Raw genomic sequence first — 55070 nt, 5'->3', positions numbered from 1 at the left:
TACTGCGGCTCCGTCAGAGCATGGACGACCTGCAGCGCAGTGGAGAGGGCGAGGAACATAAACCACAGCGGTGCGGAGAGATAAGACATCACGCCCGTCAGGAACACCGCACGGTGAACCGGGTGCATCCCTTTCACCAGGAACAGGCGGAAGTTCATCAGGTTACCGTGACACCAGCGGCGGTCACGCTTGAGCTCGTCCAGCAGGTTCGGCGGCAGCTCTTCGTACGATCCCGGCAGGTCGTAGGCAATCCAGACGCCCCAGCCAGCACGACGCATCAGCGCCGCTTCCACGAAGTCATGCGACAGAATCGAACCGGCAAACGAACCCTCACCCGGCAGCGGCGCCAGCGCACAGTGTTCAATGAACGGCTTCACGCGGATGATGGCGTTGTGACCCCAGTAGTGCGACTCGCCCAGCTGCCAGAAGTGCAGACCGGCCGTAAACAGCGGCCCGTAGACACGGGTGGCGAACTGCTGGCAGCGCGCATAAAGGGTGTCCATACCGGACGCTTTTGGTGAGGACTGGATGATACCCGCGTTCGGGTTGGCTTCCATCAGACGCACCAGGCCGCTCAGGCAGTCACCGCTCATGACGGAGTCGGCATCCAGCACCACCATGTAGCTGTACTGGTTACCCCAGCGACGGCAGAAGTCATCAATGTTACCGCTTTTACGCTTCACACGACGGCGGCGGCGGCGGTAGAAGATCTGCCCTTCGCCCTGCACTTCTGCAATCAGCTCCATCCACGCTTTTTGTTCCGCCACGCAGATATCCGGGTTGTAGCTGTCGCTCAGGATGTAAACGTCGAAATGCGCCGCGTTGCCGGTCGCCTTCACGGACTCCCAGGTCGCACGCAGGCCTGCAAAGACGCGGTCAACGTCTTCGTTACAAATAGGCATAATCAGCGCGGTACGGTGCTCAGGATTGAGGGGTTCATCCCCGACCGTTGACGCTGAAATGCTGTATTTGTCACGCCCCATCAGCAGCTGCAGGAAGCCCATCAGCGCGGTCCAGAAACCGGCCGAAACCCAGCAGAAGAGCACCGCGAACAGCAGGAGAATGCCGCTCTGCAGGATATACGGCAGCAGCTGCATGAAGGAGACCCAGAGATCCTGGCCCATCATGTCCGTCGGGTTGATGAACGCCCAGCCCTGATAAGGCAGGATGGTTTTCATGTACCAGGTCGCGACGACCGTCTGCGCCAGCGTCAGAAGCAGCAGGATGTAGCGACGGATAGTCCCCACAGTACGCCATTTCTGTTCGGACGCCTGCTCCTCTTTCGTCAGGCGCGACAGATAGCGCGGCGTCACATCGCGCCCGCGCAGGCGATCCCAGAAGCGACCCACCGGGTTGGTGCGCCAGGGGTCGGGGAACATCGAGGAACGCGTCGCCTTCGGCATCGCCTGAAGCTGATCGCGTCCTTCGTCGTCTTTAATCAACTGCCCTTCCGCCAGCGAGTCCGGCCAGGCCTGCTCCAGACGCGCCTTGACTGACCCGAGCGGCGTATCATCATCACGGGTAAACGTACGATGTTCACCATCCAGCGCGGTGTGAACCGCGCGGATGTCGCTCTTAGGCAGCGCCGCTTTTTCGATATCCGTCAGCGGCATGGCATCAATATATTCAGATGTATTATTCATTGGCAGGTAGCTGATAGCTCCAGGTTTCACTCAGCGGCTGATCGTTACTGACCAGCGCAGCACGCATTTCAGTGGTCTGTTTCGGATCTTTCACTTTCACGCGCAGGGTCAGACGCCAGCCTTTGGTTACCGGGTTGTAACGCACGGTATTCTCAACGATTTCACCGTTATCACCGATGCTGGCCTGAGCGGCAACAGCGGTATCCGGTGACAGTTTCTTCATATCCTGGCCCGTGAAGTCCACGACAAATGCCACGGTACCGTCAGGCTGACGGATGAGATTCGACTGCTTCACATCACCCGTTGAGCGGCGAGTCTGCATCACGTACGCGTTATCCGGCGCATGCAGCTTGTCTTCGTCTCGGCTGAAGGTAATGGTGTACTTGAAGTTCATCTCTTTACCGGCTTCCGGCAGCTGATCCGGCGTCCAGTAAGCGACGATGTTATCGTTGGTTTCGTCGTTGGTTGGGATCTCTACCAGCTCGACCTTACCTTTACCCCAGTCACCGTTTGGCGTGACCCAGGCGCTTGGACGCTGGTCATAGCGATCGTCCAAATCTTCAAAGCGGGAGAACTGACGACCACGCTGCAGCAGGCCAAAACCTTGTGGGTTTTCCATTGCGTAGCTGCTCACCGCCAGGTGTTTCGGGTTATTCAGCGGACGCCAGATCCACTCGCCGTTGCCGGCATGAATAGACAGGCCGTTGGAGTCATGCAGTTCCGGGCGGAAGTTGGTTGCCGGTGACGGCTGGTTCGGCCCAAACAGGAACATACTGGTCAGCGGTGCCACGCCCAGTTTGCCCACTTTATCACGCAGGTAAACCTTGGACTGCACGTCAACCACCGTGTCACGACCCGGCATAATCACAAAGCGATAGGCGCCGGTTGCACGTGGGGAATCCAGCAGCGCATAGATGGTCAGACGCTTATCCGTTGGTTTTGGACGCTCAATCCAGAACTCGCGGAAACGTGGGAACTCTTCACCTGATGGCAGCGCGGTATCAATAGCCAGACCACGCGCGGAAAGCCCGTACACCTGCCCCGCGCCAATGACGCGGAAATAGCTGGCACCGAGCATGCTGACGATTTCGTCGTTTTTATCTTTGCTGTTGATCGGGTAAAGCACCTTAAAGCCCGCGAAGCCCAGGTCTTTCACCGTATCTTTGTCGTGTTGCACATTGCCAAAATTGAAGTAATCCGGGCTGTACTTGATCTTACGAACCGCGGTCGCCGTCACTTCATTGATGGCAACAGGCGTGTCGAAGTACATACCCTGATGATAAAACTCAAGCTTGAACGGGGTTTTAATGTTGCTCCAGTACGCTTTGTCGTGATTGAACTGGATCTGCTGATAGTCCGCATACTTCATGTCGCGGAAAACGGAGGGCAAGTTACTTTTCGGCGCTTCGTAGCTCTTGCCTGCCATCGATTTTGCCTGTTTTGCGACATCGTCGATGTTAAAGGCCAGTGCCGATGAGGTATACAGTGATAACACCACTGCAGCACCTAACCAACGCATTTTCATCATCTGTGGTTTATGTTTCATAATAAGTAAGCACTTCCCCCTTTGTGTGCTTATATCGATCCGATCCATTTTAATGGAAACTCAGGCAATCCGACAACATTATCACTGCTTTGTTCAGCTGCTGGCTCATGGAATAAGCAAATGAAAGAACCCGCTTTTCACTTTGCGTGCTTATCCTGGAGACAGGGTGTCGGTCTTGGTGTAGGGTTGGCTTCGAATGTAACCATTATGAGTCTTAGGGATAAGACGAAAAGTCTGAGAATGCACAACGTTATATGAGCACAACACCAACAGAACGTGAATATTTCCTCGACTCGATCCGGGCCTGGCTGATGCTATTGGGGATCCCCTTTCACATTTCACTGATTTACTCCAGCCACACCTGGCACGTGAATAGCCAGATGCCGTCCTGGTGGCTGACGCTGTTTAATGACTTTATTCACGCCTTCCGTATGCAGGTGTTTTTCGTCATATCCGGCTATTTTTCCTACATGCTGTTTTTGCGGTATCCGCTTAAACGCTGGTGGAAGGTGCGCGTAGAACGCGTGGGGATCCCCATGCTGACCGCCATTCCGCTGCTGACGCTGCCCCAGTTCATTATGTTGCAGTACGTCAAGGGCAAGGCGGAGAACTGGCCGAATCTTACGCCGTATGAAAAGTACAATACGCTGGTCTGGGAGCTGGTGTCTCACCTGTGGTTCCTGCTGGTGCTGGTGGTGCTCACCACGGTGAGCCTGTTGATATTCAGCCGCCTGCGCCACCATTTGAGTACGAAAGCCGATACCTTCTTCGCTAACGTGACGATGGGTAAACTGTCGGTGCTCTTCTTGCTGTTGGGGATCGCCTATGCCGCCGTGAGACGGACCCTGCTCATCGTCTATCCGCCGATTTTGAGCGACGGATTATTTAATTTTGTCGTGATGCAGTCACTGTTCTACATTCCGTTCTTTTTAATCGGCGCGCTGGCCTTTATCCATCCCAAACTTAAATCGCTGTTTATCACCCCGTCACCGTGGTGCGCGCTGGGAGCCACCCTTGCGTTCGCAGCCTATCTGCTGAACCAGCGCTACGGCAGCGGCGATGCCTGGATGTATGAAACGGAAAGCGTGATCACGATGCTGCTGGGCCTGTGGATGGTGAACGTGGTCTTCGCGCTGGGCCACCGTCTGCTGAACTTTAAGTCCAGCCGCGTGACCTACTTCGTGAATGCGTCACTGTTTATTTATCTGGTGCATCACCCGTTAACGCTTTTCTTCGGGGCTTACATCACGCCGCACATCACCTCCAACACGCTGGGCTTCTTTACTGGGCTGGTGTTTGTAGTAGGCGTGGCGATCGTCCTTTACGAAATCCACCTGCGGATCCCGCTCCTGCGTTTCCTCTTTTCAGGAAAGCCACCGGCGAAAGCCTCATAACAAACGCGGCGCATTGAATGCGCCGCGCTTGCTTTAGCTTTCCAGCTCTTGCCGGCGCTGAGTCAGAAGCCGCTGATAAAGATGCAGGGTGTCTTCGTCAAAACAGACAAAAATGACCTTCTCTGGCAGCGGTTTTAACGACAGATAGCGGTAAACGGTGTCTACGGCGATGGTGGCGGCGGCGGCCTTAGGGTAACCATACGCGCCGGTGCTGATGGCCGGGAACGCCATCGTTTTATAACCGTTGTCGGCGGCCAGTCGCAGACAGTTCCGGTAAGCCTCTTCCAGAATGCTCGCTTCGTGCTGGTCCCCGCCATGCCAGACGGGCCCTACGGCATGAATAACCGCTCTGGCAGGCAGATTACCCGCCAGCGTAATGACCGCGTGACCGGGAGGACACTCGCCCTGCTGTTGCCGCACGGTTTTACAGGCTTCCAGCAGCTGCGGTCCGGCGGCCCGGTGGATAGCCCCGTCCACGCCGCCGCCCCCCATCAGGGATGGATTGGCCGCATTGACGATAACGTCGACGTGCTGTGTCGTGATATCGCCATGAATAATGTCAATTTGCGGTTTCATAAAGCCCCTCTGCAACCCGCCTTTTTCTTAAGTGTATCGCAGAGGAGACCGGGAGAAAAAACTATCAGAAAAAATCCTCTTCCACCGCAGGGCGGGAAAGTGCGCATCAGCGATACTGAATTTCGACAACCGCGAGCGTTTTTTCAGGATTAAGGTATTTCATATTCAGCGTCGCCAGGCTTGAGTCGCTTACTTTCCCGTTAAGCGCCTCTTCATAGCTGACCATACGCGTTTGCATACGGTTATTAATTGGACATGACATGGCAAACTGCTGCTTCTGCGGAGTGACTTCACAGGGGTCTGCGACAATGGCCCCGCGAAAATGAATGACGCCACCGTTAACAACCGTGGCTGAATAAGCCGGGATACTCAGAGCAGAAACGACCAGACCCAGACCAGCCACGAGCCGAGCAAAAGAGTTGTTCATTATAAATACTCCTCAATGAAAATCGTCCATGAGGGGTAAACGCGCTTCATTAATCAGGGCAAACGAAGTTCACGTTGCGGAACATAACGACCAGGTCCCTGATATCAGCATAGCTCAACGGCACAGACCCGCCACATTCGCAACTTATTGATTTCATGAATAATTAGATTGCACTGCCCGCTGGCGACCACTGTTGTGATAAATGAAGCGATTTTCCATCTGAAACGGTGACGACGATTTTTACCGTGTCACCTGCGCTTATATTTAAACTCAGGCGCATTAAATCAATCGTCTGATTAGCGGGGATAAAAAGCGTGTTTTGCTGGCGGGAAGAGCTTTGTCCCCCCTGCCCTTCCCGCACAGAAACAATCTGAACCTGGCAGTCACACGATTGCGCCAGGGTGACCTGCGGAATAATGGTGGTCATATTTTCCTGCTGCGACGTTTTGAAAGTGATCTGGCTTGAAAGGGCGGCAAGTAGAATTAAGGTATTCATGATGAACTCCCGAAAAAAAACAGGGCATCAGCCCTGTTTTTTTGTAGCACAGATATCAGTATCAGTACTGATGGGCTGTCGCGTGGTTACCAAAACCGATCTGGGTAACGTTAACAGTCGAGTTGGACGCAGTCTGGTCTACGAGTGCACCGTTAAAGCCGCCGGACTGGCTCACGTTCATGACGGATTTTTTACTGTTCCACTGGTCAAGTGTTGCACTGTTGCCGAAACCGTTCTGGGTCAGGTTGATTTTACTGTCATCAGAACCCTGGCCAACGTCAGCGCCGTTACCGCCACCGGTCTGGCTAATATTCAGGACGGAATTTCTGGCGTCTGTCTGCAGGGCTACCGCGGAGTTACCGCCACCGTTCTGATAAATATTCAGGGTAGAATTTGGACCACCGTAACCGCCATGGCCATGTCCATGACCCCAGCCATCCTGATTAATCAGACCAGCCATAGCACTACCAGAAACTACGATTGCTGCAAGCGCTGCCACTTTGAAAAATTTCATGGTAAACCCCCGTCGGATTGATTAAAGTCGCCGCGTAAGCGTTAATGTTGAATAACGTTAATCGCCATTTGCGACTGTTTCTGCACTACAACTGCGGTTTTCTGCGTACCGTACTGCGTAATATTTGCTCTATTACCCGACCCTTGCTGGATAATTTTTGCGCTATTACCGTATCCATCTTGCGTAATACCTGCATCATTCCCGTTACCGCTCTGAGCGATCCAGGCAATATTGTAACCCCCTGATTGATCAACTCTCGCTCTGTTGCCTGCTCCATCCTGGGAAACAATGGACAAAAGTTTTGAACCTTCCTGGCGAACCTGAGCGTCATTAAAAACACCTTGTTGACCAATAATGGCTGCCTGATTTAATGCTGAAAGACTTAATTCGTTCACCGCAAAGTTATATTCAGGATTGGCTAAATCTGAATTCGCTGCGGTTACAAATCCAGGCGCACCCAGTAATGTAAACACCATAAATAACGATGTGTATTTCATGTTGTCACCCTGGACCTGGTTATTGAATCACGCCATAACCGTAAGACCGTGTTACTTGTAAAAACGATTCGTATTGTGTTAACGCGTCGTTACGGTGAAGAGTATGTCCGCTGAAACATTTTAAATATCTCACCCGCGCGGCTTATTTTTATTTAACGGCTCACCTCAAAGTCGTAATTTCCATCAAAAATCACTTTAATCAGGCCAGCTTATATTTTTTATTACGAATATCTGACAGTAGGGTTGTACAACGAGGCGAAGGCTGTCCACGCTTCCTTCCGCGTTGTTTAAACGTAACGGCAGAAGACGATTTTTTCTCAAGCGTGACACGAAACCCGTTTTCTTAAGGCAGACAGCCGCTCAATTCCGGACTTAGAAATAATCGGTAAATCATACTCAACTATCATTGTCGTAAAATAATAAATTCCATTTTAAATCATGCAGATAAAAATATTTGTATGATTTTTAAAATCTATGCATACGTATTAGCATGTACAACTTTAGCATCATTTTTCATCATTCACTACATTCAATTTTCACAAATTAATATTGATTTTTACATTTAGTTACACGTTTAACACTTGCTTTAAACTTCGTAAAAGCTAGATTGAAATTAGATGTACGAAATTGGTTTTATATTTACCTCCCTGTGGAGGTTATGGTCTGATTCTACACACAGCAGTGCAACATCTGTCAGTACTTCTGGGGTCCTCTCTTAATGAGGAGGCCAACTGTCAGGTGCCAATAAAAAGTGGGGTTTCATCATGTATAATGAAGTCCATAGTTTACATGGTCATACATTACTGTTGATCACAAAACCTTCTTTGCAAGCGACAGCGTTATTACAACATTTAAAGCAATCTTTATCACTGAACGGGAAATTGCATAATATTCAACGTTCTTTTGATGATATTGCACCTGGCAGCATTATTCTGTTCGATATGATGGAAGCTGATAAAAAGCTTATCCATTACTGGCAAGATATTTTAAGCAGGAAAAACAATAATATCCGCGTACTGTTGTTAAATACCCCTGATGAATATCCTTTCAGGGATATCGAAAGCTGGCCGCATATCAATGGCGTGTTCTACGTCACGGAAGAAGAAGACCGGGTGGTCGAGGGCCTGCAGGGTATCTTGCGCGGAGAGTGTTATTTTTCGCAAAAGCTTGCCAGCTATCTCATCACGCACTCCGGAAATTATCGCTACAACAGCTCAGAGTCAGCACTGCTCACGCACCGTGAGAAAGAGATCCTGAATAAGTTACGCATTGGTGCTTCAAATATTGAAATCGCCCGTTCGTTATTTATCAGCGAAAATACGGTAAAGACGCACCTTTATAATCTTTTCAAGAAGATAGCTGTGAAAAACCGAACTCAGGCGGTTTCGTGGGCAAACGATAACCTCAGGCGTTAATCACATGAAGCGCACGTTGAGTTGGATCGCCGCAGCGGGTTTTCTGCTCGCTGCCGGGAATCTGAAGGCCGTCGAGGTCGAAGTTCCCGGATTGTTAACAGACCACACCGTCTCATCGGTCGGGCACAGCTTTTACCGTGCCTTCAGTGACAAATGGGACAATAAATACACGGGTAATATAACAATCAATGAGCGGCCCAGTGCACGATGGGGAAGCTGGATAACAATAACGGCTAATCAGGACGTTATATATCAAACGTTTTTATTCCCGACCAAATTAGACTTCGATAAAAACGTAGCCCAGGCACTGGCACAATCAGAAGACGCTATTAATCGCCTGCAAATAGATAAAGCCCTATTAAGCACACGCGATTTAGCAAAAGATGAGTTCTAGCGAACCGATATCTGGAGGCTGTCATGCGTATTGCATATGCAGTTGTTTCGATAATGCTGATCACCCCGATTAGCTGGGCCGGGAACATGACGTTTCAGTTCCGTAACCCAAACTTTGGCGGTAACCCTAACAACGGCGCGTTTCTGCTGAATGAGGCTCAGGCGCAAAACTCTTATAAGGACCCAAGCTTAAAGAATTTTAGCGTGGATACCCCCTCCGCACTGGACAATTTCACCCAGGCTATCCAGTCGCAGATTTTAGGCGGTTTGCTTACCAATATTAATACCGGTAAACCCGGCCGAATGGTGACCAACGACTTTATTGTTGATATCGCCAACCGGGACGGACAGCTTCAGCTGAACGTGACCGATCGTAAAACCGGAAAAGTCTCGACCATTCAGGTTTCCGGTCTACAAAACGATTCAACTAACTTCTAAACAACAACGAAATAAGGACAACAATCATGCAGCGCTTCCTGATATTTGTTGCAGTGTGCTTATTGAGCGGTTGTTTAACTGCTCCGCCTAAAGAAGCTGCAAAACCGACATTAATGCCTCGGGCCCAGAGTTATCGTGATTTAACGCATTTACCTTCTCCTACGGGGAAAATATTTGTCTCCGTGTACAACATTCAGGATGAAACCGGGCAATTCAAACCGTACCCGGCAAGTAACTTCTCCACGGCCGTACCGCAAAGCGCCACCGCGATGCTGGTAACCGCGCTGAAGGATTCACACTGGTTTATACCTCTGGAACGTCAGGGGCTGCAGAACCTGTTGAACGAACGCAAGATTATTCGTGCTGCCCAGGAAAATGGCACCGTCGCGGACAACAACCGTACGCCTCTACAATCGCTGGCGGCGGCGAACGTGATGATTGAAGGGTCGATAATTGGTTACGAAAGTAACGTTAAATCGGGCGGGGTGGGCGCGCGGTACTTCGGTATCGGTGCGGATACCCAGTACCAGCTCGATCAAATCGCCGTTAACCTGCGCGTGGTCAACGTCAGCACCGGCGAAGTGCTCTCTTCTGTGAACACCAGCAAAACCATACTGTCTTATGAAGTTCAGGCGGGGGTATTCCGCTTCATCGATTACCAGCGTTTGCTGGAAGGTGAAATTGGCTATACCTCTAACGAGCCGGTAATGATGTGTCTGATGTCAGCCATTGAAACCGGCGTGATCTTCTTAATCAACGATGGTATCGATCGCGGGCTGTGGGATCTACAAAACAAAGCAGACGTGCAGAATCCGATTCTGGTGAAATACCGCGATATGTCAGTACCTCCGGAATCCTGACGGGAAGCGCGTAAAAAAGGCGAGATGATTATCTCGCCTTTTTTTATTCACTCACTGCCGTGACGTTTTGCGCTTTCTCCCGCCGCGACGCCAGCCAAAGACCGCTGTTTTTCATGGCATAGCCAAACACCAGCCCCAGCGCCAGGGAGGGAACCACCAGCTTCCAGTCTCCCTGCCCTGCAAAGGTCGCACACGCCCCGATAAAGGTTCCCGGCACAAACGACAGCAGCAGATGCCTGGCCTGAACGCACATCAGGAAGGCAACAACGCCCGTCATGACGTAACTCAGGATCTCAACATGCGGCGCCAGCGCGCTGCCTTTCATGATGACCAGCGCCCAGATAACACCGCTCATCAGCGTGCAGCCAGAGATAAAGAGCCCTTTGACGCCCCCCTGCGGGCAGGCGAAATAGGCCGTACAGCCAAGGAATCCGGCCCAGCTGAGCAATCCGAGAGACACGGCCACCCATCCCCAAAGTCCGGAGAGAATGCCCGTCGTTATTGCGATAGAAAGTAATATGTTCATGGCGCGCATCTTAGCAGAAGCGCACCAGAGAAATGCGATCAGAAGCACATTACGTGCAAATTGAGATGTTGAGTTGCAGAATTTATGTGATCCGAATCACTCTTCATTCTCTTCTTCCAGCTCATCCCACATCGCCGCAATCGCATCGCGGGTGATCGGTGCCAGCGTTCTCCAGAACGGCGAGGTGGCATGGGCTTCGACTTTACCCAGAAATGTCCCCACCCACGGCAGCAGATACGTTTCGAAAAGGGTTTCGATGGCTTCGTTCTCATCATCCCCGGCGTTGTCTTCGATCCAGGAGGCAGCCAGCAGCAGCGTACCGATATGGTCGGCTGGCGTATCGCTCAGCGGCATACCGCGCGAAGAGAGGAAAGCACGCACTTCCGCTTCCGTTGCCCCTTCCTGCCAGGCGGAACGGTATGGCGAAACGCGGCACTCCTCGCCGACGAACAGCGCATTGTAGTCCGTCGCAATCTGCTGCATGTCGCAGCTTTTTTGCAGACGTTCCAGTAAATCATCCTGTTCCAGCGGCCAGTTCTGCGCCAGTTTGCCTTCACGAATTAACGTAAAAAGCGGAACCAACAGCGGGTCCTGCGGCTGGCGATAATAGAGCGTACCCAGCACGCGACAAAGGATGGAGAACTCGTTCATTTTTATTATTCCATTACACAATTAAAGATCGGCAAATTCGTCAATCGGCTCCATGCCGCGCGACTCGAGGAAATCGAGCATGCGGCGTGGGGTGACGTTGAGGATTTGCGCTTCCGGGAAGTTAACATCATTCAGCACTTTCAGGCACTCGCTGAAATCACCCAGCGTAAACGCGGTATGGGAATCTGAGCCCAGCGCCACCATGCCGCCGGCATCACGCACGGCAGCGGCCACCTCACGACAGTTGGCTTCACTGCCCTTACGCGAGTGAACGAAGGAGGAGTTGTTAATCTCCAGCGCCACGCGGTGTTTCGCTGCCGCCTGCGCGACGGCCTGAATATCAATGGGGTACTTCGGGTTACCGGGATGACTGATAATGTGCACATTGCCGCTGGCAATGGTGGCAATCATCGCCGCGGTGTGGGTCTCTTTATCCTGAGGCGGGAAAACCGGCTCATGAAAACCGGCGAGGATAAGGTCGAGAGAGGTCAGCATCGGGCCGGTGCAGTCAATCTCACCGTCGGTGTTTTTGATGTTCGCCTCAATGCCGCGCAGGATCCCAATGCCATCCACCAGTCGTGGCCAGATACGCATATTCACAAAATGCCAGTAGTGCGGCGCGTCCGCCATGTCCGGGCCATGATCGGTGATCGCGAAAAGCTTGATGCCTTTAAGCTTCGCCTGGGCGATATAATCATGGAGGTTGCTATACGCGTGGGTGCTGGCGACGGTGTGCATATGCAGGTCAACGGGATACATCTCTCTCTCCTCTGCGGTTTTTCCAAAGGATAGCAGTTATCAGCGGCGAATATTAGCAAAAACCCGGCGAACGCCGGGTTTCTCTCAGTAGCCGCGCCGTCTGTCGACCTGGCCGGTGACTGGGTTGCCCTTTTCCATTTCGCTGATGGTATGGGAGATATACGCCACCGCCTCTGCCGGACGCGTCACGGCAGCCACGTGCGGGGTCATCGCCACGCGCGGATGCGCCCAAAGCGGGCTTTCCGCGGGCAGCGGCTCGCGGCTATAGACATCCAGCATCGCGCCTTTTAGCTTTCCGCTGTCCAGCGCCTTCAGCAGATCGGACTCGACCAGATGCACCCCGCGCGCCAGGTTCATCAGGTAGCTCTGGTCGACGAGCTGATTGAGCAGGGCTGCATTGATGATCCCTACCGTTTCCGCCGTATTGGGCAGCAGGTTGATCAGCACGCGCGTGCCTTTAAGAAACGCCGGAAGCTCATCCGTGCCGGCAAAGCTCTCGACGCCCGGATAGTCCTTGCGGCTGCGGCTCCAGCAGCGCAGCGGAAAGCCCCACGGAGCGAGGGCTTCAGCCACTTTTGAGCCCAGCACGCCTGCGCCGAGGATCCCGATAGTAAAGTCTTCGCGACGGTAATCCGGCAGCGGCTCCCAGCGGGCCTGCTGTTTAAAGGCCTGATAGTCATCAAAGCGGCGGAACCAGTGCAGCACCTGGCTGACGGCATATTCCTGCATCTGCTGGCCCATTCCGGTATCCTCAAGGCGGAACAGGGGGATCTCTTCCGGGAGCATTTCAGGCTGTGCCTTCAGTTTGCTCAGAATGGAATCCACCCCCGCCCCCAGGGCAAAAACAGCCTTCAGCTTGCGGCCCTGGAGCATTTCTACCGGAGGATGCCAGACCAGCGCATAGTCAGCATGTTCATTATCGCCACGCTTCCATTCACGAACGCGTGCGCCGGGTAATGCTGCCGTAAGCGCCTTGATCCAGTATGCCGTATCAAACGTGGGGTGATAGAAAAGTATATCCATAGTTATTCCTGCCTTTTATTGCGCTGATTTATTTTGCTTTTTCACTGGAGGGTCAGCATATCAAATTTATTGCGCGACCGTGTTGCTGATAAAAAAGACGCTTTCAGCACATTTAAGAATCATGTTGCCTGAAGTTTGTCTAAACGCGCTAAATTACTGAAAAAGTGAGTTGACGGCAGTTCGGCTTTTCCTTACATTAGCGCCCGTCCCGACAACAACGGGATGACAATATGGTGAGGTGTCCGAGTGGCTGAAGGAGCACGCCTGGAAAGTGTGTATACGGCAACGTATCGGGGGTTCGAATCCCCCCCTCACCGCCATATTTAAGATGAGAGCTCGTACGAAAGTACGGGCTTTTTTCTTTTATATTCTCCGAAAAGGGGGGATGAGAATCCCCGACCGGGGTTCGACAACTGGCGACAGCCAGTTGGACAGACTGAGAGCGCAGCGAACAGGCTGCCCGAAGGGCGAGCGAAGCGAGTCAATCCCCCCCTCACCGCCATATTTAAGATGAGAGCTCGTACGAAAGTACGGGCTTTTTTCTTTTGGATCGACCGAACCCTGAGACTTCCTGCGCAGTTTATGTCGGGTGGCGCTGCGCTTACCCGACCTACAAAAACTACTCTTCAACCATCTTCGCGTACTCTGCGGTCAGAAAATCCACCAGCGTCCTGACGGACGGCAGCAAACCGCGCCTTGAAGGATAAACGGCATGAATTACTTCCCGTCGCGGTTCCCAGGCATCAAGTACCCGAACCAGTTCCCCGGACGCTAGCTGATCCTTCACCATTAAAATCGGCAATTGCACCACGCCGATGCCCGCCATGGCAGCTTCACGTAGCGCGAGCATATCGGTGGTGATCAGCCGGGGATGGTAATGGATTTCCGCTCTGGCGCCGCCGGGGCCACAGAGTTCCCATTTATGGATATGTTTCCCCTCACTCATGCTTAACCCGGGCCAGGCACTGAGTTCTGACGGGGCGACCGGTTCTCCCATGCGTTGAATCAGCGCCGGACCGGCGACCAGACAATGCCCCCTGTCAGCCAGCACCCTTAACACCAGGTCGCTGTCATCAAACGGACGCGGGCGGACGCGGATCGCGATATCCACGCCCTCTCCCACCAGGTCGACCCGCCGGTTAGTCGCCTCCAGTTGAAGATTGATGCCGGGGTAGCGCGCCATAAATCTGGCCAGCATCGGACCCACGTGGACATGCAGCAGGGTTATCGGGCAGGTGATCCTGACGACACCGCGCGGTTCAGCCTGCAGTGCCGCCACGGCTTCCTCGGCGGCCTCGGCCTCCACCATCATCGCTTTACAGTGCTGATAGAAGGTCTGCCCGACCTCGGTCACCGTAAACTGTCGGGTTGTTCGGTGAATAAGCCGCACGCCGAGGCGTTCTTCCAGCTGGGCAATCCGGCGGCTTAGCCTGGACTTGGGCAGGTCAAGCGCCCTTCCCGCCGCCGCAAAGCCACCGTAGTCCACCACCTTCACAAACCAGACGAAGTCATTGAGATCCTGCATAAATCCTCATCGTTCTATTTTCAGAACAGTGAATGTCATTTTCACTATCTACCGGGATATTAACCCTGAATATAAGCTAATTACATCAACAGAACATCAGGAGTTAATCATGAAAAACGTAACAGGCGTTTATACCGCTCCCCGCCAGCACTGGGTCGGAGACGGTTTCCCGGTCCGTTCAATGTTCTCTTATCAGACGCACGGCGAGCCTCTCAGCCCGTTCCTGCTGCTGGACTACGCGGGCCCGTACACCTTTCCGGCAGATGGGGCGAAACGCGGCGTAGGCCAGCACCCTCACCGGGGTTTTGAAACGGTCACCATCGTCTATTCCGGTGAAGTGGAGCATCGCGACTCCACGGGTAAAGGCGGCGTTATTGGCCCCGGCGACGTGCAGTGGATGACCGCAGGCGCAGGCATTTTGCACGAGGAGTTCCACTCCAGCGCGTTCTCGCAGAAAGGCGGCGAGCTGAAAATGATGCAGCTGTGGGTCAACCTGCCGGCGAAAGACAAGATGGCGGCGCCGGGCTACCAGAGCATAACGAAGGATGCGATCCCGGTGGTGACGCTACCGGATAACAGCGGTTCGCTGCGGGTCATTGCCGGCCGCTACGACACGGTGACCGGCCCGGCGCACACCTTCTCGCCGCTCAACGTCTGGGACATCGCGCTGAATCAGGGAAGCCATTTGACGCTCAATCAGCCCGAAGGCTGGAGCACCGCGCTGGTCGTGCTGGAAGGCAACATCACGGTGAACGGTACGGCTCAGGCTGGTGAAGCCCAGCTGGTCGTATTGAGTCAGGAAGGCGACAAACTGCATCTGGAGGCGGACGGCGATGCAAAAGTGCTGCTGATGGCGGGCGAGCCGCTGAATGAACCCATCGTGGGCTATGGCCCGTTTGTGATGAACAGTAAAAGCGAAATCAACGAAGCCATTCGTGATTTCAACTCCGGCCGCTTCGGCCAGATCTGACGGTAATAAAGGAGAAGAAAATGTCTACACCTGCGAATTTTAACGGCACGCGTCCGGTTATTGATGTGAACGATGCGGTGATGTTGCTCATCGATCACCAGAGCGGCCTTTTCCAGACCGTGGGGGATATGCCCATGCCGGAACTGCGCGCCCGTGCGGCAGCGCTGGCTAAAATCGCGACGCTGGCGAAGATCCCGGTGATCACCACCGCGTCCGTTCCGCAGGGGCCAAACGGCCCGCTTATCCCGGAGATCCACGCCAACGCGCCGCATGCACAATACGTTGCCCGTAAAGGTGAGATCAACGCCTGGGATAACCCGGAGTTCGTGGCGGCGGTGAAAGCGACCGGATGCAAGACGTTGATTATCGCAGGCACTATCACCAGCGTCTGCATGGCCTTCCCGTCAATCAGCGCGGTTGCTGACGGGTATAAGGTGTTTGCGGTGATCGATGCCTCCGGTACCTACAGCAAAATGGCGCAGGAGATCACGCTGGCGCGCGTCGTGCAGGCAGGCGTGGTCCCGATGGATACGGCGGCGGTGGCCTCTGAGATCCAGCGTACCTGGAACCGTGAAGACGCAGCGGAGTGGGCTGAGGTCTATACCCACATCTTCCCGGCTTACCGGCTGCTGATCGAAAGCTACGGCAAAGCGCAGGAAGTGGTTAAAAACAGCGAAGTGCTCGATTCACAGCGTTGATGACTCGTGCTGCGACCCGAGCTGATTAAGGCTTAACCGAACGCACACGAATACAGAAAATCTGCTTGACCGCTTTAGCGCAACTCCCTATAGTAGCGCCCCGTTGCCCCCCAAGCGGTCAGGCAGCAAAACAATATGGTGAGGTGTCCGAGTGGCTGAAGGAGCACGCCTGGAAAGTGTGTATACGGCAACGTATCGGGGGTTCGAATCCCCCCCTCACCGCCATATTTAAAGAAGAGCTCGCATGAAAATGCGGGCTTTTTTTTTGCATATTGCACGTATGCAGTATTGTAGGTCGGGTAAGCGCAGCGCCACCCGACAGCATGCCCGCACAAAAAACAAAGCCCGGTTTCCCGGGCCTTGAACGCAACAGCAAACTCAATAATACGCTTGCAGCGTCCTCTGACACAGCGCCGACCGCACGCAGTCATCTTTGGTGAAGCGTACCACCCCAATCATCTCATCTTCCTCAAAACGTGACATGGCGTCGCTTAATCCGGACTTCACGCCGGACGGCAGGTCACACTGGGTGATGTCGCCGTTAACGATAACCGTCACGTTCTCCCCGAGGCGCGTTAAAAACATCTTCATTTGCGCAGCGGTCACGTTCTGAGCCTCGTCAAGAATGACGACCGCATTTTCAAATGTACGTCCGCGCATATAGGCGAACGGCGCGATTTCCACCTTGCCAATCTCTGGTCGCAGGCAGTACTGCATGAAGGATGCGCCCAGCCGCTTAACCAGCACGTCATAGACGGGCCTGAAGTACGGGGCAAACTTCTCCGAAATATCGCCGGGCAGGAAGCCGAGATCTTCATCCGCCTGCAGTACCGGACGGGTAACGATAATTCTCTCCACGTCCTTATGGATCAATGCTTCCGCCGCTTTGGCCGCACTAATCCACGTTTTCCCGCATCCGGCTTCACCGGTTGCAAAGATGAGCTGTTTACTCTCGATAGCATTCAGGTAGTGCGCCTGAGCCTCATTGCGCGCCACAATTGGAGAATTATCACGGCTGTCTCGGGCCATGCCAATTGCTTCTACGCCACTCATCTGCACAAGCGAGGTGACCGATTCTTCTTCACGCTGTTTATGGCTGCGTGAATCCCGTCTCAGCACACGTTTTGCTTCGCGACGAGCTTTGATCACTGCTTTTTGTCTTCCCATGGATAGCACCTTGAGTTGTTGGTATTCATCACACGCGCCAGCGTCGGCACGATTATGCGCACGAACATCAGAGGGTTGGCTTCCTTGTAAGCCATTGCTTGCACTATCGGATGACGATACGGAACAGCTACGCGCACCGTTCTGCACGTCGGTCGAATCAGGTTCTTGAGGAAGGGGGGAGAATTTAGTGGTGAGGAAATCGCTGCCGGAGTCTGAGCCTCCGCGCCGGGTGCTGCGGTTGTTATGTTTACCTTGTCCAGTACAGGACGCAACCATTCGCGATCTCCATAGTGATACAGCATCACTGCCGGGAACTACCGCTGTCTTATCTTAAGTACATCAGGAGTTATCATAAATGCAACATTTATTTTACCTGAATGCAACTTTTAAGACTGCTCTTGCAGCGGATTCAGTCTTATATAGAAATATTACAGAAATATAACAACAAGATAGTCATATGAAAAAATAATGTCCTCGCGAACGGTTGCGGGGACGATTATCAGGCTTCAATAAGACCTTGAGCGAGGTACGCGTTGCTGTCGCGCACGCCCGGCAGGGCAAAGAAATAGCCGCCGCCGATGGGCTTAATGTACTCTTCCAGCGCTTCGCCGTTGAGCCGCTTCTGCACGGTCAGGAACCCTTTTTCCAGATCGTGCTGGTAGCAGACGAACAGCAGCCCCATATCAAGCTGGCCGGAGTTGGTCACGCCGAGCGAGTAGCTGTAGCCGCGACGCATCATCAGGCTCGACTGCGACTCTTTGGTGCGCGGATTGGCCAGACGAATATGGCTGTCCAGCGCGATGGTGTCGCCATTCGGATCGCTGGCGTAGTCGGGCACGTCATGCTCATTCTTCATGCCGAGCGGCGCCCCGCTCTGCTTGTCGCGGCCAAAGATGGTCTGCTGCTCTTTGAGCGGCGTGCGGTCCCAGAACTCCACGTGGAACTGGATAATCCGCACCGCCTGATAGCTGCCCCCCACCGCCCATGCCGGTTCGCCCTGGTCAGCAGTGACCCACACCACCTCCTTCATGAGCGCAGCATCGTGGCTGTCCGGGTTGGCGGTGCCGTCCTTGAAGCCCAGAAGGTTGACCGGAGTCTCTTTCCCTTTGCTGCGGGCGGCGTGGTCAGAGATAAACCCTTCCCGCTTCCAGCGCACGCTGAGCAAATCCGGCGTGTGCTTGATGATGTCGCGCAGGGCGTGGATCACCGTGTCCTGGGTATTGGCGCAAATCTGCAGGAGCAGGTCGCCGTGGCACAGCGCCGCGTCGAGGGAATCATTCGGGAAGCGCGTCATTTTTTGCAGCGCTTTCGGCTTCTGCTTTGCCAGCCCGTAGCGCGCATCAAACAGCGATTCACCCAGCGAAACGGTAATGGTCAGGTTATCCGGGGCGATAAACGGCCCCAGAATGCCGGAGTCCATCGGCGGCAGGCGCGGGTTCGGCGTATCCGGTGCCGGTCCCCCGGCGGTAAGAAACGCGATGCGCGTCGTCAGCAGGCGGAACAGGCGTTCCAGATCGGCTTTATCGCTGGCCAGCGAATCAAAGGCCACCAGCATCATCGACGCCTGCTGCGGCGTCAGAATACCCGCCTGGTGCTCGCCGTAAAACGGCTGCGTCTCCATGCGGGCATTGGGTGACAGCGTGCCGGGCGCGCTTTGCGGTTTCGCCGCGTGCGCCACCGGACAGCCACCGGCCAGAGCAAGCGCGCCCCCCAGCGCCCCTACCCCTTTTAGCAGCCGGCGACGGGAAGGCTCAACCACGTCGCTCTCGTTATGCTTGTTCATCGTGCTTAGTCCAGACCCAGTACGCCACGCAGCAGGGAGAGATCTTCCGCCAGGGCGGTAATCGGGCCTTTCAGCGCGTTGCGATCGGCATCGGTCAGCTTGTCGTAGGTCTCAAACCCGTCTTTGGTGCGGTACTTCGCCAGGATGGTGTCGACCTTTTTGAAGTTGGCATCCACCTTGGCCAGCAGTTCGCCGTTCTCTTTCTGCAGCTGAGGACGCAGCAGGGTAACAATTTTCTGCGCGCCGTCGACGTTGGCCTGGAAGTCCCACAGGTCGGTGTGGCTGTAGCGATCCTCTTCGCCGCTGATTTTGCTCGCGGCCACTTCTTCAATCAGCCCGGCCGCGCCGCCCACCACTTTTGACGGCGGGAAGGCCAGCTCGCTGATGCGCTTTTGCAGCTCCAGCACGTCGCCGTTCAGCTGCCCGGCGTATTTCTCCATCCCTTTGGCAGAGTTATCGCCAAACAGCGCTTTTTCCAGACGGTGGAAGCCGGTGAATTTCGGATCGGCGGCCTTCTGCTCATAGTCATCTTCACGGGCGTCAATGCTGCCGTCGAGGTCGGAGAACAGCTCGGCAATCGGCTCAATGCGCTCGTAGTGCTGACGTGTTGGCGCGTAGAGGGATTTCGCTTTTTCGATATCACCCGCTTTTACCGCGTCGGTAAAGGCTTTGGTGCTCGCCACCAGATCCGCCGTCTCTTTGGTGACGTACGCTTTATAGGCGGTAATCGCATCGCCCAGGCTCAGCACCGCAGCGCCTTTCGCCGCATCGGCCGTCGCTTCACCTTTGACGATAAGCTTACCCTTAGGGTTGGTCAGCAGGCCGCAGGTCATCTCGTACTCGCCCGGCTGCAGGTTGGCGGTCATCTTCTGGCTGAAGCCAGGGGCGATATTTTCGCGCTCTTCGACGACCAGCACCCCTTTCAGGATCTCCCACTCCAGCGCCTTCTGGCTGTGGTTCTGAATAATGAACTGGGTTTTGCCGCTGTTTACCGTGAGGGTCATCGGCTCGCACTGCTTGTCGTTGACGGTCACTTTAACCTGTGGAACATCCGCGCCCCAGGCGGAGAATGCGGAAGCGAACAGCGCGGCAATGCCTGCGCATAACGCACTACGACGGAACTGAATTGCCATGACTCTTCCCTTTAAAAGTATGTTGTCACTAAATCAATGATTACGGCGCAACGCGCGACGCCTGGGTGCCGGCACGCGGCGGCATAGCAAACAGCACCAGCGCCGGAACCAGATAAATAAAGTACATCGCCACTTCGCTGACGCTCGGCGTTTCCTGATAGCCGAAAATGCCTTCGAGCAGGGTGCCGGTCAGCGAATGGGTGGAGAGGACGTTGCTGAGGTCGAACGCCACGTCCTGGAAATGATTCCACAGGCCCGCTTCATGGAAGGCGCGGATCGCCCCTGCCGCCAGCCCGGCCGCCACCAGCAGAATAAACAGGCTGGTCCACCTGAAGAACGCGCCCAGGTTCAGGCGGATACCGCCCCAGTAGAGCAGGAAACCGAGCACCACCGCCGTAGCAAGACCCAGCACGGCGCCCAGCGGGGGCCAGATCCCCACATCCTGCTGAAACGCCGCCAGCAGGAAGAAAACAGACTCCAGCCCTTCGCGCGCCACGGCGAAAAAGACCATCATAATGAGCGCCCAGCCGTGGTTATTGCCCTTCTGCAGCGCGTTATCCACCGCCTGCTCCAGCTGCACCTTCACGTTGCGCGAAACTTTACGCATCCAGAACACCATCCAGGTGAGGATGACGACCGCAATCACGGCGACGATACCCTCAAACAGCTCCTGCTCCTTCTGCGGGAACTCGCCGGTGGTTTCGTTGATGAGGATCCCCAGACCCAGGCAGAGCGCCGCGGCAAGGAATACCCCGATCCACATGACGCCAATCCAGCGTCCGCGCTGGGTTCGCTTCAGATAACTGGCGATGAGGCTGACGATAAGGGCGGCTTCGAGCCCTTCACGTAACATAATGAGAAATGGAACAAACATGCCGACACCTTAAATGTTTATCGCGGTCAACTGATGCAAAGAAAGGTAAATTCTTGTGATAGTGATTATCATTACGGCGAAAAGAAACACAAGCGAAATGTGTGGTGTTTTGATGACGAGTTGTAAACGCCAAGCAAGGTTATAGTTACCTGCGTGACGTTCAGGTTTATAAGTTATAACGAAAATGCCCATTTACGGTTAATCAGCGCTGTGGCTAAATATCAGCCTCGAAAACCAAGTGAAAATAAACCATGTTTAAGATTGTCCATTTCCTGCTGGCGCTGGTGATTATTCTTGCGCTGGCCTGGCTGGTGAGTTTCGACCGCCGAAAAATTCGCATTCGTTATGTTTTACAACTGATTGTTATTGAAATTGCCCTGGCGTTCTTTTTCCTGCACGCCGAAAGCGGCTTATTCCTGATTAAATACGTTTCCGGCTTCTTTGAATCCCTGCTGAAATTTGCCGGCGAAGGCACCAATTTTGTCTTTGGCGGCATGGGTGAAAAAGGGCTGGCGTTCATTTTCCTCGGCGTACTTTGCCCGATTATTTTTATTTCCGCGCTGATTGGTATTCTTCAGCACTGGCGAATTCTGCCGATTTTTATTCGGGTGATCGGTACGCTGCTGTCAAAAGTGAACGGCATGGGCAAGCTGGAATCGTTTAACGCGGTGAGCTCGCTGATCCTCGGCCAGTCGGAAAACTTCATTGCCTACAAGGGCGTGCTGGGGGATCTCTCCTCGCGTCGCCTGTTCACCATGGCGGCCACGGCCATGTCGACGGTCTCCCTGTCGATTGTCGGGGCGTATATGACCATGCTCGACGCCAAATTCGTCGTCGCGGCGCTGATTTTAAACATGTTCAGCACCTTTATTATTCTCTCCGTCATCAACCCGACCCGCCCGGAAGCGGAGCCGGATATCAGGCTGGAAAAACTGCATGAATCCCAGAGCTTCTTCGAAATGCTCGGCGAGTATATTCTGGCCGGTTTTAAGGTGGCGATGATTATTCTGGCGATGCTGATTGGCTTTATCGCGCTTATTAGCGCCGTCAACGCCCTCTTCTCCAGCGTATTTGGCATGAGCTTCCAGCAGATCCTGGGCTATGTATTTTATCCCCTGGCGTGGCTGGTGGGTATTCCGCTGAGCGATGCCCTAAACGCGGGCAGTATTATGGCGACCAAGCTGGTGGCAAATGAATTTGTGGCGATGATTGAGCTGCAAAAAATCGCGCACCAGATGTCCCCGCGCGGGCTGGGCATTTTATCGGTCTTCCTGGTGTCGTTCGCGAACTTCGCCTCCATCGGCATCGTGGCCGGGGCGATTAAGGGGCTGAACGAGCAGCAGGGGAACGTGGTATCGCGCTTTGGCCTGCGTCTGGTGTACGGCGCGACGCTGGTGAGCCTGCTGTCGGCGAGCTTTGCGGGGCTGGTGTTGTAAGTTTTGTGCGGTTTGTGCCCGGTGGCGGCTACGCCTTACCGGGCCTACAACACTATCCCGCCGTTTTGCTTAAAATTGCACGCACACCGGCTGGTCGACACGCATCACCGACTCCTGCGCGAAGCGTGATTTGTAAATCCCGCGTAGCGCCTCGATGTTCTTCTCGCTCTGCGCGTCCTTCCCGTGGATCAGCATTAACGCTTTGCTCGGCTCGCGCGCCACTTTCCCGTCGTTCCCCAGCCACTGCCCCCGGGCATCAAATACCGTTAAGCCATCGCGAAAGCGCGGCGTCACGTCCTGGTCAACGAACTGCTGCCACTCGTTGCCGGTAATCTGCGCCCCGGCAGGGCGATTTAAGCCGAAATAGAGCGTGGTTTGCTGCATCTGGTTATCCGCTTTGCAGGTCTCCACCGCCGCGTGTTGCGATGGTGCGTTGCAGCCAGCCAGCATCAATAATGCCGCCGCCATTAACCCTGTTTTGATTGTCATGCTTCGCTATCCTCATTGTTATAAGCACAGCGATATCAACGTAAATTGCAGAATTTAGCAAGAGAGGTTTATTCCCTCTCCCCTTTGGGGAGAGGGTTAGGGTGAGGGGAAAATTATTCCGGCTGCAGCTTAGACGGCGGCGCGGAGCGGTAATGCGCGTCTGCTTCAGCAAAGCGTTTCTGCATGGCGGCAGACGGTGCCTTACCCAGCAGGCTGAAGACCACGATGCCGATGCTGCCGAAGATGAAGCCCGGGATGATTTCGTACAGGCCCAGCCACGCGAACTGCTTCCAGACGATGACGGTCACCGCACCGATGATCATCCCCGCCAGCGCGCCGTTGCGGGTCATACGTGACCACATGACGGAGAACAGCACCACCGGACCAAACGCCGCACCGAAGCCCGCCCACGCGTAGCTCACGAGGCCCAGCACGCGGTTTTCCGGGTTGGCCGCCAGGGCAATCGCCACCAGCGCCACCACCAGCACCATAAAGCGCCCGACCCACACCAGCTCTTTCTGACTCGCGTTCTTGCGCAGGAAGGCTTTGTAGAGGTCTTCGGTAATCGCGCTGGAGCAAACCAGCAGCTGGCAGCTCAGGGTGGACATCACCGCCGCCAGGATCGCGGAGAGCAGAATACCGGCAATCCACGGGTTAAACAGAATCTGCGCCAGCTCGATGAACACGCGTTCCGCGTTCTGGTTAACCGCGCCCGCCTGCGCCGGGTTGTTGTTGAAGTAGGCAATACCGAAGAAGCCGACCGCACACGCCCCTGCCAGACACAGGATCATCCACGTCATGCTGATGCGGCGCGCGTGAACGATGGTATGGTGAGAATCCGCCGCCATAAAGCGCGCCAGAATGTGCGGCTGGCCGAAGTAGCCTAAACCCCAGCCCATCAGGGAGACGATGGCGACAAAGTTCAGCCCTTTCAGCATGTCGACGTTTTCGATGCTCTTCTGCTTGATCACTTCCAGCGAATCGGCAAAGCCGCCAACGGTGAAAATGACAATCACCGGGGTCAGGATCAGGGCGAAGATCATCAGGCTCGCCTGCACGGTGTCGGTCCAGCTTACCGCCAGGAATCCGCCCACGAAGGTATACAGGATAGTCGCCGCCGCACCCGCCCACAGGGCGGTTTCATAGCTCATGCCGAAGGTGCTTTCGAACAGACGCGCGCCCGCCACGATGCCGGAGGCGCAATAGATGGTGAAGAACAGCAGAATAACCACCGCTGAGATAATGCGCAGGATGCGGCTGTTGTCTTCAAAACGTCCGGTGAAGTAGTCCGGCAGCGTCAGGGCGTTATTGTTGGCCTCGGTGTGCACGCGCAGACGGCCTGCCACCAGCTTCCAGTTGATCCATGCGCCGACGGTCAGGCCGATGGCGATCCAGCTTTCCGAGATACCGGAGATGAAGATCGCGCCCGGCAGCCCCATCAGCAGCCAGCCGCTCATGTCCGACGCGCCCGCAGAGAGTGCGGTCACCATTGGGCCTAAGCTACGTCCGCCCAGAATGTAGTCGTCAAAGTTTTTCGTTGAACGCCACGCCAAAAACCCTATCAGGATCATGCCAAATATATAAACGAGAAATGTCACCAGCATCGGTGTGCTAATCGCCATGCAAATTCTCCAAAAGTGTCGAGCGACAGCCGTCCGGGCTGCCTTGTTATATGATCACCGGAACGAGGTGACGGTATCTTGTGTTTCGATGAGGCGCGCTATCCTGCCGTATGCGCCTCCCGCTGACAAACGATTTAACACTGCATTTACATCAAATTCATCCCCGGTTTGATACGAGTTTCCTATAGGTTGCACTCGCTCACGCTTTTGCAGGTTGCACCTTTTAAAAGTGTTAACTACCGCATAAAAACTGACCTCCAGCAAAACCGTCAGCGCGTTTTTACAGCTAACCATTCGTTAACAATCCATTCATTTTCCGGGTTGCAAACCAGGTCACATTTAACACGGTTGCACAAAGTTGCAACATGGTGGATATTTCACGCTAACGACCAAATACGATGAAAGCACAACAGGAGCTTTGGCATGGGTATGACCACCATGGGGGTGAAGCTGGATGACGCCACCCGCGAACGGATTAAGACCGCAGCAACCCGCATTGACCGCACGCCGCACTGGTTAATTAAGCAGGCAATTTTTAACTATCTCGAAAGGCTAGAGAGCGACGAGGGTCTGCCGGAGCTGCCTGCCCTGCTGGCCGGAGCGGCCAATGAAAGCGAGGAAGCCCCAGCGGCTGGCGACGAGAGCCATCAGCCGTTCCTCGAGTTTGCCGAGCAGATCCTGCCGCAGTCCGTCACCCGCGCCGCCATTACCGGCGCCTACCGCCGTGCCGAAACCGACGCCGTGCCGATGCTGCTGGAGCAGGCTCGCCTGCCGGAAGCGATTGCCGCGCAGGCGCACAGCCTGGCCTATCAGTTAGCCGACAAGCTGCGCAACCAGAAAACCGCCGCCGGCCGCGCCGGGATGGTTCAGGGTCTGCTGCAGGAGTTCTCCCTATCCTCGCAGGAAGGCGTGGCGCTGATGTGCCTGGCGGAAGCGCTGCTGCGTATTCCGGATAAGGCCACCCGCGACGCGCTGATCCGCGACAAGATCAGCAACGGCAACTGGCATTCGCACATTGGCCGCAGCCCGTCGCTGTTCGTCAACGCAGCGACCTGGGGCCTGCTGTTTACCGGCAAGCTGGTGTCGACCCATAATGAAGCTAACCTCTCCCGCTCCCTGAACCGCATCATCGGTAAGAGCGGCGAACCGCTGATCCGCAAAGGCGTGGACATGGCGATGCGCCTGATGGGCGAGCAGTTCGTCACGGGAGAAACCATTGCCGAAGCGCTGGCCAACGCCCGCAAGCTGGAAGACAAAGGCTTCCGCTACTCGTACGACATGCTGGGCGAAGCGGCGCTGACCGCCGCCGACGCGCAGGCCTACATGGTCTCTTACCAGCAGGCGATCCACGCCATCGGTAAAGCCTCAAACGGCCGCGGCATTTATGAAGGCCCGGGCATCTCCATTAAGCTCTCCGCCCTGCACCCGCGCTACAGCCGCGCGCAGTATGACCGGGTGATGGAAGAGCTCTACCCGCGCCTGAAGTCCCTGACCCTGCTGGCGCGCCAGTATGACATCGGCATCAACATCGACGCCGAAGAGGCCGACCGTCTGGAGATCTCCCTCGACCTGCTGGAAAAGCTGTGCTTCGAGCCGGAGCTGGCGGGCTGGAACGGCATCGGCTTCGTTATCCAGGCCTACCAGAAGCGCTGTCCGTTCGTCATTGATTACCTCATTGACCTGGCCAGCCGCAGCCGCCGCCGCCTGATGATCCGTCTGGTGAAGGGCGCCTACTGGGACAGCGAAATCAAGCGCGCCCAGATGGAAGGGCTGGAAGGCTATCCGGTCTATACCCGCAAGGTTTACACCGACGTCTCTTACCTCGCCTGCGCGAAAAAGCTGCTCGGCGTGCCGAACCTGATCTACCCGCAGTTCGCTACCCACAACGCCCACACCCTGGCGGCAATCTACAGCCTGGCGGGGCAAAACTACTATCCGGGCCAGTACGAGTTCCAGTGCCTGCACGGCATGGGCGAACCGCTGTACGAGCAGGTGACCGGTAAAGTGGCGGACGGCAAGCTCAACCGCCCGTGCCGCATCTATGCTCCGGTAGGCACCCACGAAACCCTGCTGGCGTACCTGGTGCGTCGCCTGCTGGAAAACGGCGCGAACACCTCCTTCGTTAACCGCATTGCCGACACCACCCTGCCGCTGGACGAGCTGGTGGCCGACCCGGTGCAGGCCGTTGAGAAGATGGCGGCGCAGGAAGGCCAGATTGGCCTGCCGCATCCGAAGATTGCCCTGCCGCGCGAGCTGTACGGCGCAGGTCGCGTCAACTCGGCGGGCCTGGATCTCGCCAACGAACACCGTCTGGCATCGCTCTCCTCTGCCCTGCTCAACAGCGCCCTGCAGAAATGGCAGGCGAAGCCGATCCTGGAACAGTCCGTTGAGGACGGCGACATGCAGCCGGTGATCAACCCGGCGGAACCAAAAGATATCGTCGGCTACGTGCGTGAAGCCACCGAAGCGGAGGTGGATCGCGCCCTGGACAGCGCGGTGAACAACGCCCCTATCTGGTTCGCCACGCCGCCGCAGGAGCGCGCCGCCATTCTGGAGCGCGCCGCGGTGCTGATGGAAGATCAGATGCAGTCGCTCATCGGCATTCTGGTGCGCGAGGCGGGTAAAACCTTCAGCAACGCCATTGCCGAAGTGCGCGAGGCCGTCGACTTCCTGCATTATTACGCAGGCCAGGTTCGCGACGACTTCGATAACGAAACCCACCGTCCGCTGGGACCGGTCGTCTGTATCAGCCCGTGGAACTTCCCGCTGGCGATCTTCACCGGCCAGATTGCCGCCGCCCTGGCCGCAGGCAACAGCGTGCTGGCTAAACCGGCAGAGCAGACCCCGCTGATTGCCGCGCAGGGTATCAACATTCTTCTGGAAGCGGGCGTGCCTGCGGGCGTGGTTCAGCTGCTGCCGGGCCGCGGTGAAACGGTGGGCGCCAAACTGACCGGCGATAACCGCGTACGCGGCGTGATGTTTACCGGCTCGACCGAAGTCGCCTCGCTGCTGCAGCGCAACATTGCTACCCGTCTGGATGCGCAGGGCCGTCCTACGCCGCTCATCGCGGAAACCGGCGGCATGAACGCCATGATCGTTGACTCCTCTGCCCTCACCGAGCAGGTGGTGGTCGACGTGCTGGCCTCCGCGTTCGACAGCGCCGGTCAGCGCTGCTCCGCCCTGCGCGTGCTCTGCCTGCAGGACGACGTGGCGGACCACACGCTGAAGATGCTGCGCGGCGCGATGGCCGAATGCCGCATGGGCAACCCGGGCCGCCTCACCACCGACATCGGGCCGGTGATCGACGCGGAAGCCAAAGCCAATATTGAAAACCACATTCAGGCCATGCGCGCGAAAGGCCGTCCGGTATACCAGGCGGTGCGTGAAAACAGCGAAGATACCCGCGAATGGCGCACCGGTACCTTTGTGCCGCCAACGCTGATTGAGCTGGCAAGCTTCGACGAGCTGAAAAAAGAGGTCTTCGGCCCGGTGCTGCACGTGGTGCGCTACAACCGAAACAACCTCAACGAGCTGGTTGAGCAGATCAACGCTTCCGGCTATGGCCTGACGCTCGGCGTGCATACCCGCATCGATGAAACCATCGCCCAGGTGACCGGCAGCGCGAAAGTGGGCAACCTGTACGTCAACCGCAACATGGTTGGCGCGGTCGTGGGCGTGCAGCCGTTCGGCGGCGAAGGCCTCTCCGGCACCGGTCCGAAAGCGGGCGGTCCGCTCTACCTGTACCGTCTGCTGGCGAACCGTCCGGAGAATGCGCTGGGCGTCACCCTGGCGCGTCAGGACGCGGAGTATCCGGTCGATGCGCAGCTGAAAACCGTGCTGACCCAGCCGCTGGAGGCGCTGATCGCCTGGGCGGAAAAACGTCCTGAGCTGCGTGCCGTGGCGCAGCAGTATGGCGAGCTGGCGCAGGCGGGCACGCAGCGCCTGCTGCCAGGGCCGACCGGCGAACGCAACACCTGGACGCTGATGCCGCGCGAGCGCGTACTCTGCGTGGCGGACAACGAGCAGGACGCGCTGGTCCAGCTGGCCGCCGCGATGGCAACCGGGTGTGAGGTACTGTGGCCGGAAGATGCGCTGCATCGCGACCTCGCCAAACAGCTGCCGAAAGCGGTTTCGGACCGCATTCGCTTCGCGAAGGCCGACACGCTGCTGACGCAGCCGTTTGATGCCGTCATTTATCACGGTGATTCCGACCAGCTGCGCGAGCTCTGCGAGCAGGTCGCGGCCCGCAGCGGGGCAATCGTGTCGGTGCAGGGCTTTGCGCGCGGGGAAACCAACCTGCTGCTGGAGCGTCTGTACGTGGAGCGTTCGCTCAGCGTCAACACCGCGGCGGCAGGCGGTAACGCCAGCCTGATGACCATCGGTTAATCGTGTAAACTTTCCCCGGTGGCGCTACGCTAACCGGGGCTACAAAATCACCGTAGGCCGGATAAGCGCAGCGCATCCGGCTTTTTTACATGGAGGGGATGATGAAACGAGTATTTCTCGCAGGTGCCGCACTGCTGCTGAGCGCCAGCGCGCTGGCCGACGAGTGCGACAAAGCCAATACGCAGCTTGAGCTGAACACCTGCAGCGCGCAGCAGTACCAGGCTGCCGATAAAAAGCTCAACCAGACCTATCATGCCGCCGTTAAGCGCGCGGCGGCCCCCCAGCGCGACCTGCTGAAAAAGGCGCAGCAGGCGTGGATCGCCCTGCGCGACGCGGACTGCGCGTTTATCGGTTCGGGGACGGAAGGCGGGAGCGTCCAGCCGATGATTGTGAACCAGTGCCTGGCGGAAAAAACCGTGGAGCGCGAAGCGTTTCTGGCCTCGCTGATGCAGTGTGAAGAGGGCGACTTAAGCTGTCCCCTCACCCCGGCCCTCTCCCCATAGGGGCGAGGGAGAAAAACCGCGCAGAACAGTCCCCTTTTCAATAGGGGCGAGCGAGAAAAGACCGCACAGAACAGTCCCCTCTCCCCTTTGGGGAGAGGGTTAGGGTGAGGGGAACAAGCGCACGCGGATCCCTTCAATAATCATCCGCTGCACGTTTTCCAGGGTGCTGTGGAAAAACGCTTCGTCCTGCAGCGTTTTCCCGGTGACCGCCTCAACCTGGGCCGCAAAGTCAGCGTAATGCTGGGTGGCGGCCCAAATCATAAAGATCAGATGCTGCGGGTCGACCGGAGCCAGCTTTCCGCTGGCGACCCATCCGGCAATAATCGCCGACTTATCGTCCACCAGCTGCTTTAAATCTCCCGTCAGCTCAGCCTGTAGCAGCGGCGCGCCCTGCAGCATCTCAAGGCAGAACAGCCTTGACGCCTGCGGGTAATCGCGCGACACCTCCAGCTTCAGGCGAATGTACTCCCTGATTGCCACCAGCGGGGCCAGCTCTTCGCGGAACGCTTTGAGCGGCGCCAGCCAGATATCGAGGATCTGCTGCATCACCGCCACGTAGAGCGCCTCTTTCGACGGGTAGTAATAGAGCAGATTGGTTTTGGATACCCCGGACTGCTCCGCCACCTGCTCCAGCCGCGTGCCGTGGATCCCAAACTGCGAAAAGGTCTCCAGCGCCGCGCTGAGGATCGCCTGCTTCTTGGCGCTCACCGCCTGCGAACGTTTACCTGGTGTTTTCACTGCGCCTTGTGTCATTCCCGCTCTCCTTATTCTGCATTGTCCTCAGCATAGCAAAACCCCCGTCTCGCCACGACATCCTGCACTCCCATCGCGCATGAGTGCCTGTTTTCTGTGCAACGTTTTTGACCAGTTAGTCCACATTTTATCGCATCAACCCACCAACCTCTAATTAACACATTAATAACACTGTCTTTTTGAAAACTGGCACTGCCTTTGCAAAAAGACCGTTACACCTGCGACGTAATGAAGAGAGGTTCGTGATGAAAATTGGCGTATTTGTACCCATCGGCAATAACGGCTGGCTTATCTCGACCACTGCACCGCAATACATGCCGACCTTCGAGCTCAACAAAGCCATCGTGCAGAAAGCGGAGCACTACCATTTCGACTTTGCGCTTTCGATGATCAAGCTGCGCGGCTTTGGCGGCAAAACCGAATTCTGGGATCACAACCTGGAGTCCTTCACCCTGATGGCCGGGCTGGCCGCGGTCACCTCGCGGATCCAGATCTACGCCACCGCCGCCACGCTCACCCTGCCCCCGGCGATCGTCGCGCGCATGGCCTCCACCATCGACTCCATCTCCGGCGGGCGCTTTGGCGTCAACCTGGTCACCGGCTGGCAAAAACCCGAGTACGAGCAGATGGGGCTCTGGCCGGGTGACGACTACTTCTCGCGTCGCTACGACTACCTGACCGAGTACGTGCAGGTCCTGCGCGACCTGTGGGGTACCGGCAAAAGCGATTTCAAGGGCGACTTCTTCACCATGAACGACTGCCGCGTCAGCCCGCAGCCGTCGGTGCCGATGAAGGTGATCTGCGCCGGGCAGAGCGACGCGGGAATGGAATTCTCGGCGAAATATGCCGACTTTAACTTCTGCTTCGGTAAAGGCGTTAACACGCCTGCCGCCTTCGCCCCGACCGCCGCGCGCATGAAGGAGGCCGCCGACAAAACCGGTCGCGACGTGGGCTCCTACGTGCTGTTTATGGTCATCGCCGACGAGACCGACGAGGCCGCGCGCGCGAAATGGGAGCGCTATAAGGACGGTGCCGACGAGGAGGCCCTGAGCTGGCTTACCGAGCAGAGCCAGAAGGACACCCGCTCCGGCGCGGACACCAACGTGCGCCAGATGGCCGACCCGACGTCTGCGGTCAATATCAACATGGGCACGCTGGTCGGCTCTTATGCCAGCGTCGCCAGAATGCTTGACGACGTCGCCGCCGTCCCCGGCGCGGAGGGCGTCCTGCTGACCTTCGATGATTTCCTCACCGGCGTGGAGACCTTCGGCGAGCGCATCCAGCCGCTGATGGAGTGCCGGGCCAACATTCCTGCCGTGACGAAGGAGGTGGCGTAATGACGACCCTTAACGCTCGCCCGGAAGCCATTACCTTTGCGCCAGAGCAGAGCGCGCTGATCGTGGTGGACATGCAAAACGCCTACGCCAGTAAAGGCGGCTATCTGGACCTGGCGGGGTTCGACGTCTCCGCCACCCGTCCGGTGATTGAGAACATCAACACCGCCGTCGCCGCCGCACGCGCCGCGGGCATGCTCATCATCTGGTTCCAGAACGGCTGGGATGATCGGTACGTGGAGGCCGGTGGCCCCGGCTCGCCCAACTTCCACAAGTCCAACGCCCTGAAAACGATGCGCAAAAACCCAGAACTGCAGGGCAAGCTGCTGGCAAAAGGCGGATGGGATTATCAGCTGGTGGATGAGCTGGTGCCGCAGGCGGGCGATATCGTCCTGCCGAAACCGCGCTACAGCGGCTTTTTCAATACCCCGCTCGACAGCCTGCTGCGCAGCCGGGGCATTCGCCACCTGGTGTTCACCGGGATCGCCACCAACGTCTGCGTGGAGTCGACCCTGCGCGACGGCTTTTTCCTCGAGTATTTTGGCGTGGTGCTGGAAGACGCGACCCACCAGGCCGGGCCGGAATTTGCCCAGAAGGCGGCCCTGTTCAATATCGAAACCTTTTTTGGCTGGGTCAGCAGCGTCAATGATTTCTGCGACGCCCTGAATCCCCCGCTCGCCCGTATCGCCTGAGGAGACACCTGATGCCGAAATCCGTAATCATCCCGCCGGGTACCAGTACCCCGATCGCCCCGTTCGTTCCCGGCACGCTTGCCGACGGCGTGGTGTATGTCTCCGGCACGCTGCCGTTTGATAAAGACAACAACGTGGTGTTTATCAACGACCCAAAGGCGCAAACCCGCCACGTGCTGGAGACGATCAAAACGGTGATCGAAACGGCGGGTGGCACCATGGCGGATGTGACCTTCAACAGCATCTTTATCACCGACTGGAAAAACTACGCCGCGATTAACGAAATTTACGCCGAGTTCTTTCCCGGCGATAAGCCTGCCCGGTTCTGCATTCAGTGCGGGCTGGTGAAGCCGGACGCGCTGGTTGAGATCGCCACCGTTGCGCACATCGCGAAGTGAGGCAGCCATGAAACTCTCCGTCTCACCGCCCCCGTATGAGGGTGCGCCCGTGGTGGTCTTAATTTCCGGTCTCGGCGGCAGCGGCAGCTACTGGTTGCCCCAGCTGGCCGCGCTGGAGCCGGAGTATCAGGTGGTGTGCTATGACCAGCGCGGAACGGGCAATAACCCCGCCACTCTGCCGGAAGGCTACAGCCTGGCGCAGATGGCGGACGAACTGGCCCAGGCGCTGGCTGGGGCCGGGATCGCGCGCTACAGCGTCGTCGGGCACGCGCTGGGAGCGCTGGTCGGCCTGCAGCTGGCCCTCGACAGGCCCGACGCCCTCACCGCGCTGGTGTGCGTCAACGGCTGGTTGACCCTTAACGCCCACACCCGCCGCTGCTTTCAGATCCGCGAGCGCCTGCTGCATTACGGCGGCGCACAGGCGTGGGTCGAGGCGCAGCCGCTGTTTCTCTACCCGGCGGACTGGATGGCCGCCCGCGCTCCCCGCCTGGAGGCAGAAGAAGCGCTGGCGCTGGCCCATTTCCAGGGCAAAGCCAACCTGCTGCACAGGCTCAGCGCCCTGAAAAAGGCCGACTTCAGCCGCCACGCCGCGCGCATCCGCTGTCCGGTACAGATTATCTGTTCCGCCGACGACATGCTGGTGCCCGCGGTCTGCTCGTCCGAGTTGCTGGCGGCTCTCCCGCACGGCCACGGCGCGGTGATGCGCCAGGGCGGGCACGCCTGCAACGTCACCGAGCCGGACACCTTTAACACCCTGCTGCTGAACGGGCTCGCCAGCCTGCTGCACAGCCCCGAACCCGCTTTATAAGGAGCTTTAATGAGCGAAGCCATTACCCCCGCCGCGCTGGAAACGCTGTTCACCGCCGCACGCACCCATAACGGCTGGCAGGATATTCCCGTCAGCGACGAGACGCTGCGCGAAATCTACGACCTGCTGAAATGGGGGCCCACCTCCGCCAACTGCTCTCCGGCGCGGATTGTGTTTGTGCGAAGCACAGAGGGAAAAGCGAAGCTGCGCCCGGCGCTCTCCAGCGGCAACCTGGAGAAAACGCTCGCCGCCCCGGTCACGGCGATTGTCGCCTGGGACGGTGAATTCTACGAGCGCCTGCCCGAGCTGTTCCCGCACGGTGATGCCAGAAGCTGGTTTACCTCCAGCCCCGCGCTGGCGGAGGAGACGGCCTTTCGCAACAGTTCAATGCAGGCGGCTTACCTGATTTTCGCCTGCCGCGCCCTGGGGCTCGACACCGGCCCGATGTCGGGATTTGACCGACAGAAGGTCGACGAGGCCTTTTTCACCGGCACCGCGCTTAAAAGCAATCTGCTGATCAACATTGGCTACGGCGATGCGAACAAACTGTACGGGCGCCTGCCGCGCCTGACCTTTGACGATGCCTGCGGGCTGGCGTAAGGAGCTATCGTGACGACACCGGATAAACAAACCTTTCGCGACGCCATGGCCTGCGTTGGCGCGGCGGTCAATATCATCACCACCGACGGCCCGGCGGGGATGGCGGGCTTTACCGCCAGCGCGGTATGCAGCGTTACGGACTCACCGCCCACCCTGCTGGTGTGCCTGAACCGCGGGGCGTCCGTCTGGCCGACGTTCAGCGACAACCGCACCCTTTGCGTGAATACCCTGAGCGCCGGACAAGAGCCGCTCTCTAACCTGTTTGGCGGTAAAACGCCGATGAAGGAACGCTTTGCCGCCGCCCGCTGGCAAACGGGCGACACCGGCTGTCCGCGCCTGGAGGATGCGCTGGCCTCGTTTGACTGCCGCATCAGCCAGGTGGTGAGCGTCGGCACCCACGACATTCTGTTCTGCGACATTGTTTCGATTATTCGCCACCCCGCGCCGCAAGGGCTGGTGTGGTTTGACCGCGGCTACCACGCGCTGATGCGACCCGCCTGTTAAGGCGCTCTAAGGAGACAACCATGTTCGGATTTCCCCACTGGCAGTTGAAATCGACCTCCACAGACGCAGGCGTGGTCGCGCCGGATGAACGCCTCCCGCTCGGGCAAACGATGGTAATGGGCGTCCAGCACGCGGTCGCCATGTTTGGCGCCACGGTGCTGATGCCGATGCTGATGGGCCTCGATCCCAACCTCTCGATTCTGATGTCCGGTATCGGCACCCTGCTGTTCTTTTTTGTTACCGGCGGACGCGTGCCCAGCTATCTCGGATCCAGCGCTGCCTTTGTGGGCGTGGTTATCGCCACCACCGGCTTTAACGGCCAGGGGATCAACCCTAACCTGAGCGTGGCCCTTGGCGGCATCATCGCCTGCGGCCTGGTGTATACCCTGATTGGCCTGGTGGTGATGAAGATCGGCACCCGCTGGATCGAGCGCATGATGCCTCCCGTCGTCACCGGCGCGGTGGTGATGGCGATAGGCCTGAACCTTGCGCCGATTGCGGTGAAAAGCGTCTCCGGCTCGCCGTTTGAAAGCTGGATGGCGGTCGTGACCGTGCTGTGCATCGGCCTGGTGGCGGTGTTTACGCGCGGCATGATCCAGCGGCTGCTGATCCTGGTCGGGCTGATTGTCGCCTGTCTGGTTTACGCTCTGCTGGCGAACGTTTTTGATCTCGGCAAGCCGGTTGATTTTACGCTGCTTCAGCAGGCCGCCTGGTTTGGCCTGCCGCAGGTGACCTCACCCACCTTTAACGCCCAGGCGATGATGCTTATCGCACCGGTGGCGGTGATCCTGGTGGCGGAAAACCTGGGTCACCTGAAGGCGGTTGCGGGGATGACCGGGCGCAGCATGGATCCGTACATGGGACGCGCGTTCGTTGGCGACGGGCTGGCGACCATGCTTTCGGGCTCTGTCGGCGGCAGCGGCGTCACCACCTATGCCGAAAACATCGGCGTGATGGCGGTGACCAAAGTCTATTCGACGCTGGTCTTCGTCGCGGCGGCGGTGATGGCGATGCTGCTCGGCTTCTCGCCGAAGTTCGGCGCGCTGATCCACACCATTCCGTCACCGGTCATCGGCGGGGCATCCATTGTGGTGTTTGGTCTGATTGCCGTCGCCGGGGCGCGTATCTGGGTGCAGCATCGCGTCGACCTTAGCCAGAACGGCAATCTGATTATGGTGGCGGTCACGCTGGTGCTGGGCGCGGGAGATTTTGCCCTGATGCTGGGCGGGTTTACGATTGGCGGGATTGGTACAGCGACCTTCGGCGCGATCCTGCTTAATGCCCTGCTGAGCCGCCGGAAGAGGGATGAAGCGCAAGGGGAAGCGATCACCCCTTCTACCTGAAATCAGCACACCTTTCTTGCCGGGTGGCGCTACGCTTACCCGGCCTACATGCCTCTTGTAGGCCCGCGCAAGCGTAGCGCCGCCGAGCAAAACGGGCAACGAGCACGTTGTCAGCTGTCGGCACCTTGTTCAGCACCTAATCCTGCAACCGCCTTACGTCGCTTTCTGAGCTTTAACTCGCTCACCAGCACCCCGGCGACGATAAATGCCGCGCCCACCAGGGCCAGCAGCGGCAAACGCTCGCCCGCAATGCGGCCGAAAATCCCCGCCCACACCGGTTCACCGGTATAAATCACCGTCGCTCGCGTCGGCGATACGCTGCGCTGCGCCCAGTTCATGGTGACCTGAATAATAGCGCTGAAAATGCCCAGCCCCAGCGCCACCACAATCAGGCCGGTGGACATGGGCGGCACGGACTCCCCTGCCGGCACCATTGTCGCAAACGCCACCAGCGACGCCGTCGCAAGCTGCACGACCGTTACCCGCTTAACGTCAACCTGGCCCGCCCACGCGCTAATCAGAATAATTTCCGCCGCAATCGCAACCGCCCCGACGAGGGTAATGATCTCGCCCGGCCCCAGCGCCAGCAGGTTGTTTTCAGGTCCGGCGAGCAAAATCAGGCCGATAAACGCCAGCACGATGCCGATGCAGGACATCAGCCCCGGCAGCCGCCCCAGACACAGCCACTGCAGGAGCGGCACCAGGGGGACATACATGGCGGTGATAAATGCGGATTTGCTGCTGGAGATGGTCTGCAACCCCCACGTCTGCAGGCTGTAGCCCATTGCAATCGCAATCCCTATCGCCACGCCTGCCTGAAGTTCTTTACGCGTCAGGCCGCGCAGCGTTTTCAGCGAGATCAGCCCCACGGCTATCGCCGCCGTCGCAAAGCGCAGGCCAACAAAAAAGAACGGATCGCTGAGGGTCACCGCATACTGGACGGCCAGAAACGTCCCGCCCCAGAACATGGTGATGAGAATGAGGAGGGCTTCCTGAGGTTTTACGGAGAATTTGAAGCGTGAAAAAGACATGCGGCACCAGCAAGTATGAACAATTCTCTAGTGTGCGTTGCCTTTGGTTACAGTTCAATGTTGCAGAAATAAAAAAACCGCCGGGGTACCCCGGCGGCAGGGGTTCAACCCGGCGTACTACTTACTGCTGCTGCCGTGGCTGTTTTTACCCCCCTTCTTGCCAGCTTCAGATGCGCGTTGCGGGTCATTCTTGAAGTTACCCCCGCTATGCTGGCCACCTTTACGGCCTGCTTCTGATGCTCTTTCACGGTCTTCTGCGAAATTACCTGAACCACCACGATGGTTTGCCATCTCTAACCTCCAGAATGTGAAACATTAGACATCATATTGCATTCAGTAAAAGAGGATTCTTTCACCTCGCAGCACAAAGACAGTGCCTTTATCCGTGCCGCGTGAAACTAAGCTTAGTGGAATGCCGCTATCCGGCAAGCCGCAGGTAATATCCTGCAACATGAACTCAGTCTTTTGGGTGAGATGACGCGACGGTAATTCATAAGCCTTTCTTATCGTTTCAAAAAACCGCTGTCGAAAAGTTGTTTCATTTTGCTACAACACCTTTTTGTAATCATATTGTTATAAATCAAAGAAATGCCGTTCATTTTTGCAGTCTGGCTGTGATGGCATATCTTTAAAAGAACGCAGCGATCCGCTGTCAGAAAAAACCAACGAGGAGTGAAGCAAAATGGCAAAAGTTCTGGTGCTCTATTATTCCATGTATGGACACATTGAAACCATGGCTCACGCGGTTGCTGAGGGTGCAAACAAGGTAGACGGCGTAGAGGTTGTGGTGAAACGCGTACCGGAAACCATGAATGCCGAGGCGTTCTTAAAAGCCGGCGGTAAAACGCAAAACGCGCCGCAGGCCACCCCGCAGGAGCTGGCTGACTACGATGCCATTATTTTCGGCACCCCGACCCGTTTCGGCAATATGTCAGGCCAGATGCGCACCTTCCTCGATCAGACGGGCGGGCTCTGGGCATCCGGGGCGCTCTACGGCAAACTTGCCAGCGTATTCAGCTCCACCGGGACCGGCGGCGGTCAGGAGCAGACGATTACCTCAACCTGGACTACCCTTGCCCATCACGGGATGGTGATTGTGCCGATTGGCTACGGCGCGCAGGAGCTGTTTGACATTTCCCAGGTCCGCGGCGGTACGCCGTACGGTGCTACCACCATTGCCGGTGGGGATGGCTCGCGTCAGCCAAGCAATGAAGAGCTGGCTATCGCCCGCTATCAGGGTGAATACGTCGCGGGTCTGGCCAAAAAACTGAACGGCTAATACCCAACAGGAGGACAAGCATGCCAACTCAAGAATCCAAAGCTCACCACGTGGGCGAATGGGCAAGTTTACGCAACACCTCTCCGGAGATTGCCGAAGCTATCTTTGAAGTCGCGAAATACGATGAAAAGCTGGCCGAGCAGATCTGGGAGGAAGGTAACGATGAGGTGCTGGTGCGCGCCTTCGAAAAAACGGATAAAGACTCGCTCTTCTGGGGCGAGCAAACCATCGAACGTAAAAACGTCTAAGCGTTTCCCCCCGCCATCACGCGGGGGGTTTTCGTTTACTTCGCCGCGTTATTCATCACCGCATTGAATTTATCGACCGGACAGAAACCGTTCGCATCCACCGGACAGCCTTTCAGCTCCAGCGTCACGCGCTGCGCCGGAGACTGCAGCGACAGCACGCTGGCGTTACGCAGCTGCTCCGCGCTCTGATAGACATACTCAATTTTCATCAGCTCCTGATTGGCATTTTTGTCATGCCAGCGCTGGAAGACGATCTTGCCGCCAATCGGGGTACGTTCGTGCTGGTCGTGCAGCTGATACGGTTTGAAATCCAGGGCGGTGAGCAGCGACGCAATATTCGAGTCATGCCCCACCAGCAGGGTGATTTTCGGCGCTTTCGCCTGGTCGGTAACCAGCGTTTTATCGATATATTTCACCAGCGGTTTCGCCACGTTTTGCGCCACCTCGGTGGAGGTAAACAGCGAGTCCTGATAGCCGTTCTTCAGCATGGACAGCACGCGCCACTGCTGGTCGGTCTTGATTTCGCCCCAGGCCACCTGGTCGGCCGGGAAGCCTTCGTAGTACTGCAGCGTGAACGCATCCACCAGCGAGTTGCCCACCTTCAGCGGCCCGGATACGCCAGGCTCTTTTTCATAGTCGGCGCTGAAGGTATCTTTCGCGTCCGCCAGCGAGCAGACTTTTTTCTCTTTGCAGGACGGAGAATCGGCGTAGTTCGTCATCTGCTCCAGCAGCTTATAGCTCTCAGTAAGCTGCATTTTCTGCCGTTCCGTCTCCATCGCCTTCAGCGCTTTTTCACGGAATCCCGGCGAGTTATCGGTTATGACCGGATTAAAGGTTGGGTCCATGGTGCCCATTTTTTCCTGGTGGTGCACAGGAATGTCGCAGCCCGGAAACGCCCCGGTAATAAAGAACTGCGCGGTCGCGACGGTACGCTGCAGGCTGTTGGCATAAGCATACACGCTCTGAGCCGGTGGACATTCGCCAGTGGTCACCATCCCCTGCTGCGCCAGCCACTCGCGCATGTAATGGCCCATGTAGACTTCCAGCACGCCGCCTTTGGTGGTGAGCTGACCGCCCGGCACCTCCCACTCCGGCCACTGCTTCGGCGTGGACTGCTCCAGCACGCTGCCGTTGTTAGCCAGCGGCGCGCGCAGGTTATGGCGACTCATGATTAAAACTTGTTCCAGCTGATACCCTTCCGGCGTCTCTTGCGCCTGCACGCCGAACGTTGCTGAAATGGAACCGGCGACAGCCAGCGCGAGTAGTGCTTTTCTCATCCCTAATTCCTCACTCGTTTTAAAATGTCGCGTTCAGTGTGACAGACTGGTGACAATTTTCCGGGAAGCATTTCTCAAACTGATGATTAACATGCTTACGGTGTGTGCCCATTAGTTTTATAATAAAACCATACCCCACCGGAGAACTGATTGTGAAACGTACCCGCCTTGAAGAGAGCCCCTGCCCCGTCGCCCGTTCGCTGGATATCATCGGCGACTGGTGGTCGCTGCTGATTGTTCGCGACGCGCTGCGCGGGATTAGGCGCTTCGGCGAGTTTCAGAAAAGCCTCGGTATCGCCAAAAACATGCTGACCACGCGGCTAAAGCTGCTGGTTGATGAGGGGATCCTCCGGCTTCAGCCCGCGTCCGACGGCAGCGCCTGGCAGGAGTATGCCCTGACCGAAAAGGGTCGCGCCCTGCAGACGGTGCTGGTTGCCCTCTCCCAGTGGGGAAATGAGTTTTTGTTCGCGGAAAACGAATGCGGCACCGTGCTGGTCGATACCGAACAGCGTAAACCCCTGCGCAAGCTGGCGCTTATCGCCGACGACGGGCGCGAACTGACGCCTGAAGAGATCGTGGCAAAACTCCCTTCCTGATCGTTCCCGACGGCAAAAGCACAAAATGCCCAGTAAAATAGTTGCATTATAAAACCAAATAGCAGAGAGTTAATTCAGTTTCATCTTGAAACCAAATAACCCACTTTGCCTTGAGGTAACACACGATGACTACGCACATCACCACCGCCCTGATTACGGGCGCCTCTTCCGGGATTGGTGCCGTTTATGCCGACCGTCTTGCCGCGCGCGGCGCCAGCCTGGTACTGGTTGCCCGTCGCGAGGATCGTCTGAAATCCCTCGCCGCCGACCTGCGCGCGCGCTACGGCGTCGCCGTCGATATTCTGGTGGCCGACCTGACGGATGAAGCCGGGCTCCGCGCCGTGGAAGACGAACTGCGCCGCAATACCGCCATTGATACGCTGATTAACAACGCGGGCACCGCGCAGATGGCACCGTTCCTCGCGGGCGAGGTGGCGCAGCATCAGGCCATTAACACCCTGAACACCACGGCGCTGATGCGCCTGACCTACGCCATCCTGCCGCGGCTGGCGCAGAATAATCACGGCACGCTGATCAATATCGCCTCCGTACTGGCCCTGCACGTGCGGGCGGGCAGCGCGCTCTACAGCGCCACCAAGGCGTGGGTGTTGAGCTTTACCCGCGGGCTGCAGGAAGAGTTTGCCGACAGCAGCGTGCGCATTCAGGCCGTGCTGCCCGCCGCCACGGCGACGGAGATCTGGAGCCACTCCGGCGTCACGGTGAACGATCTGCCGGAAGGATCGGTGATGACCACCGACGATATGGTGGACGCGTCGCTGGCGGGTCTGGATCAGGGCGAAGCGATCACCATCCCGCCGATGCATGACGCCGGCCTGTGGGACCGTTACGAAGCGGCGCGCCTTGAGCTGTTCAACAGCGCGCGTACCGGTATTCCTGCCCCGCGCTACGTGAAGCAGTAACCTAACGCTCCAGCTGGCTGCCGTACTCGCTCATCCAGGCGGCCAGCGGGGAGAGCGCATCCTGCAGGGTTAACCCGAGCTCGGTAATTTGATACTCCACGCGCGGCGGGATCTCCGGATAGACCGTCCGCGTCACCAGCCCGCGCTGTTCAAACAGGCGCAGCTGCTTCGTCAGCTCTTTCTGCGTGATGGGGGATGCGGCACGCAGGAGATCGCCAAAGCGAACGGGCGTGTTGAAGACAATCAGCCGATAGAGGATCGGGATCGCCCATTTGCCAGAAATCAGGTTCACAAACTGCGTCATCGGGCAGGTATACGCCTCAGATTTTTTTTCACAGCACACCTCCAGCATTTCTGCCATAGCACACCTCTTGCCTCGTTAGTATCTATTTGGTACCTGGTTTCTTTTCGATACTAACGTTTCTATAGTGCTTTCTCCAGTGACTTTTCAGGAGAAGAACATGGGTCGTTTAACAGATAAGTACACGCTGATTACCGGCGGCACCAGCGGCATCGGTCTCGCCACCGCGCAGGCGTTTATCGCCGAAGGCGCGCGCGTCGCTGTAACCGGACGCAACCCGAATACCCTCGCCGAAGCAGAGCGCATTCTGGGCGATAAGGCCTGGGTGATCCCGACCGATGCGGGAGAGTTGGCGTCGCAAAAAGCGCTGGCGGAAACCCTCGCCGCCCGCTGGCCACGCCTGGACGCGGTGTTTCTCAACGCCGGTGACGTGACGCACGCGCCGCTGGAAGCCTGGCAGGAAGAGACCTGGGATCGTCTGATGGGCATTAACCTGAAGGGACCGTTCTTTTTGATTCAGGCGCTGCTGCCGCTGCTGAATAACCCGTCTTCGGTGATCCTCTGCGGCTCCGTGAGCGCGCGCATCGGCCTGCCCACCAGCAGCGTGTACGCCGCGAGCAAGGCCGCCCTGCTCTCTCTGGCGCGCACGCTGTCGGCGGAGCTGCTGCCGCGCGGGATCCGCGTCAACGGCCTCAGCCCCGGTCCGGTGGAAACCCCGGCGTTTACGAAAACGGGCTTAAGCGAGGAGACGCTTAACGCGATGATGGCGGACATCATCAAGCTGGTGCCGCTCGGCAGAATGGGCTCGACGACGGAGCTGGCGAAAGCCGCGCTCTATCTGGCGTCCGACGAGTCGAGCTACACGGTGGGAACGGAACTGCTGGTCGACGGCGGAATGGGGAGCCTGTAGCTCAAAAGGCGCTGATGCCGGTAACGATGCCGACATACAGCGCCGCCCATGCGCAGGCGGAAAGCAGGCTGACGACGTAGACCTTGACTGCGTTCAGCCTGAGCATCCCCGCCGCCAGCGGGACGATATAACGCAACACCGCCAGAAAGCGCGACGTAAAAAGGACGATGACGCCGTTCTTTTGCAGCTGATGCTGTACCCGCAAGAACTTATCGGCATGCTTTGAGGTAAAACGCGTGACCAGCCGGGTGTGCCCCATCAGCTGGCCGATATGGTAGTTCAGCACCGAACCCGCCGTTGCCCCCAAAACTATGGCCAGCCACGCCAGCGCAGGATGCATGCTCGTCTGGCTAACGGTAATGCCCGCCAGCAGCATCACCGAGGCGGGCGGCAGCACGGAGGAGATCAGCACCGTCGATTTACTCAGCGCCATCATAAATAACAGCGCGAAAAGATGTGCCGGATACAGCGCAAAATGATTCAGCAAATTGTCAAACCACGCCATTACCCTCTCCTTCGTTGATTATTTAATCCTCCATTAGAAATGAATTAACCTAAATAAACCCTCAACATTTTATTAATAAAAATCGTCTAAACCGTTCTTAAACATTATTTAATTTTCTGAGCGGTAAATTTAAATAAGCGTATTATTCCTCTCGTTTTACAACGATCTCGTTATGGCGAGGCTCCTGTACAAATACACGTTATCGCTCTGGTAGGTTCGAGAGAACCGGCACAGGGTAAAACAGGCACTGTCGAATCAAGGCTTTGTCAGTATAACTTCCCTCGCGGGATACGGTGTACAGTGCTGAACCCAGGACGTGGGGATCTCCTCTTCGACATGCCCTGTCTTGCTCGCCCCTGAGAGATGTTATTATTCAAAGGGAATTCACTATGTCTTACGCTATTCACAACCAAAACCCGGGATTCAATGACAGCGCCATCGCGCAATATATGAATACCGATTTTATCGTCCTCGATATTTCATTATGCGTGGCGCTGGCGCGCGAGCAATTCTTCGAAAAATTAAAAGACGACGATATTCCGTCACATATTTTTATTGAAGACAATGGCCGCCTGGCGGGCATGATTGCGGTGCGTAAACTGCTGCAGACCGCCGATACGGTACAGCCGGTGAAATCGCTGATGATTTCGCAATTTTTGCAGGTCAAACCGGAGGATGAACGTGCCGACGTCGCCGGTCTGCTGGCGCACGGCGGTGCGGATGTCGTGCCGGTGGTGGCCCACGGCAAGCTCGTCGGCTGCCTGACCGAGCGCGAAATCGCCCACCTGCTCGAAGATGACGTTACCGAAGATGCCCAGCTTCAGGGGGCGACGCTGCCGCTGGAGAAGCCCTACCTGGAAACCAGCGCCTTTAGCCTGTGGAAAAAACGCTCCGTCTGGCTGCTGCTGCTGTTTGTCGCCGAAGCCTACACCAGCTCGGTGATCCAGCATTTCGAAGAGGCGCTGGAGTCCGCCATTGCGCTGGCGTTCTTCATTCCGCTGCTGATCGGCACGGGCGGCAACAGCGGGACGCAGATCACCTCCACGCTGGTGCGCGCCATGGCGCTGGGGGAAGTCCACCTGCGCGACGTCGGCCGCGTGCTGCGCAAAGAGATGACCACCTCACTGATGATTGCCGTGACGCTGGGTATCGCCGGGTGTATCCGCGCGTGGATGATGGGGATTGGGCTGGAAATTACGCTCATCGTCAGCCTGACGCTGGTGTGTATTACCCTGTGGAGCGCGATTGTGTCGTCCGTCATTCCGATGGTGCTCAAGCGCTGCGGCATTGACCCGGCGGTCGTCTCCGCGCCGTTTATTGCGACGCTTATCGACGGCACCGGGCTGATTATCTACTTTAAGATCGCGCAGTATACGCTGGGGCTGGAATAACGCATCGCCTTGTCGGGTGGCGCTGCGCTTACCCGACCTACAAATTAACGCGCACCACCGTCAGCCAGCGTTCTCACCGCCCGCCCAAATGCCTCAATCGCCAGGGCAACATCCTCAGCCATCACCGATTCCGCCGGATGGTGGCTGATCCCGCCCCTGCAGCGCACGAACAGCATCCCCACCGGCCAGCGTTCCGCCAGGGCAATGGTATCATGCCCGGCGCCGCTCGGCAGAGATACTGAGCGCCCCTGCACCGATTCCACGGCGCTTCCCAGCAGATGCTGCAAACGCGCATCGCACGGCGTGGCGGCGATCCGGTAAAACTCCTCCGCGCTAAAGCCTAGCCCGCGACGCGCGGCAATCGCCTGCGCCTGCGCCAGCAGTTCCGCGAGCAGCGCGTCAAGCGGCGCATCCTGCGGGCCGCGAATATCCAGCGAGAGCGTAACCTCACCGGGGATGACGTTGACCGCACCGGGCAGGCAGCGCAGCTCGCCGACCGTCGCCACCCGGTTGCCGCCCTGCTGCCGGGTAATATTTTCGGTCAGCACCATCCACTCGGCGGCGGCGGCCAGGGCATCCTTACGATGGTTCATCGGCACGGTGCCCGCGTGTCCGGCCTCGCCGGTGAAGCGGCAGTTCAGACGACGGGCACCGTTAATGGCCTCCACCACGCCCAGCGCCAGCCCTTCCTGCTCGAGACACGGCCCCTGTTCGATGTGCAGTTCCAGACAGGCGCTGACATCATCCCGATGGCGCGCCGCGAGCGCCACGCGGGCGGGATCGAGCCCCGCCTGCACCATCGCCTGCGCCACGCTGATGCCCTGAGCATCACGCGTCTCCAGCCAGCCCTGCGGCCAGGTGCCCGTCAGCCCCCGGCTGCCCAACAGCGTAATGCCGAAGCGGGTGCCCTCTTCGTCACCAAAGCCGACAATCTCGATGGCCTGCGCCAGATGGAGCCCCTGCTGGTGCAGGCTGTCCACCACTTCGATGGCGGTGAGCACCCCGAGCATGCCGTCATAGCGCCCGGCGTTGCGAACGGTATCCAGATGCGAGCCGAGCAGCACCGCCTGCGCCCCTTCCTGCGCGCCTTCGTAGCGTCCACAGATATTGCCGACGCTGTCCTGCCAGACGGTCATGCCCGCCTGGCGCATCCACTCTCCAACAAGCTGGTTGGCCTGCAGATGCTGCGTGGAAAGATAGACCCGCGTCAGCGCATCCGGGGTTTCGCTGATGGCGGCCAGCGCGTCGGCGCGCGCCATCACACGTTCTGCCGCCGGGCTCATTGCGGCGTCTCGCGGCGGTAGTGGTCCCACGCGGCCTGCATGGCGGCACCCTGCGTGGTGGTGAATTTCAGGTAGTTCAGCACCGACTCCAGCGCGCTCAGGGTGGTCATCACGCAGTCCTTGCGCGCGTTGTAGCCCATGGTGCCAATGCGCCACACCTTGCCGTGCAGCGGGCCAAACGAGGTGCCGATTTCAATGCCGAAATCCTCCAGCATCAGCTTGCGTACCTGGTCGCCGTTGACGCCCTGCGGAATGACCACGCCGAGCACGTTGTTCATCTTGTGCTTCAGGTCGCCGAAGGTCTCCAGCCCCATCGACTGGATGCCCTTCAGGAGCGCGTCGCCGTGCAGCTTGTGCCGCGCGATGCCGTTATCCAGCCCTTCCTGCAGGATCAGCCGCGCGCATTCGCGGGCCCCGAACAGCGCGGTGGTGGCTTCGGTGTGGTGGTTCAGCCGCTCCGGCCCCCAGTAGTCCATCACCATGCCGAGATCGAAGTAGTTGGAGTAGATCATCTCCTCGTCGCCGTCGCGGTGGGCGTCGGTGCGGATACCCTCCTCAACGCACCTGCGGCGGCGGATCGCCTCCTCCATGCGCGCGCTCAGGGTGATCGGCGACGTGCCCGACGGGCCCCCGAGGCACTTCTGCATCCCGGCCGAGACGGCGTCCAGCCCCCAGGCGTCGGTCTCCAGCGCGTTGCCGCCGAGCGACGCGGTGGCATCGGTGTAAAACAGCACGTCGTAGCGGCGGCAGATCTCACCGAGCTCCGCAAGCGGCTGCAGCATGGTGGTGGAGGTATCGCCCTGCACGGTCAGCAGCAGGCGCGGACGAATACGCTTAACCGCATCCTCCACCTGGTCCGGGGTAAATACCTCGCCCCACGGCACCTCGATGGTATGGACCTCCGCCCGGCAGCGGCGGGCAATCTCGCACAGCAGATGGCCGAAGCGGCCAAAGACCGGCACCAGCACCTTATCGCCCGGGCGGATAGCGGAGACCAGAATGGCCTCAATCCCCGCGCGGGAGGTGCCGTCCACCAGCATCGTCCAGCGGTTTTCGGTGCGGAATACGCCGCGATAGAGCGCCATCACCTCGTTCATGTAGTGGGTCATGGCCGGATCGTACTGGCCGATCAGCTGGCTCGACATGGCGCGCAGCACGCGCGGGTCGGCGTTGATCGGGCCCGGCCCCATCAGCAGGCGCTGGGGCGGGTTGATTTGCGGAAAGCGTGCGATATCCATCGTTAAGTCCTTATCAGTTGAGGCCGCGCACGGAGGAGATGAACTGCTTCAGTTCCGTGGTCTGCGGGTTGGCGAACAGCGTTTTGCTGTCGCCCTGCTCCCAGACTTTCCCCTGGTGCATAAACACCACGCGGTCGCCCACTTCGCGGGCGAAATTCATTTCATGGGTAACCAGTATCAGCGTCATTCCCTCGGCCGCCAGCTGCTCCAGCACCTTGAGCACTTCGCCCACCAGCTCCGGGTCCAGCGCGGAGGTGATCTCGTCGCAGAGTAACACTTTCGGCGACATCGCCAGCGCGCGGGCAATCGCCACGCGCTGCTGCTGGCCACCGGAGAGGCTCGACGGGTAGTACTCCAGACGATCGCCCAGGCCAACCTTCTCCAGCATCTGCTGCGCCAGCGCCCGGCATTCTGCGGCGCTTTTCTTCAGCACCCGACGCGGGGCGAGCATTACGTTCTCCAGCGCCGTCATGTGCGGGAACAGGTTAAAGCTCTGGAACACCATCCCGACCGAGCGGCTGATTTCGCGCGCCTGGGAATCCCGGTCGGTAATGGTCATGCCGCCCAGCTTGATGCTGCCGTCCTGGTAGCCTTCCAGGCCGTTGATGCAGCGCAGCAGCGTGCTTTTGCCCGATCCGCTGCGCCCGATGATGGAGATCACCTGGCCCATGTCGATATCGAGATCGACACCCTTGAGCACGTGGTTATCGCCGTAGTACTTCTGCACCTGATTAATGGTGATGAGAGGCATTGAATTTCGTCTCCAGATAGCGGCTGTAGCGCGACAGCGGATAGCACAGAATAAAGTAGCCCAGCGCCACCAGCGCAAAGACCTTAAACGGCTGATAGGTCACGTTGGTCAGCATGGTCCCGGCCTTGGTCAGCTCGATAAAGCCGATAATCGACGCCAGCGCGGTGCCTTTAATCACCTGCACGGCAAAGCCGACCGTCGGCGCAATGCCGATGCGCAGCGCCTGCGGGGCGACCACGCGAAACAGGGTCTGGCCAAAGGTCAGCCCCAGACAGCGAGAGGCCTCCCACTGCCCCTTCGGCAGGGCGCGAATGCTGCCGTTCCAGATATCGAGCAGAAACGCGCTGGTGTAAAACGTCAGCGCCAGCGAGGCGGCGGTCCACGGCGAGACGTCAATGCCAAACAGCGCCACGCCGAAGAAGGCCAGGAACAGCTGCATCAGCAGCGGCGTGCCCTGAAACAGCTCGATATAGCCGCGGATGATGCGCTTCACCGTGCGCCCGCCGGTCAGGCGCAGCAGCAGGAGCGGCAGCGTCACCGCCGCCCCGCCGACAAACGCCACCAGCGACAGCAGCACCGTCCAGCGTCCGGCCAGCAGCAGGTTGCGAATAATGTCCCAGTCGGTAAAGGTGGTCATCATGCCTGCACCCCCAGCCATTTCCGTCCTGCCGCCATCATCAGCTGGCGCAGGGTAATCGACAGCGCTAAGTAAATCCCGGTTGTCACCAGATAGACCTCAAAGCTCAAAAACGTTCTGGACTGGATCAGGTTGGCGGCGAAGGTCAGCTCTTCATACGAGACCTGCGATACCACCGACGAGCCGAGCATCACGATGATGCACTGGCTCACCAGCGCCGGGTAAATTCGCTGCAGCGCGGGCGGCAGCACCACGCGGATAAAGGTCTGCAGGCGGGTCAGCCCCAGCACGCGTCCGGCCTCCCACTGCCCTTTCGGCGTCACCTGAATGCCCGCGCGGATAATCTCCGTGCTGTAGGCGCCCAGGTTCACCACCATCGCCAGCAGCGCCGCTTCCCCCGCCGTCATCTTCAGGCCCAGATTCGGCAGGCCGAAGACGATGAAAAACAGCTGCACCACAAACGGCGTGTTGCGGATAATCTCCACGTAACCGCCCCAGATCCGGCTGTACCAGGTCGTGCGTCCGCTGCGGATCGCCGCCCCGACAATCCCTGTCGCCAGCCCGCCGACGGTCGCCATCACCGTCAGCTGAACGGTGACCCACAGCCCCGCCAGCAGCTCCGGCCAGTGCGGCCAGAGGGCTGAAAAATCAAGTTGTTCAGTCATCGGCTCAGGCGCCAAGGTTTGCCGGCAGCGGGGCCTTCAGCCACTGTTCGGACAGGCCGTTCAGCGTGCCGTCCTTGATGCCCTGCTCAATCAGCGCGTCCACTTTTGCCTTCAGGGCCGGTTCGTTTTTCTTCAGGCCGATAAAGCACGGCGAATCTTTCAGCATAAAGCTCGGTACCGGGGCTTTGTCCGCGTTCTGCCGCGAAATGGCCGCCACCACGAGGTTGCCGGTCGCCACGTACTGCACCTGCCCGGACAGATAGGCTGACAGCGTGGTGTTATTGTCCTCGTAGCGCTTCACGTCCGCGTCTTTCGGCGCCAGGCCGGTCAGCACCATGTCCTCCACCGCCCCGCGCGTCACGCCGATGGTTTTGCCGCTCAGCGCGGCGGCATCCTTCAGCTCGGCCCCTTTCGGGCCAAACACGCCGAGGAAGAACGGCGCGTAGGCGCGGCTGAAGTCGATCACCTTCTCGCGCTCCGGGTTTTTCCCGAGGCTGGAGATGACCAGATCCACCTTATCGGTTTGCAGGTACGGCACGCGGTTGGCACTGGTCACCGGCACCAGCTGCAGCCTGAGCTTCATCTGCTTAGCCAGATAGCGCGCCATGTCGATGTCATAGCCCTGCGGCTGCAGGTCGGTCCCCACCGAGCCAAACGGCGGGAAATCCTGCGGAACGGCAATGCGGAGGGTGCCGCGCTTCTCGATATCCTGAAGCTGGTCCGCCTTCGCGGGCAGTTGTGCAAAAAGGCATGCGGCCCCGGCCAGCGCAATCAACAATTTTTTCATGGTGCTTCCCCGTAACGTTAACATGAAACAAAAGATTCTTTGAAGATGATTTTGCAACTAATGTGCCAGATAAGGCGACGCGGGAAATATTGTCGTAAAGCCTGATAAAACGCGGACGGGGCATAAATGCTCTCCATTTACGCCCCGTTAAGTTGCACCATTTCAATGCAAAGCACCAGCCTGACGCCCCATTATCGCTGTTCGAGTTCGTCCAGCTGCTGGTAGAGGGAGGCAATCTCGTGAATGCGCGGACGGCCTTTATCGAGGATCTCATGCAGGAAGGCGTTCGCCAGCAGGTTGATCAGGCTGTTGACCGCGGAGTAGCTGTCATAGGCCGAAACGCTGTCCAGCGGGGCGCAGAGCTGCCAGCTTGCCAGCGGAAACAGGGTGTGGGCCTGCGGCTCGCACATCAGCAGCACCGGAATGCCGCGGCTCTGAAGCTGCTGCATCAGCGGGCGGATGATGCGCGGCCGGCGGCGAAACGCCATCATGACCACCATATCGTCCGGCGTTAAGTCCACCAGCTCCTCGCCCAGGCTCTGCCCCGGCTGCGGCAGGACTAGCACCTGACCGCGCGCCTGCAGCAGCTGCTGGCGCAGGTGCAGCGCCGCCGGATAGGCGTTACGCATGCCGATAATGACGACGCGCCGCGCCTTTACCATGCAGGCCATGGCGTCGGCAAACTGCTGCGCGTCGAGGGCATTCACCCACTGGGTCAGGTTCGCCATCTCCTGCTTGTAGTGGCGCGCCAGCAGCGTATTGCCCTGCACCGCGTCGCGGTTATCGGTGAGCGGCATCCCGCTCTGGCGCAGGGTGCGCAGCTCGTCGCGCATGTCCTTATATTTCTCATAGCCCAGACGCTTAAACAGGCGGCTGACCGTCGCTTTCGACACCCCGCTCAGCTGCGCCAGCTCGGCGCTGTTGTAGCTAATCAGATCGTCAAAGTGGTCGAAAATAAAATCCGCGACCCGCTGCTCCTGCGGCGACAGCGACGGGTACTGTGCTTTCAGACGTTCATCCAGTTGTTCCATAGCGCCTCTGTAACTTTTGTTTCATCACATTTTGCCTTTCATTCTACCTTTCATTATGCGTGCCAGTTTACTGAAACTTTTTTTTCAGATCTGGAACAGCTTTTGCAGCACCTTGTGCCTTTCAGGATTACGAGGACGCTTCATGCAAAGTAATGTCTCCACGCACGGCATGGCCGTTGCGCCCCACCATCTTGCCAGCCAGAGCGCGCTGGCAGTGCTGCGCGAAGGCGGCAGCGCGATAGAGGCGATGGTCGCCGCGGCGGCCACTATCGCCGTGGTTTACCCGCACATGAACGGGCTGGGCGGCGATGGCTTCTGGCTCATCGTTCCCCCGCAGGGCGAACCGATCGCCATTGACGCCAGCGGCGCGGCGGGATCGCGCGCGACGCTCGCCGCCTACGACGGGCTGGCGCGTATTCCCCATCGCGGCCCGCAGGCGGCCCTGACCGTCGCCGGCACCGTGAGCGGCTGGGACGAGGCGCTGAAGGTTTCCCGCGAGATGACCGGCAAGGCGCTGCCGCTCTCCCGCCTGCTGGCCGACGCCATTGAGTACGCGCAGAACGGCACGCCGGTGACGGCCTCTCAGGCTCACGCCACGGCCAGTAAATTCGACGAGCTGAAGGACGTTCCCGGCTTCGCGGAAACCTGGCTGGTGGACGGCAAGCCGCCAGAGGTCGGTAGCCGGTTTTACCAGCCCGCCATGGCTACGACCCTGACACGCCTTGTGGAGGACGGTCTGGACAGCTTTTATCGCGGCCCGCTGGCGGAGGTACTGGCGCACGGCATGGAGACGCTGGGCCTGCCGGTCACGCTGGCCGATTTACGCGCCCACGCCGCCCGGCGCACCGTGCCGCTGAAACTGCAGCATCAGCAGGGAGAGATCTTTAACCATGCCCCGCCAACGCAGGGGCTGGTTTCGCTGGCGATACTCGGCATTACTGACCGCCTGAACATGGCGGAGGCCGACGACGCCGACACCCTTCACCGCATCGTGGAAGCCACCAAGCTGGCCTTTGGACTGCGCGATGCCCACATCACCGACCCGCGCGCGCTGAAAACCGATATTCAGAGCCTGCTGGCCCCCGCCGCCCTGCAGGCGCTTGCCGACAGGGTTGACGACGGCCGCGCCGCGCCGTGGGGCACCGGAAAAGGCCCCGGCGATACGGTGTGGATGGGTGTGATGGATAAAAGCGGACTTGCCGTGTCGTTTATCCAGAGTATCTATCACGAGTTCGGCAGCGGCGTGGTGCTGCCCGACACCGGCATAACCTGGCAGAACCGGGGAGCATCGTTCAGCCTCGATCCCGAACATCTTCTGGCCCTCGCGCCGGGCAAGCAGCCTTTCCATACCCTGAACCCGGCGGCGGCGCGTCTTAAGGACGGGCGCGTGATGGTCTACGGCGCGATGGGCGGCGACGGCCAGCCGCAAACCCAGGCCGCGCTCTTTACCCGCTACGTGGTCCAGGGCGTCCCGCTGCAGGAGAGCATTTCCCGCCCGCGCTGGCTGCTGGGCCGCACCTGGGGGCAAACCTCGGACACCTTAAAGCTTGAAGGACGTTTTTCACCCGATACGGTCGCGCGCCTGCGGGCACTCGGTCACGAGGTGGAAATGTTCCCTGACTTTAGTGAAGCGATGGGCCACGCGGGCGCGATTGTGCGTCACCCCAACGGGCTGTTCGAAGGGGCATTTGACCCGCGCAGCAACGGCGCGGCCGCCGGATTTTGAGGAGAAAACAATGACCACACACCAACCCGACTGGCAGACGTACCTTGCGCAGATGGAAACCGTGCTCGGCGTGACGCTGGACGACGCCCGCCGCGCCGAGCTGCAGGTGCAGTTCAGCCGCATTGCCAGCATGGCCGCCCCGCTGATGGCGCTGCCGCTCGACGACCGTCTGGAGATCGCAGGAGTGTATAAAGCATGAGGCTACGCGAGATGAGTATCAGCGACATTCAGCAGGCGCTGAGCGCGGGCGAGCTGAGCGCCCATGAGATTGCCCGCCAGACGCTGGAGGCAATTGCGCGCGTTAACCCGCAGATTAACGCCTGGACCGCCGTGACGGAAGCGCGCATGCTCGCCGAGGCCGAGAGCATCGACACCCTGCGCCGCGAGAAGCGGCCCCTGCCGCCCCTGGCGGGCGTGCCCTACGCGGTGAAAAACCTGTTCGACGTTGCGGGCCACACCACCCTCGCCGGGGCCGAGCTGCTCAGCCAGCGGCCTGCCGCCGCCGCTGACGGCTTCGCGGTGCGCCAGCTGCGCAGCGCGGGCGGGCTGCTGACCGGGATGGTGAATATGGATGCCTACGCCTACGGCTTTACCACCGAGAACAGCCACTACGGCACGACGCGTAACCCGCACGACCTGGCGTGCATCGCGGGCGGGTCGTCCGGCGGTTCAGCCGCCGCGGTGGCCGCCGGGCTGGTGCACTTTTCGCTCGGCACCGACACCAACGGCTCGATTCGCGTTCCGGCCTCCCTGTGCGGCATCTATGGCCTGAAGCCCACCTTTGGCCGCCTGTCGCGTTCCGGCAGCCATCCGTTTGTCCCGAGCCTGGATCATATCGGCCCCTTCGCCCGCCGCGTGTGCGATCTGGCATCGGTGTATGACGCGCTGCAGGGGCGGGACAGCAGCGACGCGTTTCAGGCCGAGAGCACGCGCGAGCAGACGCGCCCCCTGCTCGACCGCGGGCTTGACGGCCTGCGCTGCGCGGTGCTCGGCGGCTACTTCACCACCTGGTGCGACGCGGATGCCCGAGACGCCGTGGCGCGGGTGGCGAAGGCGCTTGACGTGCAGGACGAGCTGCGGTTTCCGGACGCCGAGCTGGCGCGCTCGGCGGCGTTTATCATCAGCGCCGCCGAAGGGGGAAACCAGTACCTGCCCGCGCTTCGTCGGGAGCCGGAGCGTTTTGAGCCCCATTCCCGCGAACGGCTGCTGGCAGGGGCGATGATCCCTTCTGCCTGGTACATTCAGGCCCAGCGGTTTCGCGCGCACGCCCGGCAGGCGTTCAAAACCCTGTTCACGCAGGCCGACGTGCTGATCGCCCCGGCCACCCCGCGCGGCGCGACGCTCGCGGGCGAGCAGACCATGGAGATTAACGGCCAGTCGCTCCCCATTCGCGCCAGCATGGGGATGCTGACCCAGCCGATTTCGTTCCTGGGCCTGCCGGTGACCACCGTTCCGCTGCGTACCGCTCAGGGTATGCCGATTGGCCTGCAGCTGATTGCCGCGCCGTTTAACGAGCAGGCCTGCCTGCGCGTCGCGCGGGTTCTGGAAGAGCGCGGCATCACCGATGCCCGCCCGGCGGAGATAGCAGCATGATGAATCACGACGACATTAACCTGCCGTGGGTGGTTGCCGAGATGACCGCCGCGTTTTACCGCTACGAAGACGCACTGGTGAGCAACAATATTGCCGTGCTGGACGAGCTGTTCTGGCACGATAAAAACACGGTGCGGCTGGGTGCGGGTGAAAACCTGTACGGCATTGATGAAATCCGCGCCTTCCGGGCGGCGCGCCCCGCCGCCGGGCTGCAGCGGACGCTGCGCCACACCGTGATTACCACCTTCGGGGAGGATTACGCCGTGTGCAGCACCGAGTTTACCCGCGAGGGCACAGAGCGCATTGGCCGCCAGCAGCAGACGTGGGTGCGGTTTGCTTATGGATGGCGGATCGTGGCGGCACAGGTGAGTTTGATGGTGTAACGTTAAAAAACCTGCCGGGTGACGGCTGCGCCTTACCCGACCTACAGGACATCGTAGGCCCGGTAAGCGCAGCGCCACCGGGCAAAACATTGCACAATTATGTCTGAAACGGTTTGCTTATGACGGCACAGGTGAGTTTGGTGGTGTTACGCTGAAAAACCTGCCGGGTGGCGGCTACGCCTGACCCGGCCTACAGGACATCGTAGGCCCGGTAAGCGCAGGGTATGAACCGGAAACATGGGTAACACTTTAGACCGGATACATGGGTAACAGTTATAACTGGCATAGAAGAGGAGACTCGCTATGCCCTGGACTGAGACCCGACCTATGCAACGCCTTGAT

58 protein-coding genes, 2 tRNA genes, 1 other RNA gene and 1 riboswitch (1 of these 62 running past the window's edge) are annotated in these 55070 nt (G+C 58.4%); of the genes, 30 read left to right on the top strand and 31 right to left on the bottom strand.

Annotation, left to right across the window (positions count from 1 at the left end; translation table 11 throughout):
- Positions 1 to 1643, bottom strand: the 5' portion of a protein-coding gene (gene mdoH / locus ACMWKK_RS12205) for a glucans biosynthesis glucosyltransferase MdoH (protein ID WP_045326937.1). It extends 886 nt beyond the left edge of the window; only the first 1643 of its 2529 coding nucleotides appear in the window; its start codon is at positions 1641 to 1643; the stop codon falls past the left edge of the window.
- Positions 1636 to 3189: a glucans biosynthesis protein MdoG gene (gene mdoG / locus ACMWKK_RS12200; RefSeq protein WP_032672403.1), complete on the bottom strand. Its 1554-nt coding sequence runs from the start codon at positions 3187 to 3189 to the stop codon at positions 1636 to 1638. Before mdoG ends, mdoH begins: the two co-directional genes overlap by 8 nt.
- Positions 3190 to 3443: 254 nt before the next feature.
- Here mdoG and mdoC point away from each other — a divergent pair, with 254 nt between their 5' ends.
- Entirely contained in the window at positions 3444 to 4583 is a 1140-nt protein-coding gene (mdoC, locus tag ACMWKK_RS12195) for a glucans biosynthesis protein MdoC (protein WP_045326936.1), read from the top strand.
- Positions 4584 to 4616: 33 nt separating this feature from the next.
- Here mdoC and ymdB read toward each other — a convergent pair whose 3' ends face one another.
- The 5 genes from ymdB to csgB all read right to left on the bottom strand — a co-directional run bounded on the left by ymdB (position 4617) and on the right by csgB (position 7093).
- The gene (gene ymdB, locus ACMWKK_RS12190; RefSeq protein ID WP_112781886.1) at positions 4617 to 5159 is read right to left on the bottom strand and encodes an O-acetyl-ADP-ribose deacetylase; all 543 of its coding nucleotides are present in this window, start codon (positions 5157 to 5159) and stop codon (positions 4617 to 4619) included.
- A 106-nt stretch (positions 5160 to 5265) separates the two neighbouring features.
- A complete protein-coding gene (locus ACMWKK_RS12185; protein ID WP_112781887.1) occupies positions 5266 to 5586 on the bottom strand; it encodes a type 1 fimbrial protein in 321 nt (106 codons plus the stop codon).
- 163 nt (positions 5587 to 5749) lie between these two features.
- Positions 5750 to 6082 (bottom strand): curli assembly chaperone CsgC, encoded by a 333-nt coding sequence (csgC, locus tag ACMWKK_RS12180; RefSeq protein WP_112781888.1) that lies wholly within the window; start codon positions 6080 to 6082, stop codon positions 5750 to 5752.
- A gap of 61 nt (positions 6083 to 6143) precedes the next feature.
- On the bottom strand, positions 6144 to 6596 hold the full coding sequence (csgA, locus tag ACMWKK_RS12175) for a curli major subunit CsgA (RefSeq protein ID WP_045326932.1): 453 nt from the start codon (positions 6594 to 6596) through the stop codon (positions 6144 to 6146).
- A 41-nt stretch (positions 6597 to 6637) separates the two neighbouring features.
- A complete protein-coding gene (csgB, locus tag ACMWKK_RS12170) occupies positions 6638 to 7093 on the bottom strand; it encodes a curli minor subunit CsgB (RefSeq protein ID WP_112781889.1) in 456 nt (151 codons plus the stop codon).
- Between the two features lie 764 nt (positions 7094 to 7857).
- Between csgB and csgD the strand changes: the two genes are divergently transcribed.
- The 4 genes from csgD to csgG are packed head-to-tail and all read left to right on the top strand — an operon-like array spanning position 7858 to position 10199.
- Positions 7858 to 8508, top strand: a complete 651-nt coding sequence (gene csgD, locus ACMWKK_RS12165) for a biofilm master transcriptional regulator CsgD (RefSeq protein WP_021240790.1) — start codon at positions 7858 to 7860, stop codon at positions 8506 to 8508.
- Positions 8509 to 8512: 4 nt separating this feature from the next.
- Positions 8513 to 8902, top strand: coding sequence for a curli production assembly/transport protein CsgE (gene csgE, locus ACMWKK_RS12160; RefSeq protein ID WP_045326930.1), 390 nt, complete (start codon positions 8513 to 8515; stop codon positions 8900 to 8902).
- Between the two features lie 23 nt (positions 8903 to 8925).
- Positions 8926 to 9339 (top strand): curli production assembly/transport protein CsgF, encoded by a 414-nt coding sequence (csgF, locus tag ACMWKK_RS12155; RefSeq protein ID WP_045326929.1) that lies wholly within the window; start codon positions 8926 to 8928, stop codon positions 9337 to 9339.
- Between the two features lie 26 nt (positions 9340 to 9365).
- Complete coding sequence (gene csgG, locus ACMWKK_RS12150; protein WP_028019093.1) at positions 9366 to 10199, top strand: curli production assembly/transport protein CsgG; 834 nt, start codon at positions 9366 to 9368, stop codon at positions 10197 to 10199.
- Between the two features lie 43 nt (positions 10200 to 10242).
- Here csgG and ACMWKK_RS12145 read toward each other — a convergent pair whose 3' ends face one another.
- The 4 genes from ACMWKK_RS12145 to ghrA form a co-directional block, all read right to left on the bottom strand.
- On the bottom strand, positions 10243 to 10725 hold the full coding sequence (locus ACMWKK_RS12145; RefSeq protein WP_072265743.1) for a DUF1097 domain-containing protein: 483 nt from the start codon (positions 10723 to 10725) through the stop codon (positions 10243 to 10245).
- A gap of 96 nt (positions 10726 to 10821) precedes the next feature.
- Positions 10822 to 11376 (bottom strand): molecular chaperone, encoded by a 555-nt coding sequence (locus tag ACMWKK_RS12140; RefSeq protein WP_112781890.1) that lies wholly within the window; start codon positions 11374 to 11376, stop codon positions 10822 to 10824.
- A 21-nt stretch (positions 11377 to 11397) separates the two neighbouring features.
- Complete coding sequence (locus ACMWKK_RS12135) at positions 11398 to 12135, bottom strand: phosphatase (protein ID WP_045326926.1); 738 nt, start codon at positions 12133 to 12135, stop codon at positions 11398 to 11400.
- Positions 12136 to 12219: 84 nt separating this feature from the next.
- The gene (gene ghrA / locus ACMWKK_RS12130; protein WP_112781891.1) at positions 12220 to 13158 is read right to left on the bottom strand and encodes a glyoxylate/hydroxypyruvate reductase GhrA; all 939 of its coding nucleotides are present in this window, start codon (positions 13156 to 13158) and stop codon (positions 12220 to 12222) included.
- Between the two features lie 232 nt (positions 13159 to 13390).
- Here ghrA and ACMWKK_RS12125 point away from each other — a divergent pair.
- A tRNA-Ser gene (locus ACMWKK_RS12125) sits at positions 13391 to 13478 on the top strand.
- Positions 13479 to 13522: 44 nt separating this feature from the next.
- Positions 13523 to 13660: non-coding RNA, RtT sRNA (locus ACMWKK_RS12120), on the top strand.
- Between the two features lie 117 nt (positions 13661 to 13777).
- Here ACMWKK_RS12120 and ACMWKK_RS12115 read toward each other — a convergent pair.
- Positions 13778 to 14683, bottom strand: coding sequence for a LysR family transcriptional regulator (locus tag ACMWKK_RS12115; protein WP_112781892.1), 906 nt, complete (start codon positions 14681 to 14683; stop codon positions 13778 to 13780).
- A gap of 109 nt (positions 14684 to 14792) precedes the next feature.
- Here ACMWKK_RS12115 and ACMWKK_RS12110 point away from each other — a divergent pair, with 109 nt between their 5' ends.
- From ACMWKK_RS12110 to ACMWKK_RS12100, 3 genes are all read left to right on the top strand, one after another.
- On the top strand, positions 14793 to 15653 hold the full coding sequence (locus ACMWKK_RS12110; protein ID WP_406542803.1) for a pirin family protein: 861 nt from the start codon (positions 14793 to 14795) through the stop codon (positions 15651 to 15653).
- Positions 15654 to 15673: 20 nt separating this feature from the next.
- Complete coding sequence (locus ACMWKK_RS12105; protein WP_112781894.1) at positions 15674 to 16351, top strand: isochorismatase family protein; 678 nt, start codon at positions 15674 to 15676, stop codon at positions 16349 to 16351.
- Positions 16352 to 16488: 137 nt separating this feature from the next.
- Positions 16489 to 16576, top strand: a tRNA-Ser gene (locus tag ACMWKK_RS12100).
- Between the two features lie 153 nt (positions 16577 to 16729).
- Here the strand turns inward: ACMWKK_RS12100 and phoH are convergent.
- From phoH to efeU, 4 genes are all read right to left on the bottom strand, one after another.
- Positions 16730 to 17518 (bottom strand): phosphate starvation-inducible protein PhoH, encoded by a 789-nt coding sequence (gene phoH, locus ACMWKK_RS12095; protein WP_008503509.1) that lies wholly within the window; start codon positions 17516 to 17518, stop codon positions 16730 to 16732.
- Positions 17519 to 18017: 499 nt separating this feature from the next.
- Positions 18018 to 19301 carry an iron uptake transporter deferrochelatase/peroxidase subunit gene (gene efeB / locus ACMWKK_RS12090; RefSeq protein WP_112781896.1) on the bottom strand — a complete coding sequence of 428 codons (1284 nt, stop codon included), beginning with the start codon at positions 19299 to 19301 and terminating at the stop codon, positions 18018 to 18020.
- Between the two features lie 5 nt (positions 19302 to 19306).
- The gene (gene efeO / locus ACMWKK_RS12085; RefSeq protein WP_112781897.1) at positions 19307 to 20434 is read right to left on the bottom strand and encodes an iron uptake system protein EfeO; all 1128 of its coding nucleotides are present in this window, start codon (positions 20432 to 20434) and stop codon (positions 19307 to 19309) included.
- Positions 20435 to 20474: 40 nt separating this feature from the next.
- On the bottom strand, positions 20475 to 21308 hold the full coding sequence (gene efeU, locus ACMWKK_RS12080; RefSeq protein WP_045326918.1) for an iron uptake transporter permease EfeU: 834 nt from the start codon (positions 21306 to 21308) through the stop codon (positions 20475 to 20477).
- Between the two features lie 251 nt (positions 21309 to 21559).
- Between efeU and ACMWKK_RS12075 the strand changes: the two genes are divergently transcribed.
- Positions 21560 to 22744 (top strand): NupC/NupG family nucleoside CNT transporter, encoded by a 1185-nt coding sequence (locus ACMWKK_RS12075; RefSeq protein WP_112781898.1) that lies wholly within the window; start codon positions 21560 to 21562, stop codon positions 22742 to 22744.
- A 69-nt stretch (positions 22745 to 22813) separates the two neighbouring features.
- Here ACMWKK_RS12075 and ACMWKK_RS12070 read toward each other — a convergent pair whose 3' ends face one another.
- Together ACMWKK_RS12070 and putP are read right to left on the bottom strand one after the other, a co-directional pair.
- On the bottom strand, positions 22814 to 23233 hold the full coding sequence (locus ACMWKK_RS12070) for a DUF3574 domain-containing protein (protein ID WP_032658073.1): 420 nt from the start codon (positions 23231 to 23233) through the stop codon (positions 22814 to 22816).
- 113 nt (positions 23234 to 23346) lie between these two features.
- Entirely contained in the window at positions 23347 to 24855 is a 1509-nt protein-coding gene (gene putP / locus ACMWKK_RS12065) for a sodium/proline symporter PutP (RefSeq protein WP_045326916.1), read from the bottom strand.
- A 423-nt stretch (positions 24856 to 25278) separates the two neighbouring features.
- Here putP and putA point away from each other — a divergent pair, with 423 nt between their 5' ends.
- Both putA and ACMWKK_RS12055 read left to right on the top strand, forming a co-directional pair.
- Complete coding sequence (gene putA / locus ACMWKK_RS12060) at positions 25279 to 29241, top strand: trifunctional transcriptional regulator/proline dehydrogenase/L-glutamate gamma-semialdehyde dehydrogenase (protein WP_161656515.1); 3963 nt, start codon at positions 25279 to 25281, stop codon at positions 29239 to 29241.
- A gap of 101 nt (positions 29242 to 29342) precedes the next feature.
- Positions 29343 to 29744: a lysozyme inhibitor LprI family protein gene (locus ACMWKK_RS12055; RefSeq protein WP_406542808.1), complete on the top strand. Its 402-nt coding sequence runs from the start codon at positions 29343 to 29345 to the stop codon at positions 29742 to 29744.
- 99 nt (positions 29745 to 29843) lie between these two features.
- Here ACMWKK_RS12055 and rutR read toward each other — a convergent pair whose 3' ends face one another.
- Positions 29844 to 30497 carry an HTH-type transcriptional regulator RutR gene (gene rutR, locus ACMWKK_RS12050; protein WP_406542802.1) on the bottom strand — a complete coding sequence of 218 codons (654 nt, stop codon included), beginning with the start codon at positions 30495 to 30497 and terminating at the stop codon, positions 29844 to 29846.
- Positions 30498 to 30742: 245 nt separating this feature from the next.
- Between rutR and rutA the strand changes: the two genes are divergently transcribed.
- Genes rutA through rutG form a run of 7 tightly spaced genes read left to right on the top strand, consistent with a single transcriptional unit; the run spans position 30743 to position 36176 of the window.
- Positions 30743 to 31834 (top strand): pyrimidine utilization protein A, encoded by a 1092-nt coding sequence (gene rutA, locus ACMWKK_RS12045; protein ID WP_112781900.1) that lies wholly within the window; start codon positions 30743 to 30745, stop codon positions 31832 to 31834.
- Positions 31834 to 32523, top strand: coding sequence for a pyrimidine utilization protein B (gene rutB, locus ACMWKK_RS12040; RefSeq protein ID WP_112781901.1), 690 nt, complete (start codon positions 31834 to 31836; stop codon positions 32521 to 32523). The genes rutA and rutB overlap by 1 nt, the downstream gene beginning before the upstream one ends.
- 11 nt (positions 32524 to 32534) lie before the next feature.
- Complete coding sequence (gene rutC / locus ACMWKK_RS12035; RefSeq protein ID WP_112781902.1) at positions 32535 to 32921, top strand: pyrimidine utilization protein C; 387 nt, start codon at positions 32535 to 32537, stop codon at positions 32919 to 32921.
- A gap of 7 nt (positions 32922 to 32928) precedes the next feature.
- Positions 32929 to 33729, top strand: coding sequence for a pyrimidine utilization protein D (rutD, locus tag ACMWKK_RS12030; protein ID WP_112781903.1), 801 nt, complete (start codon positions 32929 to 32931; stop codon positions 33727 to 33729).
- A gap of 9 nt (positions 33730 to 33738) precedes the next feature.
- Positions 33739 to 34329, top strand: coding sequence for a malonic semialdehyde reductase (locus ACMWKK_RS12025; RefSeq protein ID WP_112781904.1), 591 nt, complete (start codon positions 33739 to 33741; stop codon positions 34327 to 34329).
- A 9-nt stretch (positions 34330 to 34338) separates the two neighbouring features.
- On the top strand, positions 34339 to 34833 hold the full coding sequence (gene rutF, locus ACMWKK_RS12020) for an NADH-dependent FMN reductase RutF (RefSeq protein WP_112781905.1): 495 nt from the start codon (positions 34339 to 34341) through the stop codon (positions 34831 to 34833).
- A 20-nt stretch (positions 34834 to 34853) separates the two neighbouring features.
- Positions 34854 to 36176 carry a pyrimidine utilization transport protein G gene (gene rutG / locus ACMWKK_RS12015; RefSeq protein WP_112781906.1) on the top strand — a complete coding sequence of 441 codons (1323 nt, stop codon included), beginning with the start codon at positions 34854 to 34856 and terminating at the stop codon, positions 36174 to 36176.
- 110 nt (positions 36177 to 36286) lie between these two features.
- On the opposite strand, the gene ACMWKK_RS12010 is transcribed toward rutG, so the two are convergent.
- Both ACMWKK_RS12010 and ACMWKK_RS12005 read right to left on the bottom strand, forming a co-directional pair.
- Positions 36287 to 37207: a DMT family transporter gene (locus ACMWKK_RS12010; RefSeq protein ID WP_112781907.1), complete on the bottom strand. Its 921-nt coding sequence runs from the start codon at positions 37205 to 37207 to the stop codon at positions 36287 to 36289.
- Between the two features lie 117 nt (positions 37208 to 37324).
- The gene (locus ACMWKK_RS12005; protein WP_024909630.1) at positions 37325 to 37498 is read right to left on the bottom strand and encodes a general stress protein; all 174 of its coding nucleotides are present in this window, start codon (positions 37496 to 37498) and stop codon (positions 37325 to 37327) included.
- A 391-nt stretch (positions 37499 to 37889) separates the two neighbouring features.
- Between ACMWKK_RS12005 and wrbA the strand changes: the two genes are divergently transcribed.
- Positions 37890 to 38486 carry an NAD(P)H:quinone oxidoreductase gene (gene wrbA, locus ACMWKK_RS12000; RefSeq protein WP_045326903.1) on the top strand — a complete coding sequence of 199 codons (597 nt, stop codon included), beginning with the start codon at positions 37890 to 37892 and terminating at the stop codon, positions 38484 to 38486.
- A gap of 20 nt (positions 38487 to 38506) precedes the next feature.
- Entirely contained in the window at positions 38507 to 38734 is a 228-nt protein-coding gene (locus ACMWKK_RS11995; protein WP_008499832.1) for a YccJ family protein, read from the top strand.
- Positions 38735 to 38769: 35 nt separating this feature from the next.
- Here ACMWKK_RS11995 and agp read toward each other — a convergent pair whose 3' ends face one another.
- Positions 38770 to 40011: a bifunctional glucose-1-phosphatase/inositol phosphatase gene (agp, locus tag ACMWKK_RS11990; protein ID WP_112781908.1), complete on the bottom strand. Its 1242-nt coding sequence runs from the start codon at positions 40009 to 40011 to the stop codon at positions 38770 to 38772.
- A 152-nt stretch (positions 40012 to 40163) separates the two neighbouring features.
- On the opposite strand from agp, the gene ACMWKK_RS11985 reads away from it, so the two are divergent.
- Positions 40164 to 40607 carry a winged helix-turn-helix transcriptional regulator gene (locus ACMWKK_RS11985; RefSeq protein ID WP_112781909.1) on the top strand — a complete coding sequence of 148 codons (444 nt, stop codon included), beginning with the start codon at positions 40164 to 40166 and terminating at the stop codon, positions 40605 to 40607.
- A 125-nt stretch (positions 40608 to 40732) separates the two neighbouring features.
- Positions 40733 to 41527, top strand: coding sequence for an SDR family NAD(P)-dependent oxidoreductase (locus ACMWKK_RS11980; protein WP_112781910.1), 795 nt, complete (start codon positions 40733 to 40735; stop codon positions 41525 to 41527).
- Between the two features lies 1 nt (position 41528).
- Here the strand turns inward: ACMWKK_RS11980 and ACMWKK_RS11975 are convergent, their stop codons facing one another.
- The gene (locus ACMWKK_RS11975; RefSeq protein WP_045326899.1) at positions 41529 to 41888 is read right to left on the bottom strand and encodes a winged helix-turn-helix transcriptional regulator; all 360 of its coding nucleotides are present in this window, start codon (positions 41886 to 41888) and stop codon (positions 41529 to 41531) included.
- A gap of 100 nt (positions 41889 to 41988) precedes the next feature.
- Between ACMWKK_RS11975 and ACMWKK_RS11970 the strand changes: the two genes are divergently transcribed.
- Positions 41989 to 42738 (top strand): SDR family oxidoreductase, encoded by a 750-nt coding sequence (locus ACMWKK_RS11970; protein ID WP_112781911.1) that lies wholly within the window; start codon positions 41989 to 41991, stop codon positions 42736 to 42738.
- A gap of 1 nt (position 42739) precedes the next feature.
- On the opposite strand, the gene ACMWKK_RS11965 is transcribed toward ACMWKK_RS11970, so the two are convergent.
- Positions 42740 to 43243 (bottom strand): DedA family protein, encoded by a 504-nt coding sequence (locus ACMWKK_RS11965; RefSeq protein WP_112781912.1) that lies wholly within the window; start codon positions 43241 to 43243, stop codon positions 42740 to 42742.
- 159 nt (positions 43244 to 43402) lie between these two features.
- Positions 43403 to 43572: riboswitch (M-box (ykoK) riboswitch) on the top strand.
- A 60-nt stretch (positions 43573 to 43632) separates the two neighbouring features.
- On the opposite strand from ACMWKK_RS11965, the gene ACMWKK_RS11960 reads away from it, so the two are divergent.
- Positions 43633 to 44634 carry a magnesium transporter gene (locus ACMWKK_RS11960; protein WP_045326896.1) on the top strand — a complete coding sequence of 334 codons (1002 nt, stop codon included), beginning with the start codon at positions 43633 to 43635 and terminating at the stop codon, positions 44632 to 44634.
- 44 nt (positions 44635 to 44678) lie between these two features.
- Here the strand turns inward: ACMWKK_RS11960 and hpxK are convergent, their stop codons facing one another.
- From hpxK to hpxU, 7 genes are all read right to left on the bottom strand, one after another.
- A complete protein-coding gene (hpxK, locus tag ACMWKK_RS11955; protein ID WP_406542807.1) occupies positions 44679 to 45917 on the bottom strand; it encodes an allantoate amidohydrolase in 1239 nt (412 codons plus the stop codon).
- On the bottom strand, positions 45914 to 47155 hold the full coding sequence (locus ACMWKK_RS11950) for a pyridoxal-phosphate-dependent aminotransferase family protein (protein ID WP_045326894.1): 1242 nt from the start codon (positions 47153 to 47155) through the stop codon (positions 45914 to 45916). The genes hpxK and ACMWKK_RS11950 overlap by 4 nt, the downstream gene beginning before the upstream one ends.
- A gap of 13 nt (positions 47156 to 47168) precedes the next feature.
- On the bottom strand, positions 47169 to 47906 hold the full coding sequence (locus ACMWKK_RS11945) for an amino acid ABC transporter ATP-binding protein (RefSeq protein ID WP_045326893.1): 738 nt from the start codon (positions 47904 to 47906) through the stop codon (positions 47169 to 47171).
- On the bottom strand, positions 47887 to 48543 hold the full coding sequence (locus ACMWKK_RS11940) for an amino acid ABC transporter permease (RefSeq protein ID WP_072034229.1): 657 nt from the start codon (positions 48541 to 48543) through the stop codon (positions 47887 to 47889). Before ACMWKK_RS11940 ends, ACMWKK_RS11945 begins: the two co-directional genes overlap by 20 nt.
- The gene (locus tag ACMWKK_RS11935) at positions 48543 to 49208 is read right to left on the bottom strand and encodes an amino acid ABC transporter permease (protein WP_045327122.1); all 666 of its coding nucleotides are present in this window, start codon (positions 49206 to 49208) and stop codon (positions 48543 to 48545) included. The genes ACMWKK_RS11940 and ACMWKK_RS11935 overlap by 1 nt, the downstream gene beginning before the upstream one ends.
- A gap of 4 nt (positions 49209 to 49212) precedes the next feature.
- Entirely contained in the window at positions 49213 to 49995 is a 783-nt protein-coding gene (locus ACMWKK_RS11930; protein WP_112781914.1) for a transporter substrate-binding domain-containing protein, read from the bottom strand.
- A 191-nt stretch (positions 49996 to 50186) separates the two neighbouring features.
- Positions 50187 to 51026, bottom strand: a complete 840-nt coding sequence (hpxU, locus tag ACMWKK_RS11925) for a MurR/RpiR family transcriptional regulator HpxU (RefSeq protein ID WP_112781915.1) — start codon at positions 51024 to 51026, stop codon at positions 50187 to 50189.
- Between the two features lie 142 nt (positions 51027 to 51168).
- On the opposite strand from hpxU, the gene hpxW reads away from it, so the two are divergent.
- The 4 genes from hpxW to hpxZ are packed head-to-tail and all read left to right on the top strand — an operon-like array spanning position 51169 to position 54728.
- Positions 51169 to 52752, top strand: a complete 1584-nt coding sequence (hpxW, locus tag ACMWKK_RS11920) for an oxamate amidohydrolase (RefSeq protein ID WP_112781916.1) — start codon at positions 51169 to 51171, stop codon at positions 52750 to 52752.
- Between the two features lie 10 nt (positions 52753 to 52762).
- Positions 52763 to 52951: an oxalurate catabolism protein HpxX gene (gene hpxX / locus ACMWKK_RS11915; RefSeq protein WP_112781917.1), complete on the top strand. Its 189-nt coding sequence runs from the start codon at positions 52763 to 52765 to the stop codon at positions 52949 to 52951.
- Positions 52948 to 54345, top strand: coding sequence for an AtzE family amidohydrolase (locus tag ACMWKK_RS11910; RefSeq protein ID WP_112781918.1), 1398 nt, complete (start codon positions 52948 to 52950; stop codon positions 54343 to 54345). The genes hpxX and ACMWKK_RS11910 overlap by 4 nt, the downstream gene beginning before the upstream one ends.
- Complete coding sequence (gene hpxZ / locus ACMWKK_RS11905) at positions 54342 to 54728, top strand: oxalurate catabolism protein HpxZ (RefSeq protein WP_112781919.1); 387 nt, start codon at positions 54342 to 54344, stop codon at positions 54726 to 54728. The genes ACMWKK_RS11910 and hpxZ overlap by 4 nt, the downstream gene beginning before the upstream one ends.
- Positions 54729 to 55070 lie beyond the last annotated feature (342 nt).

The sequence above is a fragment of the Enterobacter sp. 01-M-03-SI-ECC genome, from assembly GCF_047530215.1.
GTDB lineage: Bacteria > Pseudomonadota > Gammaproteobacteria > Enterobacterales > Enterobacteriaceae > Enterobacter > Enterobacter chengduensis.
This window is presented reverse-complemented; position numbering and strand designations above follow the sequence as displayed.

Coding starts and splice junctions, on each gene's coding strand:
- csgD (WP_021240790.1), top strand. CDS start 7,858: ATGTATAATGAAGTCCATAGTTTACATGGTCATACATTACTGTTGATC.
- csgE (WP_045326930.1), top strand. CDS start 8,513: ATGAAGCGCACGTTGAGTTGGATCGCCGCAGCGGGTTTTCTGCTCGCT.
- putP (WP_045326916.1), bottom strand. CDS start 24,855: ATGGCGATTAGCACACCGATGCTGGTGACATTTCTCGTTTATATATTT.
- hpxU (WP_112781915.1), bottom strand. CDS start 51,026: ATGGAACAACTGGATGAACGTCTGAAAGCACAGTACCCGTCGCTGTCG.
- efeO (WP_112781897.1), bottom strand. CDS start 20,434: ATGGCAATTCAGTTCCGTCGTAGTGCGTTATGCGCAGGCATTGCCGCG.
- ghrA (WP_112781891.1), bottom strand. CDS start 13,158: ATGGATATACTTTTCTATCACCCCACGTTTGATACGGCATACTGGATC.
- ACMWKK_RS11945 (WP_045326893.1), bottom strand. CDS start 47,906: ATGCCTCTCATCACCATTAATCAGGTGCAGAAGTACTACGGCGATAAC.
- hpxX (WP_112781917.1), top strand. CDS start 52,763: ATGACCACACACCAACCCGACTGGCAGACGTACCTTGCGCAGATGGAA.
- ACMWKK_RS12135 (WP_045326926.1), bottom strand. CDS start 12,135: ATGTATCCCGTTGACCTGCATATGCACACCGTCGCCAGCACCCACGCG.
- agp (WP_112781908.1), bottom strand. CDS start 40,011: ATGAGAAAAGCACTACTCGCGCTGGCTGTCGCCGGTTCCATTTCAGCA.
- ACMWKK_RS12140 (WP_112781890.1), bottom strand. CDS start 11,376: ATGAACGAGTTCTCCATCCTTTGTCGCGTGCTGGGTACGCTCTATTAT.
- rutB (WP_112781901.1), top strand. CDS start 31,834: ATGACGACCCTTAACGCTCGCCCGGAAGCCATTACCTTTGCGCCAGAG.
- efeU (WP_045326918.1), bottom strand. CDS start 21,308: ATGTTTGTTCCATTTCTCATTATGTTACGTGAAGGGCTCGAAGCCGCC.
- ACMWKK_RS12110 (WP_406542803.1), top strand. CDS start 14,793: ATGAAAAACGTAACAGGCGTTTATACCGCTCCCCGCCAGCACTGGGTC.
- rutG (WP_112781906.1), top strand. CDS start 34,854: ATGTTCGGATTTCCCCACTGGCAGTTGAAATCGACCTCCACAGACGCA.
- ACMWKK_RS11930 (WP_112781914.1), bottom strand. CDS start 49,995: ATGAAAAAATTGTTGATTGCGCTGGCCGGGGCCGCATGCCTTTTTGCA.
- ACMWKK_RS12075 (WP_112781898.1), top strand. CDS start 21,560: ATGTTTAAGATTGTCCATTTCCTGCTGGCGCTGGTGATTATTCTTGCG.
- hpxK (WP_406542807.1), bottom strand. CDS start 45,917: ATGAGCCCGGCGGCAGAACGTGTGATGGCGCGCGCCGACGCGCTGGCC.
- ACMWKK_RS12105 (WP_112781894.1), top strand. CDS start 15,674: ATGTCTACACCTGCGAATTTTAACGGCACGCGTCCGGTTATTGATGTG.
- csgC (WP_112781888.1), bottom strand. CDS start 6,082: ATGAATACCTTAATTCTACTTGCCGCCCTTTCAAGCCAGATCACTTTC.
- csgA (WP_045326932.1), bottom strand. CDS start 6,596: ATGAAATTTTTCAAAGTGGCAGCGCTTGCAGCAATCGTAGTTTCTGGT.
- hpxZ (WP_112781919.1), top strand. CDS start 54,342: ATGATGAATCACGACGACATTAACCTGCCGTGGGTGGTTGCCGAGATG.
- rutR (WP_406542802.1), bottom strand. CDS start 30,497: ATGACACAAGGCGCAGTGAAAACACCAGGTAAACGTTCGCAGGCGGTG.
- hpxW (WP_112781916.1), top strand. CDS start 51,169: ATGCAAAGTAATGTCTCCACGCACGGCATGGCCGTTGCGCCCCACCAT.
- wrbA (WP_045326903.1), top strand. CDS start 37,890: ATGGCAAAAGTTCTGGTGCTCTATTATTCCATGTATGGACACATTGAA.
- ACMWKK_RS12010 (WP_112781907.1), bottom strand. CDS start 37,207: ATGTCTTTTTCACGCTTCAAATTCTCCGTAAAACCTCAGGAAGCCCTC.
- putA (WP_161656515.1), top strand. CDS start 25,279: ATGGGTATGACCACCATGGGGGTGAAGCTGGATGACGCCACCCGCGAA.
- rutC (WP_112781902.1), top strand. CDS start 32,535: ATGCCGAAATCCGTAATCATCCCGCCGGGTACCAGTACCCCGATCGCC.
- ACMWKK_RS11935 (WP_045327122.1), bottom strand. CDS start 49,208: ATGACTGAACAACTTGATTTTTCAGCCCTCTGGCCGCACTGGCCGGAG.
- efeB (WP_112781896.1), bottom strand. CDS start 19,301: ATGAACAAGCATAACGAGAGCGACGTGGTTGAGCCTTCCCGTCGCCGG.
- phoH (WP_008503509.1), bottom strand. CDS start 17,518: ATGGGAAGACAAAAAGCAGTGATCAAAGCTCGTCGCGAAGCAAAACGT.
- ACMWKK_RS11940 (WP_072034229.1), bottom strand. CDS start 48,543: ATGACCACCTTTACCGACTGGGACATTATTCGCAACCTGCTGCTGGCC.
- rutA (WP_112781900.1), top strand. CDS start 30,743: ATGAAAATTGGCGTATTTGTACCCATCGGCAATAACGGCTGGCTTATC.
- ACMWKK_RS11910 (WP_112781918.1), top strand. CDS start 52,948: ATGAGGCTACGCGAGATGAGTATCAGCGACATTCAGCAGGCGCTGAGC.
- ACMWKK_RS12185 (WP_112781887.1), bottom strand. CDS start 5,586: ATGAACAACTCTTTTGCTCGGCTCGTGGCTGGTCTGGGTCTGGTCGTT.
- ACMWKK_RS11970 (WP_112781911.1), top strand. CDS start 41,989: ATGGGTCGTTTAACAGATAAGTACACGCTGATTACCGGCGGCACCAGC.
- mdoG (WP_032672403.1), bottom strand. CDS start 3,189: ATGAAACATAAACCACAGATGATGAAAATGCGTTGGTTAGGTGCTGCA.
- rutD (WP_112781903.1), top strand. CDS start 32,929: ATGAAACTCTCCGTCTCACCGCCCCCGTATGAGGGTGCGCCCGTGGTG.
- ACMWKK_RS11975 (WP_045326899.1), bottom strand. CDS start 41,888: ATGGCAGAAATGCTGGAGGTGTGCTGTGAAAAAAAATCTGAGGCGTAT.
- ACMWKK_RS11960 (WP_045326896.1), top strand. CDS start 43,633: ATGTCTTACGCTATTCACAACCAAAACCCGGGATTCAATGACAGCGCC.
- ACMWKK_RS12025 (WP_112781904.1), top strand. CDS start 33,739: ATGAGCGAAGCCATTACCCCCGCCGCGCTGGAAACGCTGTTCACCGCC.
- csgG (WP_028019093.1), top strand. CDS start 9,366: ATGCAGCGCTTCCTGATATTTGTTGCAGTGTGCTTATTGAGCGGTTGT.
- ACMWKK_RS11980 (WP_112781910.1), top strand. CDS start 40,733: ATGACTACGCACATCACCACCGCCCTGATTACGGGCGCCTCTTCCGGG.
- ACMWKK_RS12005 (WP_024909630.1), bottom strand. CDS start 37,498: ATGGCAAACCATCGTGGTGGTTCAGGTAATTTCGCAGAAGACCGTGAA.
- csgF (WP_045326929.1), top strand. CDS start 8,926: ATGCGTATTGCATATGCAGTTGTTTCGATAATGCTGATCACCCCGATT.
- ACMWKK_RS11950 (WP_045326894.1), bottom strand. CDS start 47,155: ATGGATATCGCACGCTTTCCGCAAATCAACCCGCCCCAGCGCCTGCTG.
- ACMWKK_RS12115 (WP_112781892.1), bottom strand. CDS start 14,683: ATGCAGGATCTCAATGACTTCGTCTGGTTTGTGAAGGTGGTGGACTAC.
- ACMWKK_RS11965 (WP_112781912.1), bottom strand. CDS start 43,243: ATGGCGTGGTTTGACAATTTGCTGAATCATTTTGCGCTGTATCCGGCA.
- ACMWKK_RS11995 (WP_008499832.1), top strand. CDS start 38,507: ATGCCAACTCAAGAATCCAAAGCTCACCACGTGGGCGAATGGGCAAGT.
- ymdB (WP_112781886.1), bottom strand. CDS start 5,159: ATGAAACCGCAAATTGACATTATTCATGGCGATATCACGACACAGCAC.
- mdoC (WP_045326936.1), top strand. CDS start 3,444: ATGAGCACAACACCAACAGAACGTGAATATTTCCTCGACTCGATCCGG.
- ACMWKK_RS12145 (WP_072265743.1), bottom strand. CDS start 10,725: ATGAACATATTACTTTCTATCGCAATAACGACGGGCATTCTCTCCGGA.
- csgB (WP_112781889.1), bottom strand. CDS start 7,093: ATGAAATACACATCGTTATTTATGGTGTTTACATTACTGGGTGCGCCT.
- ACMWKK_RS12055 (WP_406542808.1), top strand. CDS start 29,343: ATGAAACGAGTATTTCTCGCAGGTGCCGCACTGCTGCTGAGCGCCAGC.
- ACMWKK_RS12070 (WP_032658073.1), bottom strand. CDS start 23,233: ATGACAATCAAAACAGGGTTAATGGCGGCGGCATTATTGATGCTGGCT.